This is a genomic window from Curtobacterium sp. 9128, assembly GCF_007673775.1.
In the GTDB taxonomy this organism is placed as follows: Bacteria; Actinomycetota; Actinomycetes; order Actinomycetales; family Microbacteriaceae; genus Curtobacterium.
Genome location: NZ_VEAF01000001.1, coordinates 115,344 through 172,690 on the forward strand (window position 1 = coordinate 115,344; position 57,347 = coordinate 172,690).

Here is a 57,347-nt window from a genome sequence, read left to right on the forward strand (position 1 = left end):
TGTCAGACGTGTCCGTGGTCCGGAACGGGGCCACCATCCTCGACGGTGTCTCGTGGGAGGTGCAGGACGACGAACGCTGGGTCGTCCTCGGTGCGAACGGCGCCGGGAAGACGACGCTGCTCCAGGTCGCCGGTGCCCAGGCCTTCCCGACCTCCGGCGAGGTCGAGGTCCTCGGCACCGAGCTCGGCGGCGCGGACCTGTTCGACCTCCGGCCCCGCATCGGCTTCGCGTCGACCGCCCTCGCCCGTCGGATCCCGGTGACGGAGAAGGTCATCGACGTCGTGCTCACCGCCGCGTACTCGGTGACCGGCCGCTGGAACGAGGAGTACGAGGAGCTCGACGTCCGCCGTGCGCAGCGTGTGCTCGAGGAGTGGGGCCTCGGGGCCTTCACCGACCGCACCTTCGGCGAGCTGAGCGACGGCGAGCAGAAGCGCGTCCAGATCGCCCGCGCGGTGATGACCGACCCGGAGATCCTGTTCCTCGACGAGCCGGCCGCATCGCTCGACCTCGGCGCGCGCGAGAGCCTCGTGCGGACGCTCGGCGGGTACGCCACGAGTGCGGACTCGCCCGCGATCGTGATCGTGACGCACCACGTCGAGGAGATCCCCGAGGGCTTCACACACGCGCTGATCCTGTCCGACGGGCATGTGCAGGCCGCCGGACCCATCGACGAGGTGCTCACCGACGCCACCCTCACCGAGGCGTTCGGCATCGGGCTGACGGTGACCAAGGACGCCGGCCGGTTCACGGCACGCGCTGCCTGAGCCTGCTCCCGATCCGGGCCACGGTCTGGTAACGTAGACGGCTGGCGTAGGCCACTGACTTCCCGCGCGTCTGCGCACTCTCAACACACTGCTATCCGAGGAATCTCCATGAAGACCGACACCCACCCCGAGTACCGCGCCATCGTCTTCCGCGACCTGGCGTCCGGTGAGACCTTCCTGACGCGTTCCACCGCGAACAGCGACAAGACGATCGAGCTCGACGGTGCCACCTACCCGGTGATCGACGTCGAGATCTCCTCCGCGTCGCACCCGTTCTACACGGGCAAGCAGCGCATCCTCGACTCGGCCGGTCGCGTCGAGAAGTTCAACCAGCGCTTCAAGGGCTTCGGCAAGTAAGTCCGACCCCTGCACGTCCGGACGGGCGGTCCTCCTGCGGGGGGCCGCCCGTTCCGCGTTGCCGGTGCGCCCCGCGCGGGACGGTGTCGGGCCGGCCGGCGCGTGCTCGGCGCGCGGGTCAGCCGGCTCGCTCGACCGCCGCGGTGATCCGAGTCAGCCGGCTCGCTCGACCGCTGCGGTGATCGTGCGGAGGAGCTCCTCGCCCGCCAGGACGCCGCGACGCTCGGTGACGACGGTGTTCGGCGCCGTCCACCCGATCGCGTCCAGCTCCCCGTGTGCCGGCCGCACGCCGAGGTCCGCCCACCGGAGCATGTCGCGGTCGAGCAGGGAGTCACCGGCAGCGATGGTCGTCGTGGCACCGATCCGCTCGGCGACGGCCGCCAGGGCACGCTCCTTGCGGATCGGGACCGGCACCGCGTACAGCTTCCGGCCCTGCAGGGACACCGTCCACCCGAGCGGAGCGAGGGCGGCGGCGAACGCCGCGACGTGGCCGTCGGTGAGGACGGCACGGTCGACGATGGCGTAGACGAACAGGGACTCGGCGTCGCGCACCCGCAGCACGGCCGCGGGTGGCAGGGAGACCCCGAGCAGCTCGACGACGTCCGCCATCGGCGCGCAGGACGCCGAGATCTCGGCTCTGAGGGCTCCGGCCCACTGCTCGTCGGGTTCGCCGTCATGCAGGATCACGGCCCCGTTCGAGGTGACCGCCCACTCCGGGGAGAAGGGCAGTCGGACGCGGCGGTACTGCGCGACGGTCCGCGTGGTCACCGGGACCACGCACGCACGCGCGGCGAGGGCGACGAGGAGGTCCTCGGCAGCACGGGTCAGGTAGCTCAGCGGAGCGCCCTCGTAGACCTCGGCGACGACCAGCGACGGGGCCGCCTCGTCCGGGCCGTCGAGCATGAGGGCGGCGGCCGAGTAGACGAGCGTCCGGTCGAGGTCGCAGCCGACCAGCGCGGTCACGCCGTGGCCTCGACGACGCGGCTGCCGAGCGGGTGGATCAGACCGACGCAGCGGTAGGCGAGGTCCGGTTCGTGCACGACCGGCACCCCGCGCTCGGTCGCGAGCGCGACGACGTGCGCGACGTCGGGGTCGTCCGGGTCGCGGACGAGCACCTGCCAGGGCACCCGGCGGAGCAGGACCCGGGTCGTCTCGCCGATGCCCGGCTTCACCAGGTGCAGGTCGTCGATCCCGTACGTCGCGCCGACCTCCTGCACGGTGCGCATCCCGCGCCAGTCGGGAGCTCTGGTGGACGCGGAGTCGGCGGCGACGGCGGCCTCCACACGGTCGGCGACCTCGGCGAACCGGGCGGCGACGGCATCGACGTACGGGCGCGACCGGTCCCTCGCACCGAGCTCGCGGTACTGCTTCGCGCCGTGGAAGGTCCCCTCCGGCGTCCACCGGCGGTTGTACACCGTCCGCGACACCAGTCCGGAGACGGTCGAGTTGAGGCAGGCCGACGGGACGAGGAAGTCCTCGCGGGTGCCGTGCAGCGGCGTGCAGCCGGCCGGGTCCGCGAGCACCGCCAGGTCGTCGCGGAAGCGGATGCCGTCGGACTCCGCGAACCGGTCCAGCGCGGCCGTGAGCTCCCGCGTGATGGCGCCCTTGCCGGTCCAGCCGTCGACGAACACGACGTCCTCGGGGTCGTGGTGCGCGGCGAGCCAGCGGAGGGCGGTCTCGTCGATCCCGACACCACGGACGATGCTGGCGGTCAGGTGCGGCAGCACGGTGCCGTGCCGTTCCCGGGCCCAGCGGCGCATGAGCACGCCGACCGGGGTCCCGGCGCGGGCGAGGGAGACCAGCACCGGGCGGCGCCGACCACGCAGGACGAGCTCGGTGACGATGCCCACGGCCTCGGCGATGCGGGCCGCCGAGCGGTCGAGGGCGCTCCGGTACAGCGCCTCGTACTCCTCGGACGGCGTGTACTCGACGGGCAGGGACTCGGCGTAGTTCGCGCCCTCGAGCTGGACCGCGCGCTCCCGTGACGCGGTGTCGGCCTCGAGGGGTGCGCCGGCGAGGTCCTGCAGCAGCCAGGTGACCTCGTCCGGCTCGTAGGACCCGAACGACGGCCCCGTCAGCGGCGTCGGGACGGGCTCGTCGGACACCGCACGGAGCGGGCTCTCCACCACGACGACCCGCGGCGCGACCCGGCCGAGCGCCGGGAGCAGACCGTCGGGTCCGGCGAGGGCGCTCCGCTCGGTCCCGGGCTCCGGCACCAGGACGACCGCGTCGAAGCCGTGCACGTTGTAGGCGTACCGGGGCCCGGGACCGTCCACGGTGCGGTCGTGGGAACGGTGCGCGACGCCCGAGCGGATCGGCCACGCGGGGTCGGCGAACACGGCGACGGGGGAGCGGGTGGTGGTCGACGACCGCACGTCGGCACCGCTCGCCGCTCGGAGTGCCGCGGCGATCACGAGCGGGGTGTGCATGTGCTCCTCGGTCCCGAGGACGAGGACCCGGTCGGTCGGGTCGAGCGGACCGAGCACGCGCGCGAGGTCGGCAGCGATCCCCTCGACGTCGGTCCGCGGTCGCCGCACGGCCGCTGCCGGGACGCCGAAGCGGTCGACGGCGGTCGGCGGTGCGGGGAGGAACTCGGCGGCGACGGGCGGGACGTCCGCGTGGACGGGCCCGAGTGCCGCGTGGGCGTCGACGAGTGCCGCGGCGGTCGTCACGAGGTCGTCGGGCAGGTGGACGCCGCCGCGCGCGAGCGCCAGGACGGTCACGGTCGCACCGAGCTCGGCGGCGAGGGCATCGGTCGCCGCGACGTCCGCTGCGGAGCGGAGGTCGACCAGGCTCGCGACGACCCAGCGACGCTGCGGGGCCAGGGCGTGCAGCGCGCGGATGGTCGCCCGGGCCGTCGCGCCGGTGCTGAGTTCGTCGTCGACGAGGACGACCGTGCCGTCGGTCGGCAGCCAGGCGGGGTCGGCGGGCAGCAGGCGGTGCGTCGTGGCGTGCGAGTGTGCCTCGTCGAACCCGGTGGCGGCGACGGCGCCCGGTGGGTCCAGCCGGGTCGAGTGCAGGTGGTCGGCACCGAGCGCCTCGGCGACGGCCGCACCGAGCGCGGTGGCGGTCTCGGCGAACCCGAGCACGAGGGTGTCCGGGTGGTCCGTCCGGCGGGCGGCGAGGTCGGTGCGCAGGGCGTCGGCGGCGCGGGAGAGGGCGGTGGCGCGGTCCAGACCGTCGTGGTCCTGCGCGTCTCGGGCGTCCTCGGCGCGCCGCATGCTGGTCTGCGCGCCGAGGACGTCGCGGAGGCGGGCCGCGGTCGGGGCGTCGAACCGGTGGCCGTCGTCGAGCGCGTCCGCGACGCGGGCGCCGAGTGCCTCGCCGGCGAGGAGCGCCACCGCGGGCACGGTCGGCACGTGCTTGGCGAGGACCGTCGAGACGAGCAGGTGCGCCCGCTTCGGGTTGCGTCGGAGCGCGAGCCGCACGAGGTCGGCCAGCGGCACGGCGAGCGGGTCCTGCGTGCGCCCGGCGTGCCGCTCGCCGTCTTCGAGCTCGATGCCGAGGTCGGTGGGCGTGGGCAGTCGGCTCATCCGAGGCTCCGTTCGAGCAGGTCGACGTAGGTGATGTCGGGGGCGGAGACACCGAACGCCCTGGCGCGCAGCATCGTCTTCTCCGCCCACGCGTGGTGCGGCTTCGTCTCGTTCATCTTGTTGCCGTACCGCGAGGCCGCGACGCCGCCGGACGACGGGCCGAGCAGGTCGGAGGCGTCGGAGTACTCCTCGTGCGTGACGACGGACAGGGCGTGCACGAGCGGGACGTGCCGCGGGTGGATCACCGTCTTGCCGTTGAGGCCGTTCGCGAGGTCGAGGGTGACCTCGCGGAGGAGCGCGTCGTACCCCTCGACCAGCAGTCGACGGCGGAGCGCCGGGTCACCAGCGTCCTGGAACGGCGTGGTGCGGAGCTGGGTCCGGAACACCCGGTCCGCGGCGGGGTAGTGCTCCCACACCGGCCCGGCGACGACGAAGCCGTCCTCGGCGCGGCCGAACACGTTGACGATGTCACCGATGACCGAGGCGAGGACGTGCACGTCGTACACGGTGAGCTCGCTGGACCGACGCAGTCCGAACACGCTCGACAGGTCCGTCGCGCCGATGCGCACCGCGAGGACGTCGTCCCGGTGGTCGTCGAGGAGCGTGCGGATGCCGGACAGCGTCCGCCAACGGGTCTCACGGTGCATGATCGCCGCCGACTCGAGGATCGGCATCGCGAGGAGCCGACGGTCCGCTCGCCGACCGGCGTTGAGCGCGTCGAGCGCGGCGAAGTACCCCGGGCCGTCGGCGACCGTGAACTTCGGGAACACGACGCCGCTCAGTGCGTCGAGGGCGGTGTCGCCGATGCGGTCGGCGAACCGGACCAGGTGCTCGGGGTCGCGGACGCGCAGGAACAGCTGGGGGAGCTCGCGCGCATCGGCGGACTCCTCGGCGAGCGTGCGCAGGGCGTCCGCGACACGGTCCTCGGCGATCGGCAGGTCGTCGTCCGCGACCGAGTCCTCCAGGCACAGCACGAGCGAGCCGGCACCGAGGGCCGCCTGCCGGTGCACGTCCTGGACGAGGGTCGCCCGGGTCCCCGGCACGTACAGCGTCGCGCCGAGGGCAACCGCCCGGAGCGGCAGGGCACTCGCCCGGGTCACGTCCTCCGGCGTGTGCAGGAAGAGCGACTCCTGGTCGGTGAGGTGGGCGAAGTGCCGCATGGTCAGGGCCTGTTCGTCGGGGCGGAGAGCACGAAGCCGAACGCGGCGAACACGTCGCCGTCGTGCGATGCCCTGGGGAACGGTTCGGCGCGGAGTTCCAGCGCGCCGTCGATCACGGACAGCGCGAGGACCGGGATCACGTCGGCGCTGCCCGCCTCGATCGCGATGGTCGTGCCGTCCTGCAGCGTGACGACGGGACGGTCGTCCCCGCGCGCCATGACGAGCGCACGGCGGAGTTCGCGGACGTGCCGGAGGCTGACCAGGACGTCGCCGTCGTGGAACCCGACCAGGGGACGGTTGCCGCTCGTCGGCACGTCGCGGCCGGCGCGGGCGCCCTCGACGGTCTCGGCGCCGACGACGTGGTCCTCCGACTCCCACACGACACTCGTGGCACCGCTGACCCGGAGCACGCCGACGGCGGACTGGCGCCGGTCCAGGCGGACGACCGGGTCCTCCGTGCCGAGCACGCGGACGTCCTGCGGTCGCGGCGCGGGGAACGGCGTCGGTCGCGCCGCGCGGCGCCGCAACCGCTCGGCGACCCGCTCGGACGGGCCCGGGCCACCGGCGGTGTGCCCGGTCCGTGTCGCGTTCGACGCGCCACCGGCGACGGGCTGGGCGGTCGGGGTCGCTCCGGACGCGCGTCCAGCGGCCGCCGCCGGACGGGAGGCCGTGGGCGCCGACAGGGTCAGGGAACCCCCGGCGCGTGGTCGATCCGGCGCCGCGCTCGGCGCGATGACCGGTGCGGGCGGGGCGACGTCCTGCGCCGCCGCCGGGACGGCGGCCGGACGGCGACGACGGCGGAGGTAGGGGTGGGCGCTCGTCATCGGGTCCGGCCGATGCCGTGGTCCCGCCGCAGGCCGGTGAGACCAGTGGTGTAGCCCTGACCGACCGCGCGGAACTTCCACTCCGAGCGGTGCCGGTAGAGCTCACCCAGGATCATCGCGTCGATGGTGTGGTTGCGGTCGGACGGCACCGGGAACCGCACGAGTTCGCGGCCGTCGACGGTGCTCACCCGGATCGAGAGCGTCCGGATCGAGCCGAGGTCCTTCGGCGCGCGCGGATCCGGGTCGAGGTAGACGGCGAAGACGATCTTGTCGACCGCCTCGGGCACGGAGCCCAGGTCGACGTCCACCTCTTCGCAGTCGGCGTCGTCGAGGAACGCGAGCGACGCGTCCGTGCTCTCGAGCTGGTTGAAGAACACCAGGTCGTCGTCGTCGAGCACCTGGCCGTCGGGGCCGCAGGGGATGGCGACGGTGACCGGTTCGGCGGAGGGGCCGCGGCTCGCGATCTGTTCCCAGGCGATGCCGACGACCACCGCCGTCAGGTCCGGGTTCTCGGCGGTCAGTGCGGCGTTCGCACCGGCCACGAGCTCGCCGGTCACGCGCCGGTCCCCGGGAGTCGGAGCTGCGGGTCACCGGAGCCGAGCCGGTCGTGCAGGAACCGGCCGTGCGCGGAGAGCTCGGCGATCGCACCGCTCCGGATCTGCTCGTGCATGTCCTCCACCGTCTCCCGGACGACACCGAGCTGATCGACCAGGGACCGGGTCGCGGGACCGTCCGGCGTCCGGTCGGCCGCCGGCAGTGAGAGGTAGGTCCGGACCGGGGTCGGCAGGTAGTCGTTCACGATCGCCTGGAACAGGTAGCGCTGCTCGGTCGAGGCACCCCGCGCACTGACGGTCCCGGCGGCGAAACGGAGCTGGTCCTCGATCTGTCGGACCCGGGACGACACGACCGTCGGCAGGTCGTCGCCGGCCGCACGGACGAACGTCCGCAGGTCGTCGAGACCGTCACTGGCCGCGGCGTCGTCCGTCGCGCCGCCGGACCCTCGGACGTCGATCCGGGCAGCGGCGGCCGCGGCGACCGTGGACGCGGCGTCGGCGGGCTGGCGTCGTGCTTCGTCGAGCCCGAACAGGGCACGGAACCGATCACGCACCGCGTGTGGTCCCGCTGGTCATCGGCCGCTGTCCTCGGACTGGCGCGCCCGCTCCAGGTACGGCTTCGCGCGCGCGATGCCCGACTCGAGGGCGGTCACCGTGGACGCCATGTTCTGCGCCGCCTCGGACCGGAAGGAGTCGATGGCGTCCATCGTCTGGAAGACGTTGTCGAACGCGCGCTGCAGGGTCTCGACGCTCACGCCGGAGCTCGTCGCCTGCTGGTGGATGCGCGTCGTCTGGTCGCGGAGCATCTCGCTCGTCTGCAGGATCATCGCGTTCGTTGTCGAGTTCACCGCGTCGATCTGGTCGAGCACCATCCGCTGGTTGGCGAGGGCCTGCGCGACCACGACGGCCGTCCGCAGCGCCGCGACGGTGGTCGTCCTGGCACGCTCGACGCCCTTGATCAGCTCGGTGTTGTTCTTCCGGACGAGGTCCATCGCGAGGTACCCCTGCACGGAGACCGCGAGCTGCGTCAGGATGTCCTGGTGGCGCTGGCGCACCGGGAACAGCACGTCGGCCTCGAGCTTCTGGGCCTCGTCGGTGCGACCGGCGTTCCGGAGCGACTCGATCTTCTGCACGGCTGCCGCATCGAGCGCCTTCGCGAACACCGCGTACTCGCTCAGCTGCTGCATGGTCTCCCAGAGCTGGACCTTCTCGTCCGCGAGCGTCGCGTTGTCCTTCCGGAGCTCGTCCTGCCCGGCCATGAGCGACTTGATGATGCGGTCGAGCTGCGTCTGGGCCGACTCGTAGCGCTGGAAGTACTTGGCGAGCTTGTTGCCGCCGGGGATCATCCCGAGGATCTTGCGACCGGTGCTGAGGTCCGCCTGGTTCGGCGTGAGGTCCTCGACGGTCGATCGGAGGTCGCCGAGGGTCGTCGCCACGCGCACCTGCGCGCTGTCGCCGGACCGCTTCGCACCCGCGACCGACGACTGCGAGCGCTCGAGCATGCGCGACGAGAAGCCACCAGACCGGGAGATCTCGGAGCTCGCGATCGCCGTGATGCCGTCGACCTTCTCCCCGAACTCGGGGGAGCGGGGGTCGAGGCGGGCGACCTCGTCGACGAACTCGCGCGCCTGCGCGGCGATCTGCGTCTGCCGGTCGGGGTCGACCGGGACCATCCCGGGGGCGTCGTCCGGCTGCACCGTCTCGGCGGCTTCGGCTGGGCGCAGGACGAGGGCGTCCTGGTCGTCGGCGGGCTCCGGCGGGGCGAGGGGTCCGGGCATGGTCGGTCTGCTCTCGATCGTGTGGTGCGGTGTGTCGGGTGGTGGTGCGGTCGGGCTCAGCCGAGCTGGACGCCGAAGTCCGTGGCGATGCCGGCGAGGCCCGTGGTGTAGCCCTGGCCGACCGCGCGGAACTTCCACTCTGCGCCGTTGCGGTAGATCTCGGAGAAGATCATCGCGGTCTCGGGTGCGGCGTCCTCGGAGAGGTCGTACCGCACGATCTCGGTGCCGTCCTGGTCGAGCACGCGGGAGTACGCGCTGCGGACCTGGCCGAAGTTCTGCCGACGGGCCTCGCCCTGGTCGATGGAGACCACGATGACGACGCGGTCCACGTCGGCAGGCAGGGACTGCAGGTCGATCTGGATCTGCTCGTCGTCGCCGTCGCCCTGGCCGGTGCGGTTGTCGCCCATGTGCTCGACGGCGCCGTCGGTGCTCTTCGGCTGGTTGTAGAAGATGAAGTCCGCGTCGCTGCGGACCTTGCCGGAGGCGCCGAGGAGGAGCGCCGACGCGTCGAGGTCGAACTGCTCGCCCGACGTGGTGCGCGGGTCCCAGCCGAGACCGACGGTCGCGACCGTGAGGCCGGGGCTCGTCTTCGTGAGGGAGAGGTTGTTGCCCTTCGTGAGGGACAGTCCAGCCATGATGAGTCCTTTCGTTGCGGGTGCGTCGGCGTCAGTCGAGGACGACGCCGTAGTCGGTGGCCACGCCGCGCAGCCCGGTGGCGTACCCCTGGCCGACGGCGCGGAACTTCCACTCACCGTCGTACCGGTAGATCTCCGAGAAGATCATCCCGGTCTCCGAGGCGGCGTCCTCGGTGAGGTCGTAGCGGACGACCTCGTTGCCGGTCTCGTCGTTGACGACGCGGCAGAACGCGCCGCGGACCTGGCCGAAGTTCTGGCGGCGGGCATCGGCCTGGTCGATCGTCACGACGATGACGACACGCTCGACGTCCGCAGCGAGGGCGTCGAGGTCGATGAGGATCTGCTCGTCGTCGCCGTCACCGTCGCCGGTGCGGTTGTCGCCCTGGTGCACGACGGCGCCGTCCACCGACCGGAGCTGGTTGTAGAAGATGAAGTCGTCGTTCGAGCGGACCCGACCGTTCGCGGCGACCAGGAGGGCCGAGGCGTCGAGGTCGAACTGCTCGCCGGCGGTCGTGCGCGGGTCCCAGCCGAGGCCGATCATCGCGCGACGGAGCGCCGGGTCCGTCTTCGTGAGGGAGAGGTTCGTGCCCTTGGAGAGCGAGAGCGAGGCCATGTGCTGCCTTCCGGTCAGAGCGCGGCGGTGGCCGGTGCGACGAGGTCGGCGACGGTCCGTCCGTTGGCACGCTCGCCGATCGCGCTGAACGCCCAGCCGCTGCCGGCACGCGACACCTTCGCCATCACCATCGCGGTGTGGGTGCCGGACTCGGTGAGTTCGTACCGCACGACCTCCGGCGATCCGGGCGTCGAGTCGTCGATCACCCGGCAGAAGGCGTTCTGGACGCTGTCGAAGGTCTGCTGGCTGTAGCTGCTGATCACGAACACGATCTGCGTGACCGCGGCGTGCACGGCCCGCAGGTCGATCCGGATGGTCTCGTCGTCGCCCTCGCCGGCACCGGTGAGGTTGTCGCCGGTGTGCTGTGCGGAGCCGTCCTTGCTGCGCAGCTGGTTGAACCAGACGTAGTCGACCGCCCGGCCCTCGGCGTCGAAGAAGATCGCCGAGGCGTCGAGGTCGACGTCGGCCTGCTTCCGGCTGCCGAACAGGCCCCGCTTCGCCGCGACGGCGTCCCATCCGAGCCCGAGGCGGACCTGCGTCAGGTCGCTGCCGTCGTTCTTCTTCAGCGAGAGCGACTGACCCTTCTGGAGGCTGAGACCCATTGCGTGCCCTTTCGTCGTGTCCGGTGGTGTGCTGTGCGGGTCCGGTCAGTTCCGGACGAGCGCGGGTGCCTCGGCGGTGGTCCCCGAGGCCTTGCGGCGGTTGCGGACCACCGAGGAGATGAACGCGGCGAGGATGAAGACCACGCCGATGAGGCCGGTGACGACCTCGTCCACCTCGGTGGTGATGGTGACGAGCAGGATGACCGCGAGTGCACCGATCGCCCAGTGCGCCCCGTGGTCGAGGTACTCGAACTCGTCGAGTGTGCCCTGTCGAACCAGGAAGACGGTGAGTGACCGCACGAACATCGCCCCGATCAGGCCGAGGCCGAGCGCGATGAGGATGGGGTCGGCGGTGATCGCGAACGCACCGATGACGCCGTCGAACGAGAACGACGCGTCGATGACCTCGAGGTAGAGGAAGAGCAGGAAGGCCGCACGACCGGCGACGTGACCGACCCGGCGCTTCTTCGCGATGCGGTCCGCCTCGGCCACCATGCCGTCGGCGCTCGTCAGCGAGTCGCCCTCGTCCTCGGGGTCGTCGACGTCGAAGAGCCCGCCGAGGCCGGTGACCAGGAAGTAGGTCACGAGGCCGGCGATGCCGGAGATGAGCACGATCGCCTGGTGGTCGCCGGAGGTCACGCCGAACACCGCCAGCAGGGCGAGCGCCACGATGACGTTGACCATGGGGAGCTTCCCGACGAACTGCAGCGGGCGTTCGACCCAGCGCAGCCAGGTGATCTCGCGCTCCTCGAACATGAAGTCGAGGAAGATCATGAGCAGGAACATGCCGCCGAACGCCGCGATCTGCGGGTGCGCTTCGTGCAGGAGGTACGCGTAGGTCCCCGGGTCCTCGATGGAGCCCTTCTCGAGCGCCAGCTGGACCGCCTCGACCGGGTTGAGCTGCGCCGTCACCGACACGATCAGCAGCGGGAAGAGCACGCGCATGCCGAACACGGCGATGACGATGCCGACGGTCAGGAACATCTTCTGCCAGAACGGGTTCATCCGCTCGAGGATGCGGGCGTTCACCACGGCGTTGTCGAAGCTGAGGCTGATCTCGAGGATGCCGAGGATCAGCGTGAGCACCACGGCGCTCCAACCCCCGTAGACGAGTGCGACCGCGAGGGCGAGGACGGTGATCACGAGGGACCAGCCGAAGGTCTTCAGGAACAAGAGAGGTGGTCTCCAGGGTGTGGCGTTGCGGATGCTGTGGGTCGTCTCATCGAACGCCCCCGCTGCATGCTACATGCTCGAGGAAGCCATCCGGTGGGGCCAGCTGCCGTCCGCGGTGAAGGACGGGTCGCGCTTGGCACGCATGTACTGCTGGAACGACGTTGCCTGGTCGGCGCACCAGGTCACCTGCTTGCGGTGGAGCTCCTCGGCGGACACGGCGAGGTCCTCCGGGTACCGCGCGGCGATGGCCTGCGCCACCCGTCCTGCGGCGATCGCGTCGGCACCGGCGTCGTGCGCGTCGGAGAGCGTGACCCCGTACAACTCGGCGGCGGCCTCGAGCGTGCGCTTGCCCTTGCGGTAGGTGTCGAGCGCCTTGTCGATGACGAGGGGGTCGACGACGTTGCCGATGACGGGGGAGGCGATCCCGTGGCGCTTCGCTTCGCGGTCGAGCAGGGTGAGGTCGTACGGGGCGTTGTAGATCACGAGCGGGATGCCCCTGGCGAACACGGCCTCGATCGCGGCGACGATCTCGGCGACGACCTCACCGGCCGGGCGGCCCTCGGCCCGGGCACGTTCGGTGCTGATGCCGTGCACGGCCGATGCCTGCTCGGGGATCTCCACGCCGGGGTCGGCGAGCCAGGAGCCCTCGACGATGCTGCGCCCGGTCATGTCGATGAGGCCGACGTGCGCCGTGACGATCCGTGCCGTCTCGACGTCGATGCCGGTCGTCTCCAGGTCGAACACCCCGAGGGCGTGCCACCAGGGGCGCGTCGAGAGGTCCTGGGTGGGGGCGTCGACCTCGTCGACCTCGGCTGCGGAGTACGTCACGCGACGAGGCTAACCGGCGGGACCGACACGCCCCGTCACGCGCCCGGCGCGGCTCCGACGTGCAGCCAGGTGAACGACTGCCGAGCCGGCCGGGTCACGCGCCCGACGCGGCTCCGACGTGCAGCCAGGTGAACGACTGCCGACCCGGCTGGGTCACGCGCCCGGCGCGGCCCCGACGTGCAGCCAGGTGAACGACTGCCGAGCCGGCCGGGTCAGGCGCCCGGCGCGGCTCCGACGTGCAGCCAGTAGAACGACTGCGTCCCCAGCGTGAGCGTCACGTTCCCCTCGTCGTCGAACGACGGGAACGAGCTCCCACCGAACAGGTCGTACAGCGGTCGTCCCGCGTACTCCGGCGCCGACACCGTGACCGTCGTGGCGTTCACCGCGAACGAGAACACGCAGAGCACGTCCTCCGCCGACGCACCGAACTGCGTGCCGGTGCCCTCCCACGACCGGACGAAGGCCAGGACGCTGTCGTTGTCGGTCTGCTGGACCGCGAGGGACCCCATCCCGAACACGGGGTGCGCCTTCCGCACGTGGATGACGTTCCGCACCCAGTGCAGCAGTGAGCGGGACTGGGCGAGCTGTGCCTCGACGTTGACCTGCGCGTAGTTGTAGACGAGCGACTGGACCACGGGCAGGTAGAGCTTGCCCGGGTCGGCGGTCGAGAACCCGGCGTTCCGGTCCGGCGTCCACTGCATCGGCGTGCGCGAGGAGTCCCGGTCCGGCAGCCAGATGTTGTCGCCCATCCCGATCTCGTCGCCGTAGTAGAGGAACGGCGACCCGGGGAGCGAGAACAGCAGTGCGTGGATGAGCTCGAGCTCCGCGCGGGAGTTGTCGAGCAGGGGCGCGAGACGACGGCGGATGCCGATGTTCGACCGCATCCGCGGGTCGTAGCCGTACCAGCCGTACATGGCCTGCCGGTATTCCTCGCTCACCATCTCGAGCGTCAGCTCGTCGTGGTTCCGGAGGAAGACACCCCACGCGGCCGAGGCGGGCACGTCGAGCGTCTCGGACAGGATCGCCTTGAGCTCGGAGGCGTGCTGCGCGCGGAGCGAGTAGAAGATGCGCGGCATCACCGGGAAGTCGAACGCCATGTGGCACTCGGGCTCCTCGTCGGTGCCGAAGAAGGCCGCGGTCTCCCGGGGCCACTGGTTCGCCTCGGCGAGCAGGACACGGCCGGGGTACTCGTCGTCGACCATCGCGCGGAGCTTCTTGATGAACTCGTGGGTCTCCGGCTCGCCCTCGCCGTTGCCGTCCTCGGACTGGAACAGGTAGGGGATCGCGTCGAGCCGCAGCCCGTCGACGCCCATGTCGAGCCAGTGCCGGACGACGTCGTACACGGCCTCGACGACCGCGGGGTTCTCGTAGTTGAGGTCGGGCTGGTGCGAGAAGAACCGGTGGAAGAAGAACTGCCGACGGACCGGGTCGAACGTCCAGTTCGACTCCTCGGTGTCGACGAAGATGATCCGGATGTTCGAGTAGTGCTCGTCGGTGTCGCGCCAGACGTAGAAGTCCCCGTACGGGCCGTCCGGGTCCTCGCGGGACTGCTGGAACCACTCGTGCTGGTCCGAGGTGTGGTTCAGCACCATGTCGATGACGATGCGCATGTTCCGCTCGTGCGACTTCGTGACGAGCTCGCGGAAGTCGTCGAGGGTGCCGAACTCGGGCAGGATCGCCTTGTAGTCGGCGATGTCGTACCCGCCGTCGCGCATCGGCGACTTGAAGAACGGCGGCAGCCAGAGCGCGTCGACACCGAGCCACTGCAGGTAGTCGAGCTTGCCGATCACCCCCTGCAGGTCCCCGATGCCGTCGCCGTTCGAGTCCACGAACGAGCGGATCATGCACTCGTAGAAGACCGAGCGTTTGTGCCACTGCGGGTCGAGCGTGAGTCCTGGCAGCTGGATCGGGGCTGTGAAGGTCACCGTGCTCCTCGTCGTCGTCGACGGGCGTGACCGCCCGCCCCGGACACGATAGGCCGCCGTGCCCGAGCATGTTCCCCGGTGCGCCGGATCGCGTTCCCTAGACTGGCGCGGATGCGATCGCCCGTGCTCTCCCCGTACCAGTCACTGATGGCCTCCACGCCCGTCGTGCACCGCGCCGTCGAGGTCGACGGCCGCACGACCCACTACTGGGAGTACGGGCCAGCCGACGCCACCCAGACCGTCCTCGCGGTGCACGGCTTCCGCGGCGACCACCACGGCCTGGAGTCCATCGCGGCGCACCTGGTCGGCGTCCGGGTCGTCGTGCCGGACCTGCCCGGGTTCGGCATCTCCGACCCCCTCGCCGTCTCGGACGTCGACGGGTACGTCGCCTGGCTGCGCGGGTTCCACGCCGCGCTCGGCCTCGACCGCACGGCCGTGGTCCTCGGGCACTCCTTCGGCTCGATCGTGGTCGCCGCCGCCGTCGCCGCCGGTCTCGACACCCGGCTGCTCGTCCTGGTCAACCCGATCGCCGCGCCGGCCCTGCAGGGTCCGCGTGCCGTCGGGACCGGCATCGCGATCGCGTACTACCGCGCCGGCGCCGCCCTGCCGCGGCCGCTCGGCCTCGGCATCCTCCGCAACCGGGGGATCGTGCGCGCCATGAGCGTCGCGATGCTCAAGTCGAGGGACCCGGCGATGCGCCGCTGGGTGCACGACCAGCACGACCGGTACTTCTCGGCGTTCGCGAACCGCACGAGCGTGCTCGAGGCGTTCCGGACGTCCGTCACGCACGACGTGTCCGAGTACGCCGACGCGATCCGCGTTCCGGTGCTCATGATCGCGGCGGAGCGGGACGACATCACCGCCGTCCCGGAGCAGCGCGCGCTCGCGGCGCGGCTGGCGGACGCCGAGCTCGTCGTCGTCCCGGACGTCGGGCACCTGGTGCACTACGAGACGCCGGCCGCCGCGGCCAGCGCGACCCTGCGCCGGATGGCCGACCCCCTGCCCAAGCCGGCGCGCGCCGCCAAGCCGGGCCGGGCCTCCAGGCCGAGCCGAGGCGAGGAGCGCACGTCGTGAGCCGTCTGCGCATCGGGATCGACTGCCGCTACGTGCGGATCGGGCGGCACGACGGGATCAGCCGGTTCACCGCCGGTGTGGTCGCCCACCTGCCCGACCGGCACGACTACACGCTGCTCGTCTCCGACGAGCGGCAGCTCGCGTCGCTGCCCGAGGGCCTGCCGTGGGTGCGCATCCCGGCGCCCACGGACGCCGGCGAGCCGTTCGTCGCCCGACACGTGAACCGCCTCGGCCTCGACGCGGTCTTCTCGCCCATGCAGACGATGGGATCCCGGGGGCGGCGGTACGCCCTCGTGCTCACGCTGCACGACCTCATCTACTACCGGAACCGGACGCCCCCGCGGGAGTTCTCCTGGCCGATCCGGCTGGGCTGGCGGGCCTTCCACCTGTCCTGGGCGCCGCAGCGGCTGCTGCTGAACGGCGCGGACGGCGTGGTGACGGTCTCGGAGACGACGGCCGGCCTCATCGCCGCGCACCACCTGACGAAGCGTCCCGTCACGGTCGCCCACAACGCGGCCGACCCGGCGCCGCGGCGCGCGAGCGACGGCGAGCGGACGAAGACCCTGGTCTACATGGGCTCGTTCATGCCGTACAAGAACGTCGAGACGCTCGTCGCGGCACTGCCGCTGCTCGGTGCGGACTGGACGCTGCACTGCATGTCGTCGGTCTCGGCCGCGGACCGTGCGCGGCTGTCCGGACTCGCCGGCGAGGGCGCGGTGGTGTTCCACGACGGTGCCTCGGACGCGGAGTACCTGGACACCCTCCGGTCGGCCACCGCCCTCGTGACGGCGTCGTACGACGAGGGCTTCGGCATCCCGCTCGTCGAGGCGATGGGCGTCGGCACCCCGGTCGCGGTCAGCGACATCCCGATCTTCCGGGAGATCGGCGGGGACGCCGCGGAGTACTTCGACCCGGCGTCGCCGTCAGCGGTCGCGGCGGCCGTCCGCCGACTGGAGGCGCGGTGGGACGCCGCCTCGGAGGCGTCGGTCGTGCGCGCGGCCCGGTTCCGGTGGGTGGACTCGGCTGAGCAGGTCGTCCGCGCGGTCGAGCGGGCCGTGGAGGCGCGGCGCGGCTGAGCGGGGCGGTCACTGCCCGGCGGCGGTCACCTCGACACGGGCCTCGGGGAAGACCCGGTGCACGGCGTCCGTGACCTGCGCCTGCACGGCGGCGACGTCGACACCGGTCGGCGCGGTCTCGACGTGCACGGCCTGCCCGGCGGGGGAGTCGTCGCGGGCCTCGCCCGTGTCCGTCCAACCGCAGCGCACCGACTGCACGCCGGCGACCTGCCGGAGCGTCTGCGCGAGCTCGAGCCGCTGGTCGGTGCGCTCCCGCGAGGGTGAGACGCCGACCGCGACGTCGCCGAGGTCCGCCACCGCCCAGACGTGCACGCCGTTGCCGCTCGCGTGGGCGGCGCTGTCGCTCAGTCCGTCGACGAGTGTCCTCCGCTGGTCCGGCGGGAGGTCGGCGGCTGCCGTGACCGTCGCGGTGACGTCGTAGCTCGCGAACGACGTCTTCGTCGGCTCCCCGGCGACGGCCCTGGTGACACCCGGGAGCGCCGACGCCGCCGACGTGAACTGCTCGGCACTCGCGTCGGGACGGGGGAACACGCCCCCGAGACCGGTCTGCACGCTGCCGACGATCATCGACAACACGAAGACGATGACCGCCGCGACCACCACGACGCCAGCGAGGAGCAGCGTCCACGAACGGACGCGTTGCGGGGTGGTGCGGACCGGGACGCTCGACGTGTCCGGCCCGAACGCTCGGTCGATGTCGTCGTCGCTGTCGTCGTCGGACCAGTCGCGGTGCCGGCCCGTCGGTGTCGGTCCGTCGGTCGTCATGTCGTCCCCTCACCCGCGGGCTCGCGCCGACGGGTGCTCCGGATGCTAGTCCGAGGCCCGGGGCCGAGGAGGCACCGGGAGACAACGATCCGACAACGTCCTGCCCGGGCTCGCACGGTGCTCGTCTAGCCTGGCGGCGTGTTCGTCACCCTGCTCGTCGTGTTCCTGGCCATCGTCGCGCTCGGTCTCGTGGTCGGGGTCCGCGCCGCTCGCCGCACGCGGGCGCTCCGCGGCCTCGAGGACCCCCTCGCGCCGCGCGCCGGCGTCGATGCCGACCAGGAGATCCGCACCGCGAACGCGAAGGCAGCACGTCCGGACGGCGCGACCGGGTTCACCGGCGGTCCCGGCGCCTGAGCCGCTCGCACGGTGCCGCTCGGGTGATGGGCGCGTTCCGTCGCGTTGCGGGGCGGGCGGCGTCGTGAGGCTGCGGGCGCTGTCGCTGCGGGGCGGGCGAGTCGCTGCGGAACGACATGATTGTCGTCGTACGACGTCGACCGTGTCGCATCGAGTCGAGACTCCGCGCGCGGGACGGCCGGCGTCGCTGCGGAACGACATGGCCGTCGTCGTACGACGTCGACCGTGTCGCATCGGGTCGAGACTCCGCGCGGGGAGGGCGGCGTCGCGCGGTGCAGGCCGCGCTGCGGGGCGCGCGGCGTCGCTGCGGAACAACATGGTGGTCGTCGTACGACGTCGACCGTGTCGCATCGGGTCGAGTCCGACCCGTCAGGACACCTCAGCCGCGCCGCTCGAGCGGGTTCTGGTACTCGAACGCGTACTTGCCCGGCGCGTCGGACACGTCCTCGATGGGGTCGTCGAAGCGCACGAGCTCGGCGTGGAAGCGCTCCGGGTCCCACCGGAACGAGTGGATCGACCCGTTCCGGATCGCGGTGCGCTCCCGGTCGGCCGTCGACGGCACGGCTGCCTCGACGACGCTCCGGATCACCGCGCCGTGCGTGGCGACGACGATCACCCCGCCGTCGTAGCGCACCGCGACCTCGCCGAGGGTCTCCGTCACCCGGGCGAGCAGCGCGGCGCGGGACTCGCGGCCGGGGATGTCGTCGTGCGGGTAGCGCTCGAGGACCTCGTCGTCGGTCAGCCCCTCCGCCTCGCCGTAGGAGCGCTCCGCGAGCCCCGCGTACGTCGACGGCTCCGGCAGGCCGAGCCGTGCGGCGATGATCGCCCCGGTCTCGGCGGCGCGGGACAGCGGCGACGCGACGACGGCGTCGAACGACCGCCGAGCGAGGAGCTCCGCGGACGCCGCGGCCTGGGCGCGCCCGGTGTCGTTCAGCGGGATGTCCGTCGAGCCCTGGATGCGGCGCTGCTTGTTCCAGTCGGTCTCGCCGTGGCGGACGAGGTACAGGGTGGTCGTCACGTCTCGATCATGACAGACGCCCGCGCACACCTCGGACCGGCCACCACCGCGTGACGTCGGCGCGGGCAGGAGCGGGTCAGACCGTGCCCAGCCGTGCCGCGAGTGCGACGAGGGTCTCCGTGGTGCCGCCGTCGAGCTTGACCGCGGCCCGTCGGTCGCTCCGCGTCGCCCCGCGGTTGACGATCACGACCGGGTGCTTCCGCCGGGCCGCGTGGTCGACGAGCCGGACGCCGGAGTTCACCGTGAGCGAGGACCCGACGACGAGCAGCGCGTCGGCATCGGCGACGATCGAGACCGACTCGGAGAACTTCTCGGTGGGGACGAACTCGCCGAAGAACACCACGTCGGGCTTCAGCACGCCGCCGCACACCGTGCAGTCCGGCACGACGAAGCGTTCGACGTCCGTGATCTCGACGTCCCCGTCGGGTTGGAGTCGCACGGTGCCGGGCTCGTCGATCCAGGGGTTCAGGTCGTCGAGGACGGCGGCGAGGTCGGCACGGGCGAACACCTGGCCACACGTGAGGCACACCGCGCGGTCCATCGAGCCGTGGATCTCGACCACGCGGCGCGAGCCGGCGCGGAGGTGCAGGCCGTCCACGTTCTGGGTGATCACGCCGGACACGACGCCGGCGCGTTCGAGGGCGGCGAGCGCCTGGTGTCCGGCGTTCGGCCGGGCGGCGGCGAAGGTCCGCCAGCCGAGGTGCGACCCCGCCCAGTAGCGCTGCCGCTTGGCCGGGTCGGCGCGGAACTCCTGGAAGGTCATCGGCTTCCGGATGACACGGCCGCCGCCGCGGTAGTCCGGGATGCCGGAGTCGGTGCTCAGCCCAGCGCCGGACAGCACGGCCACGCGCTTGCCGGCGAGCAGTTCCACGACCCGGTCGACGTCCGTCGTTGCACCGCCGTCGGCGGCCGCGACCCCGCCGTCGGCCGCGCCTGGTGTCCCGGTCGGTTCGCTCGTCGCCATCACGTTCACGGTACCCTCAACAGCCGACCGTCCCCGCTCCTTCCCCGGTGCCGCGAGCCCCACTCCGCCGCGTCCCGGTCGGAAGCCGCCCCACCCGGAACGAGAACCGTTGCTCCCCGTCCACATCGACTCCATCGACGACCCCCGCCTCGACGACTTCGCGCGCCTCACCGACGTCGCCCTCCGCCGGGTGTCCGAGCCGGAGGGCGGGCTGTACATCGCGGAGTCGAACACCGTGATCGAGCGGGCCGTCCGCGCCGGGCACGTCCCGCGGAGCATCCTCGTGCAGGAGAAGTGGCTCGACAGCGTCCTGCCGCTCGTGGCCGACCACGACGGCCCCGTGTTCGTCGGCCCGGACGACCTGCTCGAGGACCTCACCGGCTTCCGGATGCACCGCGGCGCCATCGCGGCCATGCAGCGCCCGGAGCTGCCGCGCGTCGAGGACGTCGTGCGCGATGCGAAGCTCGTCGTCGTGCTCGAGGACGTCGTCGACCACACGAACGTCGGTGCGGTCTTCCGGAGCGTCGCCGGCCTCGGTGCCGATGCCGTCCTGGTCAGTCCGCGCTGCGCCGACCCGCTGTACCGACGCAGCGTCCGCGTCAGCATGGGCACGGTCCTGCAGGTCCCGTGGACCCGGATCGGCGAGTGGCCGGCGGCCGGTGAGGAGCTGCGGGCGCAGGGCTTCCACCTCGCCGCGATGGCGCTCACCGACCGCTCGGTCGACCTGGACGCCTTCGCCGCGGACGTGCCCGACCGGGTCGCGCTCGTGATGGGCACCGAGGGGCAGGGCCTCACCCCGGCCGCGATCGCCGCCGCCGACACGACGGTCCGGATCCCGATGCACCACGGCGTCGACTCGCTGAACGTCGCGGCGGCGAGCGCCGTCGGTCTGTGGGCCGTCGCCGCTGCGCAGCGCGCGCGGTCGTAGCCGGTCGGTCTCGAGTCCTCCACAGCCTGGAGGCTCGACCCGGTTCGTCCACACCCCGGCGGTTCCGCAGATGGCCGGTACCCGGCCCCGGTACCCTCGGTGCTCGTGTCACGTGTCGTCCGTCGCCCCCGCTCCGCCATCAGGAGGCCGGTGACGATCTCCGTCGTCGCGGTGCTCGTCCTCGCGGTGGGCTACCTCGTCGCCGCCGCCGTCGTGCCGTTCTCCCCGGCGAGCGCCACGACCACCTCGTACGCCGCACCCACGGCGACGCTCCCGGACCTGAGCTTCCCGACGTACGGTGCCACCGCGGTGGAGGCGCCGGGCTTCCCGGAGAGCCTCCGCACGAGCGGTGACACGAAGCCGCGGTCGATCGCGAGCATCTCGAAGGTCGTCACGGCGCTCGTGGTGCTCGACGCGAAGCCCCTGTCGCAGGGACAGGCAGGCCCGCAGATCACGTTCACGCCGGAGATGCAGGGGCTGTACGCCAAGTACCTCGCGGTGAACGGTGAGGTCGCGCCGATGCCGCCGGGGCTGCAGCTCTCCGAGTACCAGACCCTGCAGGTCATGCTCATGAAGTCCGCGAACAACTACGCGGGGTCGCTGGCGATCTGGGCGTTCGGATCGCTGGACGCCTACCAGAAGGCTGCGTCGGCGTGGCTGAAGGCGCACGGACTCGACGAGACGTCCATCCACGAGCCGACGGGCCTCGACCCGGCGAACACCTCGACGGCGACGGACCTGGTCGACCTCGGACAGCTCGCGCTCGCGAACCCGGTGGTGAAGGAGGTCGTCGGCACGAAGACGACGACCGTGCCGAACGTCGGCGACATCGTCAACTCGAACAAGCTGCTCGGCATCGACGGCGTCGAGGGGATCAAGACCGGCACCCTCGACGAGGCCGGCGCGTGCCTGCTCTTCGCCGCGACCTACCAGCGCGGTGGGGAGCCGGTCACGGTGATCGGCGCGATGCTCGGTGGGACGGACCACACGGCGCTCGACGCCGACGTCCAGCGGCTGCTGCACTCCGTCGCGGACAACTTCCACGTCGTGACCCTGGCGCACGCCGGGCAGACCTTCGGCACGTACTCGACGCCGTGGAAGGACGAGACCGACGCGGTGACGAGGTCCGCGTCCGAGGTCCTGGTGTGGGGGAAGACGACGGTGCGGGCGACGACGAAGCTCGACCCGGTCACGCTCGGGACGAAGGGTGAGCGGGTCGGCCGGGTCCGCTTCACGATCACGGACCACGACCCGGTGACGATGCCGCTCGTCCTCGAGCAGGCCATCCCGGACCCGGGGATCTGGTGGCGCTGGACGAACCCGTTCGAGGGCTCCTAGGCGTTCTCGCTTCCGGAGACCGGCCCCAGCTCCGGGCGCTTCGGGGTGATGCCGTCCCCGGACGAGGTGTGCCGGATCCGGCGGACCACCCACGGCACGAGGTACTCCCTGGCCCAGCCGAGGTCCTCGGCACGGGCCTCACGCCAGGGGCGGGCGACGAGGGGCTCCGGCGTGAACGCCTCGAGCTCGTGCGGCACCCCGAGGGTGTCGAGCACGGCGGCGGCGATGGTGGCGTGCCCGGTCGGGGAGTGGTGCAGCCGGTCGGGTGCCCACATCCGCGGGTCCCGGAGCACGCGGAGGGCCCACATGTCGGCCACCAGCGCACCGTGCTTCAGCGCGATCGCATGTACGTGCTCGTTGTAGATGGCCGCCTTGCCGCGCACGAGGCCGAGGACCGGGGTCATCCCGACGTCCGGGCCGGTGAACACGACGACCGTCGCGCCGTCGCGGGTGAGGTCGGCGACCGCGCGGTCGAAGCGGGATGCGAGCTCGTCCGGGTCGGAGCCCGGTCGGATGATGTCGTTGCCGCCGGCGGAGACCGTGATCAGGTCGGGGCCGAGTGCGAGCGCTGGCTCGACCTGCTCGTCGACGATGCCCTGGAGCAGCCGACCGCGGATCGCGAGGTTCGCGTAGGCGAAGTCGTCGGTCCGGGTGGCCAGGACCTCCGCGACACGGTCCGCCCAGCCACGGTGGCCGCCGGGCGCGGTGGGGTCGGGGTCGCCCAGTCCCTCGGTGAACGAGTCACCGATCGCGACGTACCTGGACCACGCCGGACGCGTCGGCGTCCCCTCGAACTCTGTCACCCCTGAACCGTAGTCTCGTCCCATGAGCACGGCACAGGCCACGACCGAGCACCTCTGGTCGGTCCCGGAAGACCTCCTGGACGCGATGGCGGAGCGGGCGCCCGGGTACGACGCCGAGAACCGCTTCTGCACCGAGGACCTCGACGAGCTGCGTGCGGCCGGATACCTGCGCATCGGTGTCCCGGTCGCCGACGGGGGATCCGGACTCGGGCTGCGCGCGACCGCTGCCGTGCAGCGGACGATCGCCCGGGTGGCGCCGGCGACGGCGCTCGGGCTCGGCATGCACCAGGTCTGGGTGCAGGCGGCCCGCAGCGTGTCCGCGCGGGGCGGGTCGTTCCTCCAGTCCGTCACCCACCACGCGGCCGCGGACCACCTGCTGGCCTTCGGGGTCAGCGAACCGGGCAACGACCGGGTGCTGTTCGACTCGCTGACCGACGCGGTGCCGGACGGGGCGGGCGGCTACCGGTTCACCGGGACGAAGGTGTCGACGTCGCTGGCGCCGGCGTGGGACGTGCTGAGCGTCTTCGGCAAGGACACGACGGGGGCCGAGCCGCGGTTGGTCCACGGGTTCGCCCTGCGCTCGGACGGCGGCGTGCGGCACCTCGACGACTGGGACACGCTCGGCATGCGCGCGACGCAGAGCCGGACGACCGTGCTCGAGGGACTGCACGTGCCGGCGGACCGCATCGTGCGGACGCTGCCCGTCGGTCCGACCGCGGACCCGCTCGTGTTCGGGGTGTTCGCGGCGTTCGAGCTCCTCGTCGCCGCGGTGTACGTCGGGATCGCGGAGCGGGCGCTCGCCCTCGCGGTCGAGCACGTCCGCGCGCGCCGCGGCATGGACGCGTCCGCACGTGCCGAGGACCCCGACGTCCGTCGGGCGGTCGCCGACATGCGCGGCGCCGTCGACGCGGTGGCGCTGCAGGTGGACGCCCTCGCCCGCGACGTGGACGAGCTCGTGGACCACGGGTCCAGGTGGTTCCCGCTGCTCGTCGGGACGAAGGCGCGCACGGTCGACGCCGCGCAGCACGTGGTGGACGAGGCCACCCGCATCGTCGGCGGGAGCGCCTTCCGGGCGTCGAGCGAGCTCGCACGCTTGACCAGGGACGTCCGGGCCGGCCAGTACCACCCCTCGTCGCGGGACTCGGCAGCGCGGACGATCGCGGCGGACGTGCTCGGCCCGGTCCCAGCCGGCAACTAGTTCCACTGCGGTACTGTTGGCGTCCGACCAACAGGAGGCGATGCGTCAGGTGACGAGCACGACGGACGCGACGACCGAACGGCCGACACCGCACCACCGTCCGGCACCGCGCCGCCGGTCACGACGGCAGCGCCTCTGGGACCGACTGCTCGTCCTCGACCCGGGGCTCGTCAAGAGCGACGGGGCCCTCCGCACGCTGCTCTGCGTCCTCGCCGGGATGGCGGTCGGGTACGCCGTGGCGGTGTCCTTCGGGCTGCCGGCGGTCCTCGGGCTGATGATCGGTGCCATGCCGGCGTTCATCACCTGCCTGGTGATCGTCGACCCCGGCCCCGGACGCGTCGCCGGACGGACCGCGGCCGTCATCGTGCCGTTCGTCGCCGCCCTCGCCGGCAGCATCGCGCTGCACCCGTTCCGCGTCCTCGAGCTCGCGCTCATCGTCGTGCTGCTCTTCGTCCAGTTCCTCGCGTCCCAGTGGGGGACGTGGGCGTCGGACGCCGCCGTGGTCGCCTTCGCCGGCTACCTCTGCGGTCTGCTCCTCCCGCTGCCGGAGACGGCGGCGGTGCCGCTGTCGCTCGTGGTCGGCGCCTCCCTCGCGGCGACGATCGCGATCAGGACCGCGTTGCTCCGGCCGGACCCGTACCGGTCGCTGATGCGGACCCGACGCGGGTTCCTCGCCAGGGGGTCCGACGTGCTCGAGGCCGCGACGGCGCTCCTCGCCACCGCCGACGACCGCGGATCTCGCGACCGTGCCCTCCGACGGCTCCGGCGTCGACGTGCGCAGTACCACGAGATCGCCCTGACGGTGGACGGCATGCTGGCGGCGAGCGGCGCCGACGACACCGCCGACGAGCTGCACCGTCTGGTCTTCGACACGCACTTCGCCGTCGACGAGCTCGGCCGTGCCGCCGCGGACCTCGTCGGACAGGGAGCCCCCGAGGACGTCCGTCACGCCGCCCTCCGCGCCTTCACCATCGTGCTGCGGCACGGCGGCAGCGCCGGCGACGAGGCCGGCCGCACCCTCGCAGCGCGGTTCGCGATCACCGCCAGCGCGGACGACACCGGAGCCAGGACGGCCGCACTCGTGCGCCGCATGCAGGCGGAGTTCGCGGACCTGCGCACGGCCGGTGTCCGCTGGCGCGGGCTCCGCGACGCACTCCCGCGGTCTGGCGACGCCGTACCGTTCGCCTCACCCGTGGTCCTCGCCGGCGGCCGACCGGTGGGTGCGGTGCCGGTGCTGGCCGACGAACTCGCCGAGGGGCCGTGGCGCCGCTTCCACCTGACCGCCTCGCTCCGCACCGCCGTGCAGGCCGCCGTCGCCGTCGCGGTCACCGAACCCCTGGCGCTGCTCCTCGACGGCAGTCGCTTCTACTGGGGCGTCATCGGCGTGATGATCGTGTTCGCGGGCACCAACACCACGCACGAACGCGTCCGCAAGGGGATCCACCGGGGCGTCGGCACGGTCGCCGGCGGGCTGGTCGGGATCGTGCTGGTCCACGTCCTCGGCACGGACCACCCCTGGGCGACGATGGTGCTCGTCTGTGTCCTCCTCGCGGTGGGGACGTACGGCTTCGGCGGTGTGTACGCGGTGTGGGCGGCGTGCCTGGTGGTCGTGCTGTGCCAGGTGTACGCCTGGTCCGGCACGTTCACGGACCTGCTCATCCCGATGCGACTCGCCGAGAACCTCCTCGGCGCGTCCGTCGCGGTGCTCGTCAGCCTCGTCGTGCTGCCGGTCGCGACCCGGCGCGTGGTGCGCCGCGCCGTCCGGCGGCAGCTGGTCGCGATGCGCGCGTTCGTGCTGGCCACGGTCGGGGTGGACGCCGACGCGCCGGAGGCGACCACGGCCTCCCGGCCGGATCCGCTCGACCTGCGGAACCGGTCGCGCGCCGTCGACACGGCCACCTACCAACTCGAGGCGGTGCTGCGACCGATGGTCGGCTTCCCGACCGGCGGACCGGCGCGCGCCGACGCGCGGGTGCGCGCCTCCCTGCAGGCGGCTGCGGCGTTCGCGCGGGAGCTGGCCGGGAGGCCCGGTGTGGCCCCGGCGGACCTCCCCGCCACCCTGCGTGGTGCGGCGGAGACGCTCGCGGCGTCCGTCGACGCGTTGGCGGACCGCGTCGTGGCCGGCCCCGTCAGGGCATCCGGCGGTGAGGGCCGCGTCGACGGAGACGGCGGCGGTACGTGGACCCGGATCACCGAGCGGCTCGACGAGGTGCTGCGGTCGTTGCCGTCGACGGCGGGTGCCGATCCGGACGCCGACGCGGTGCGGGCCCGCGTGCACGCGCTCGGACGTATCGACGAGTCGCTCGCGCTCTTCGCGGAGCGCGTCGACATGCCGGTCGCGGGCGGCGCGTCCCGTCCGATGTCGGCGGGTGGTGGCACGATCGTCGCGTGAGCAAGCAGGACGGAAGCAACCGGCTCGTCTCCGACCACCCGGTCGCCGACGTGACGGCCACCGTGCTGCACGTCGACATGGACGCGTTCTTCGCCTCCGTCGAGCTGCTCGACCGGCCCGACCTCCGCGGGCTCCCGGTGATCGTCGGGCACGACTCCGACCGATCGGTGGTGACCGCGGCGACCTACGAGGCCCGGAAGTACGGCGTCAACTCCGCGATGCCGATGGCCGTCGCGAGACGCCGGTGCCCGAACGCGGTCATCGTCGAGCCGCACTTCGAGAAGTACCAGGCGAAGTCCGCCGCCGTGATGGCCGTGTTCGACCGCTTCACGCCGCGGGTCGAGCGCCTCGGCATCGACGAGGCCTTCCTCGACGTCGCCGGTGCCGTCCGCCTGTACGGCACGCCGTGGGAGATCGGGACCGCGATCCGTCGTGCCGTGTTCGACGAGACGGGCCTGCACTGCTCGGTGGGCGCCGCCTCGACGAAGTTCGTGGCGAAGCTCGCCTCGAGTCGCGCCAAGCCGGACGGCCTGCTGGTCGTCCCCGCCGCCGACACCGTGGCGTTCCTGCATCCGCAGCCGGTCTCCGCGCTGTGGGGCGTCGGCGGGAAGACGCAGGAGGTCCTCGAGCGGCGGGGGATCCGCACCGTGGGTGACCTCGCGACGACTCCGCTCGGCTCGCTCGTGTCGGCGATCGGTCCCGCCGGCGGGCAGCGCCTGCACGACCTGTCGTGGGGGCGTGACCCGCGCGTCGTCGACACCGCGGTCGGCGAGAAGTCGATCGGGCACGAGGTCACGTTCGGCACCGACCTCACCGAGCGCGACGCCGTGGCGCGGGAGCTCCTCCGCCTGGCCGAGAAGGTCGCCGTACGGATGCGCCGCGCGGACGTGCAGGCGCGCACGGTCGCCCTCAAGGTCCGGTACACCGACTTCACGACCCTGACGCGGTCGCGCACGCTGGTGGAGCCGACCGACGTCGCCCGTCGCATCCACCGCGAAGCCGTCGAGCTCTACGACGCCCTGCACACCCCGGGGAACCGGATCCGGCTGATCGGCGTCCGCGGGGAGAACCTCGTGCCGACGGCCGCGAGCAACGCGCTGTGGGACGACGACGCGCCGTGGCGCGACACGGAGACCACCGTCGACGCCGTCACCGCTCGCTTCGGCGCCGGCGTGCTCCGGCCCGCGTCGCTCGTCCGCGGGGCGCCCGAGCAGCGTCCGCCGCACGCCCGACAGGACATCGGGTGACGGTAGAATCGGGGACAGTGAGCGCAGCGGAGTACGAAGACCAGCAGCCCGCGGCCGTCGGTCCCCAGACCGACCAGGCCCCGGCGTCGTCCACCGAACTCGCACCGGCGGAACTCGCCGAGATCGCCGGCAACGCGGCAGCCGAGCACCTGTCGCCCGCCTTCCCGGACCGCGCCGCCTGGGGCACCGCCTCGAAGCTCCGTGCGTGGCAGGTCGAGGCGCTGACGAAGTACTTCGAGACCGAACCACGGGACTTCCTCGCCGCCGCCACCCCCGGTGCCGGCAAGACGACGTTCGCGCTCCGGCTCGCGACCGAACTGCTCGCCAGGGGCACGGTCGACCGTCTCGTGGTCGTCGCGCCCACCGAGCACCTCAAGCGGCAGTGGGCCGACTCCGCCGACCGTGTCGGGATCCGGATCGACCCGATGTTCAAGAACGGCGACGGCATGTTCGGCCGGCACTACCAGGGCGTTGCGATCACCTACGCGCAGGTCGGCATGAACCCCGAGGTGCACAAGACGATCACCGAGGGCGGCCGCACGCTGGTCGTCCTCGACGAGGTGCACCACGGCGGCGACGCGCTCACGTGGGGCGACGGCATCAGGGAGGCGTTCAGTGGTGCGACCCGACGGCTCTCGCTGTCGGGGACCCCGTTCCGGTCGGACACGGCACCGATCCCGTTCGTGCAGTACGCCCCCGACGAGCAGGGCATCCGCACCTCGATCTCCGACTACAACTACGGCTACGGGCGGGCGCTGCAGGACGGCGTCGTCCGCCCGGTGCTGTTCATGGCCTACGCCGGTCAGATGCGCTGGAAGACCCGGATGGGCGACGAGATGTCGGCGTCCCTCGGCGAGCAGGTCACGAAGGACATCACCGCGCAGGCCTGGCGGACCGCGCTGTCGCCCGACGGCGAGTGGATGCCGGCGGTGCTCTCAGCCGCCGACAAGCGGCTGACGGAGGTCCGTCGTGGCGTCCCGGACGCGGGTGGCCTGGTGATCGCCACCGACACGACGACCGCGCGCGCCTACGCCAGGATCCTGCAGCAGATCACCGGGGAGCGCCCGACCGTGGTGCTCTCCGACGAGGCCGCGGCGTCGAGCCGCATCGGCGCCTTCGCCGCGGACACGTCCCGGTGGATGGTCGCGGTGCGGATGGTCTCCGAAGGCGTCGACGTCCCGCGGCTCTGCGTCGGCGTCTACGCCACCAGCGCCAGCACCCCGCTCTTCTTCGCGCAGGTCATCGGCCGCTTCGTGCGGGCCCGACGCCGGGGGGAGACCGCGTCCGTGTTCCTGCCGAGCGTGCCCGGGCTGATGGCCCTCGCGGCGACCCTCGAGCTGGAGCGGGACCACGCGCTCGACCGGCCGAAGGACGCCGACGACGGGATGTACAACCCCGAGGACGCGATGGTCGCCGAGGCCAACAAGGAGGACCGCGCGTCCGAGAGCCTGCTCGACGTGCAGCCGTTCGAGGCGCTCGACTCGCAAGCCTCCTTCGACCGCGTGCTCTACGACGGTGGTGAGTTCGGCACCGGCGGGGAGATCGGCTCGCTCGAGGAACTCGACTTCATCGGCATCCCCGGGCTCCTCGAACCCGACCAGGTGCGCGACCTGCTCCGCGCCCGCCAGGCCACGCAGGCGAAGCGTTCCAAGGGCCGAGCGGTGAAGGACGGCCAGCCGAAGGTCGCCGAACCCGAGAACCGCCCGATGTACATGACGATCAAGGAGCAGCGGTCGGAGCTGCACCGGCTCGTGTCCATCTGGTCGCGGCACGCGAACGAGCCGCACGGCGCCATCCACGCGGAGCTCCGTCGGATGAGCGGTGGGCCGGCCGTCGCGCAGGCGAGCATCGAGCAGATCCAGAAGCGCATCGACATCCTCCGGTCCCGCATCGGCGGTCGTCGGTGATCGTCGCCGTCGACGACCGCACGTGGCTCGTCAAGCGCGACGAGTCGTCGTCGCCCGAGGCGATCATCGACCGGTTCGGCGGCGGGTACCGGCTCCGGCGCTTCAGCCTCACCGAGTCGCGGCGGACCGCGCACGGCGTGTACCTCGGGGTCGACCTCGCCGAGACGGCCTGGTGGCGGCTCCGCGACCGGCGGCGTTGACCGGGCGCAACACACATCGGTGGCGTGGCGCTGGCGCGGCGCGGCGCGGCGGTGGCGCTGGCGCGGCGCGGCGCAGCGGTGGCGTGGCGTCGGCGCAGGTCGGCGCCGGTCGGTGGCGCGGCGCCGGCGCACGGCGGTGACCGTCGCCGATCCCCGTCGGCCCAACTCGTCGCTGGCCGATTCGCCGCTTCCGCGCGGCGGACATGACGAGACGGTCGTTCTTCGAGTAGACCGGAGGAATGGCAGACTCCATCCCTCACGTCCTCGTCCTCGGCGGCGGTTCAGCCGGCTACACGACCGTCAAGCAGCTGCAGAAGCACGCGGCGACGGTGCCGATGCGCATCACCCTCGTCGACCAGAACACGTACTACACGTACCTGCCGTTCCTGCCCGAGGTCGCCGGGGGCCACATCGCCCCGAAGGACGTCACCTTCGAGCTGCGTCGTGCGCTGCGCAAGACCCGGGTCATCCAGGGCAAGGTCACCGGGATCTCGTCGAAGGACAAGACCGTCTCGATCGCGACCGCCGGTGGCGACGACCGCACGCTCGGCTACGACCAGCTCGTCGTCGCGCTCGGCTCGGTCACCCGGACATTCCCGACCCCGGGGCTCGAGGAGGTCGGCGTCGGCTTCAAGAGCGTCGAGGAGGCCGCCTACGTCCGCGCGAAGCTGCTCGACAACATCGCGAAGGCCGCTGCCACCCGTGACGAGGACGAGCGTCGCCGACTCCTGACCAGCATCTTCATCGGCGGCGGCTACACCGGCGTCGAGGCGATCGGTGAACTGTTCGACGTCTCGCAGGCCGCCATCAAGACCTACCCGTCGCTCGCGGGGGAGCAGCCCCGCTGGGTGCTCATCGACGCGCTCGACCGTGTCGCGCCCGAGGTCGGTCCGGAGCTGTCGAAGTGGACCCTCGAGTCCCTCCGCGCCCGTGGCATCGACGTCCGCCTGAAGACCACGATGCCGAGCTGTGAGGGCGGCGTCGTCAAGCTCTCAGACGGCGACGAGTTCGCCACCGGGCTGCTCGTCTGGACCGCCGGCGTCAAGCCGAACCCGCTCCTCGACGCCACCGACCTGCCCCGCGGACCGAAGGGGCACCTCGCCGCGAACGCGAAGCTCCAGGTCGAGGCCGAGGACACCCACGAGGTCGTCCCCGGCGTCTGGGGCCTCGGCGACGTCGCACAGGTCCCCGACCTGACCGCGGAGAAGCAGCCGGCGTACTACCCGCCGAACGCGCAGAACGCCGTCCGTCAGGCTGTCGTGGCCGCGGACAACGTCGTCGCGACGATCACCGGCAAGCCGCTCGAGGAGTACCGCCACCCATCGATCGGCACCGTCGCGTCGTACGGTGTCGCCAAGGGCGCCGCGAACATCAAGGGCATCAAGATGACGAACCTGCTCGCGTGGCTGGCGCACCGGTCGTACCACGTGTACGCGATGCCGACGCTGAACCGCAAGGTCCGGATCGTCATCGGCTGGGTCACCGGTGCGGTGTCCGGCCGTGACGCCACGTCCCTCATCAAGGAGACCGACCCGCGTCAGAACTTCGTCGAGGTGACCAAGGGCTGAGCGGGCGACCGCCTGCAGGACGGGAGGCGCGGTGCCGGCTGGCACCGCGCCTCCCGTCCGTCGTGGGGCCGGGTGCGTCGGGTCCGGCGCTACCGACTGCCCGCTCGCGGCGCCGGTCGACTCGGTGCGACGGTGCGGATGTCGTACGACAGCGACCCTGTCGCTCCCCGCGCGCGCGACGGTTGCGTGCGCGGGGCAGCGACATCGTCGACGTCGTACGACAGCGCCCCTGTCGCTCGTTGCGGGAGCAACGACCTCGGGAGTCGTCGTGCTGCTGTGCCCCGGGCTCCGACTCGATGCGACGGTGCGGACGTCGTACGACAGCGACCCTGTCGCTCCTTGCACGCGCAACGGATGCGGACGCGGGGCAGCGACATCGTCGACGTCGTACGACAGCGACCCTGTCGCTCCTTGCGCGCGCAACCATGCGCGCACAACCGAGCCACGACTCCCCACGAGCGAGCGGGCACACAAAAACGAACGGCCCACCCGAAGGTGAGCCGTTCGCCGCGTGTCTCAACACTGCGTGTCCGAAGGGGGACTTGAACCCCCACGCCCTAATACGGGCACTAGCACCTCAAGCTAGCGCGTCTACCAATTCCGCCATCCGGACAGATGATCTTCAGTTGTCTGGCGGCCCCAGCGGGTTTCCCCGGCGTTGCTGCCGGAGAAGACATTAGCACGGCCGTGAACGCACGCTGAACACGGCCGCGCATCCCGGGCGCGTCCGAGGGCCTCCCCGTGCCGCTGCGTCGGTGCTCCCCGGTAGCGTGGAGTCATGACGACCGACGCCGCCGGCCCCACGACCGAGCTCGAGGCCACGGCCGCGATCGCCCGTGACCTCATCCGGATCGACACCACCAACTGGGGCGGCGGGCGCTCGGCCGGCGAGACCGAGGCGGCCCACTACGTCGAGGCGAAGCTCCAGGAGCTCGGCGCGGAGCCGCAGCTCTTCGAGTCCGAGCCCGACCGGGTCAGCGTCGTCGCACGGATCCCGGGCCGCGACCGGTCCAAGCCGGCGCTCGTCGTGCACGGGCACCTGGACGTCGTCCCCGCGGACCCGGCCAACTGGAGCGTCGACCCCTTCGGTGGTGAGGTCCGGGACGGCATGCTCTGGGGTCGCGGTGCCGTGGACATGAAGAACATGGACGCGATGATGCTCACCGCGCTCGGCGACGTCATCGCGTCGAACGGCGCCCCGGAGCGCGACCTCGTCATCGCGTACTTCGCGGACGAGGAAGCCGGGGGAGTGCTCGGGTCACACCACGTCGTGACGAACCACCCCGAGGTGTTCGCCGGCGCGACCGCGGCGATCAGCGAGGTCGGCGGCTACTCGATCACGCTCGGGGACCGCCGGGCGTACCTGCTGCAGACCGGCGAGAAGGCGCTGATGTGGATCACCCTGGTCGCGACCGGCACCGCGGCGCACGGGTCGCACGTCATCCGCGACAACGCGGTCACCAAGCTCGCCGCTGCCGTCGCCCGCATCGGCAGCGAGGAGTGGCCGGTGCGGCTCTCCGCCACGACCGAGGCGATGGTGGCCGAGGTCGCCCGGTTCCTCGGGGTCGACCCCACGGTCACCGGTCCGGACGAGGTCGCGCTCGCGACCGGGTCGGCGTCGCGGTTCATCCACGCCGCGCTGCACACGACGTCGAACCCGACCGTGCTCCAGGCCGGCTACAAGCACAACGTCATCCCCGACTCGGCCGAGGCGTTGATCGACGTGCGCTGCCTCCCGGGCGACGAGGAGACGGTGCTCGAGCGGGTGCGGGAGCTCGCCGGCGACGACGTCGAGGTCCGGATGACGTTCCGCGACATCGGCCTCGAGCAGGACTTCGGCGGCCCGCTGGTCGATACTGTGCGCGAGGTCCTCGACCGCCACGACCCCGGGGCGCCGGTGCTGCCCTACCTGCTCTCCGGCGGCACCGACAACAAGGCCCTCTCCACCCTCGGCATCGCCGGGTACGGGTTCGTCCCGCTCCGGCTGCCGGCCGGCGTCGACTTCCCGGCGATGTTCCACGGCGTCGACGAGCGGGTGCCCCTCGACTCGCTGGCGTTCGGTCGGCGTGTGCTCGGCGACCTGTTCGCCTCGTACTGACACACTGGGTGGTCGCCCGGCGCTGCCGGGCACGACCGCCCCTGACGACCGGAAGGCCGCGCCAGTGCACATCCTCGAGGCGATCCTCCTCGGCTTCGTCCAGGGGCTGACCGAGTTCCTCCCGGTCTCCTCCAGCGCCCATCTCCGCATCGTCGGGCTGTTCCTGCCCGACGCCGAGGACCCGGGCGCCGCCTTCACGGCGGTGACCCAGCTCGGCACCGAGACGGCCGTGCTCATCTACTTCTGGCGGGACATCACGCGCATCGTGCGTCGGTGGTTCGGGTCGTTCCGCGGCACGGTGCCGCGCGGCGACCCCGACGTGCGACTCGGGTGGCTGGTCATCATCGGGACGATCCCGATCGGCGTCGTCGGGCTCCTCCTGCAACACACCATCGAGACCACGTTCCGGTCGCTCTGGATCGTCGCGGTCGTGCTCATCGTCTTCGGCATCGTGCTCGGCGTGCTCGACCGGGTCGGTCGCAAGGAGCGGCGCATCGAGCACATGACGTTCGGCGGCGGCATCGCGATCGGGATCGCGCAGGTGCTCGCCCTGGTGCCCGGTGTCTCGCGGTCGGGGGCGACCGTCTCGATGGGCCTGGCGCTCGGGTACACCCGCGAGGCGGCAGCCCGGTTCGCGTTCCTGCTGGCGGTCCCCGCGGTGTTCCTCTCCGGGCTCTACGAGGCCGCGACCAGCCTCGGCGACACCGGGGCACCCTTCGGGGTGGTCGACACGGTCATCGCCACCGTCGTCGCGTTCGTCGTCGGCTTCGTCGTGATCGCCGGGTTCATGAACTACATCAGCAAGCGGAGCTTCATGCCCTTCGTGTACTACCGGGTGGCACTCGGTATCGTGCTCATCGTGGTGTTGTCGCTCGGAGTGGTCCAGCCGTGAGGGCCTGGGAGGCCCCGTCCGTCCCCGAGGTCGCGGGGAGTGGTCCGCGACCGGTCGTGCACGACACGTCGGCCGGCAAGCCCGTCGACCCGACGCACGGCGACGACCGCGCGGCGCTGTACGTCTGCGGGATCACCCCGTACGACGCCACGCACCTCGGCCACGCCGCGACGTACCTGGCGTTCGACACCCTCGGGCGCGTGTGGCGCGATGCCGGCCTCGACGTGGAGTACGCGCAGAACACGACGGACGTCGACGATCCGCTGCTCGAACGTGCGACCAGGGACGGCGTCGACTGGCGGGAACTCGCCGCCTCGCAGATCGACCTCTTCCGCCGTGACATGGAAGCGCTCCGCATCCTGCCTCCGGACGACTACGTCGCCGTCACCGACGAGGTCGAGCGCATCGCCGAGGCCGTCGCCTTCCTCCAGGAGACCGGCTACGCGTACACGGTGCCGACCACCGACGCGGCCGGTGACGACCTCTACTTCGACGTGAACCGGCCGACCGAGTCGTGGGCGCTCGGCGACGAGAGCCGACTCGACCGCGACACGATGCTCCGACTCTCCGCCGAGCGCGGCGGCGATCCCGACCGGGCGGGCAAGCGTGACCCGCTCGACCCGCTCCTGTGGCGTGCCGCGCGGGCCGGGGAACCGAGCTGGGAGACCGTCGTGGGAGCGGGCCGCCCGGGTTGGCACATCGAGTGCAGCGTCATCGCCGGCGACCGCCTCGGACTGCCGATCACCGTGCAGGGCGGCGGTAGCGACCTGGTGTTCCCACACCACGAGATGAGCGCCGGTCACGCCGCGGCGCTGGCGCACCAGCCGCTCGCGAACGCTTACGTGCACACGGGGATGATCGCCTACCAGGGCGAGAAGATCTCGAAGTCGCTCGGCAACCTCGTCACGGTCCGCGGGCTGCTCGACGACGGAGCCGACCCCCGGGCGATCCGGCTCGCGCTCCTGTCGCACCGGTACTCCGACGACTGGGAGTGGTTCGACACCGAGCTGTCGAGCGCGACCCGCCGCCTCGGTACCTGGGACGCGTGGGCCGCAGGCGGTGTCGGGCACGCCGACGATGCGGACGCGGTCGTCGCACGCATCCGGGCTCGGGTCGCGGACGACCTCGACACGCCCGGCGCGGTCGCGGCGGTCGACACCGCGGTCGCCGGTGGGACGCGGTGCACGCCGGAGCTCGTCGACCTGGTGGACGCGCTGCTCGGCATCCGCATCGGCTGACGTCCCGGGTTCGGGCCGCGGTCCGGCGGTGGTTCGTCGGCGGTTCGTCGCCCGTCGACCCTCGTCGAGGTTCCACGATTCGCCCGTCGACCCTCGCCGAGGTTCCACGATTCGCCCGTCGACCCTCGCCGAGGTTCCACGACTCGCCGCTCACGTCCGCCGAGGTTCCACGAATCGCTCGCGACGGCACCCGAGGTTCCAGAATTCTGGAACCTCGCCCTCGACCTGGCGCGGCCCGTCCGCACCACGCACGGACGGGAGGCGCGGTGCCAGCTGGCACCGCGCCTCCCGTCCGTCGGTCCTCGCCGCTACTGCGGCGGCTGCGGAGGCCGCCACGGCCCCTCGCCGGCCTGTCCCGGCCCGTCCTTGCCGTCCTTGCGCTCCCGGCGCCGCAGGTACTGCTCGAACTCCTGCGCGATGGCGTCGCCCGACGCCTCGGGGGAGTCGACCGTGTCACGCGCCTGCTCGAGCTGCTCGATGTACGACGCCATGTCCTCGTCGTCGGAGGCGAGCGCGTCGATGCCCTCCTCCCACTGCGTCGCGTCGTCGAGGAGCGTGCCGCGCGGGACGGTGACGTCCGTGAGCTCCTCCATCTTGTCGAGCAGCGACAGCGTCGCCTTCGGGGACGGCGCGTTGTGCACGTAGTGCGGGACGGACGCCCAGAGCGAGAGCGTGGTCAAGCCGGCCTTGTCCATCGTGTCGGACAGCACGCCGAGGATGCCGGTCGGCCCCTCGTACGAGGACCGGTCCACGTCGAACGCGGCGCGGACGCCGGCGTCCTCGCTCGAGACGAACACCGAGATCGGCCGGGTGTGCGGGACGTCGGCGAGCATCGCCCCGACGAACACGACCGCGTCGATCGCGTACACGTCGGCGAGGTCGATGACCTCGGCGCAGAACGCCCGCCACGTGCGGGACGGCTCCGGTCCGACGAGGACGAACACCTCGCGCTCCGACGGCTCCCCGGCAGCGCTCATCGCGGTCTGACCGCCTTCGCCGGGACCGTACAGCACGATGCGCGGCCACTGGATGCCGCGCACGCCGTTCTCGTCGCTGCCCACGGTCGGCCGGTTGAACTGGTAGTCGACGTACTGCTCCCCGTCGATCTCCCGCAGCTCGTCGAGTCCGAGCGCGTCGACGATGCGGCGTGCGAGACCGCTGGCGGCCTCACCGGCGTCGTTCCAGCCTTCGAACGCGACGACCAGCAGTCGGCCGTCGTTGAAGGGGGAGTGCTGTGGCACGGAGCGGACCTCCTCGAGGTGGCGTGGGGCGCAGGCGGCGCGGGTGACTTCCCGTCCACGGCCGCCCGGAGCCGATCAGGCATCCACAATAGGCCCCGCGAGCGACCCGGACCGAGCACGCCGGTAGACTCGTCGCCCGTGACCGCGCATCCTCCCGCCCTCGTCCAGCCCGCAGCCGTGCTGTGGGACATGGACGGCACGATCATCGACACCGAACCGATCTGGCAGCAGTCCCAGGTCGAACTCACCGCGGAACACGGCGCGGAGTGGACCCACGAGGACGGGCTGTCCCTCGTCGGCAGCGGCCTCGAGCGTTCCGGCGAGATCCTCCGCGACAAGGGCGTCGACATGGAGGTCGAGGAGATCGTCCAGTGGATGACGTCCTACGTGATGGAGCGTCTCGAGCACGGCGACCTGCCGTGGCGCCCGGGTGCGCGCGAACTCGTCGAGGAGCTGCACGACCGCGGCATCCCGACCGCCCTCGTCACCATGTCGCGGCGCCGGATGGCCCTCGTCGCCGCGGACGCGTTCGGTGCGCGCGGGTTCCGGGTGGTCGTCGCCGGCGACGACGTCGAGCACCCGAAGCCCCACCCCGAGGCGTACCTGACCGCTGCTGCGCAGCTCGGCGTCGACCCCACCACCTGCATCGCGATCGAGGACTCGGCGACCGGCGTGGCCGCCGCGGCCGCCTCCGGTGCCGTGACGATCGGCGTCGAGCACATCGTGCCGCTCGCCGGCACCGCCGGGGACGTCCACCTCACCTCCCTCGCCGGCGTCGACGTCGACCGTCTGCTGGCGCTCGCCTCGCCGGCGCTGGCGGCACGCGCAGCCGGTCCTGGAGGCCCTGCTGCGGTCGACACGTCGGCCGTCGGCACCGAGGGGGTCACCCGATGAGCGCCGACACCGCCGACACCGCCGGCCTGCCACGGACGCCCGGCCTGCCGCACACCACGGGCGGCACCCCGCACACGCCACCCCGCGGCCCGTTCCGCGCCGGCGACCGCGTGCAGCTCACCGGCCCGAAGGGCAAGCTCACGACGCTGTCGCTCGAACCCGGCGTGATCTACCACACGCACCGCGGCATGCTCGCGCACGACGACGTCATCGGCCGACCGGACGGGTCCGTCATCACGGCGAGCTCCGGCGACGAGTACCTCGCGCTCCGGCCGCTCCTGAACGACTACGTGATGTCGATGCCCCGCGGTGCCGCGATCGTCTACCCGAAGGACGCGGCCCAGATCGTCGCCTTCGCGGACGTCTTCCCCGGGGCCCGCGTCGTCGAGGCCGGTGTCGGGTCGGGAGCGCTGTCGCTGTGGCTGCTCCGCGCGATCGGGCCGACCGGCCGCCTGCAGTCCTTCGAGCGCCGTGACGAGTTCGCCGAGATCGCCCGCGGGAACGTCGGCACGTTCCTCGGTGCGGTGCCGGACAACTGGACCGTCACCGTCGGCGACCTCGTCGAGGAACTGCCCGGAGCGACCGAGCCGCAGAGCGTCGACCGCGTCGTGCTCGACATGCTCGCCCCGTGGGAATGCGTCGACGCCGCGGCCGACGCCCTCGTCCCCGGTGGGCTGATCGTCTGCTACGTCGCGACCGTCACCCAGCTCAGCCGCACCGCCGAGGCGCTCCGGGACACCGGCCGCTTCACCGACCCGCAGTCGAGCGAGACCCTCGTCCGGACCTGGCACGTCGAGGGGCTCGCCGTCCGGCCGGACCACCGCATGGTCGGGCACACCGGGTTCCTCGTGACCGCTCGCCGCCTGGCGGACGGTGTCGTGCTCCCGAACCTGAAGCGCCGTGCGGGCAAGGCGGAGTTCTCGGACGAGGACGTCGAGGCGTGGACGCCCGGCGCCGTCGGCGAGCGGTCCGCGAGCGACAAGAAGCTCCGCAAGGTCGCCCGGCAGGCCGCGGCACAGGCGCGGAAGGTCGCGGCTGCCGAGGCGGCGGACGCCTCCGGCTCGGCGGACGGCTCGGACGCCGGCACCGACCCCGAGACGTCCGACACCCCCGGGGCCGACCGGTAGGCTACGGACCGTTGCCCGCCCCGCATCGAACGGAAAGAGGGTCCGTGCGCACCATCCCCGCACTCCTGGTCACCATCGGACTGGCCGCGTCGCTGACCGCGTGCGCGTCGAACGGCGCCGGCACCACACCGTCGAGCTGCGACGCTCCGGGCGCCGCGTCCCAGGCGGTCACCGCCACGGGTGCGTTCGGCAAGGAACCGAAGGTGTCGATCCCGGAGGGGCTCACCACCAAGGGCACCCAGGTGTCGGTCCTGAAGCACGGGAACGGACGCACCATCGGGGACGGCACGCCCGTCCTGATCGACTTCACACTCGTGGACGGCGCCACCGGCAAGGTGGCCCAGACCAGCGGGTACTCCGGCACGCCGCTGCCGATCACCGCCGGCTCGACGAACGCGGGAGACCTGGGCAAGGCACTCGAGTGTGCACAGGTCGGCGACCGCCTCGCCGTGGCGCTCCCGAGGACCGCGCTGCAGGGTGGCACCACCTCGACGAAGCGGACCGAGGACGCCGCGGTAGCGGTCATCGACGTCAAGCGGGCGTTCGACGCGCGGGCCACGGGCACACCGCAGCTCGCCGGCGACGGCATGCCCGCCGTGGTCCTCGCACCGGACGGTGCCCCCGGGATCACGGTGCCGTCCTCCGCCGCCCCGTCCTCGGACGAGACGCACCTGCTCCGCAAGGGCCACGGCTCGGTGCTGACCGCGGATGACTCCGCGGTCTTCAAGTACACCGCGGTGACGTGGCAGAGCGACTCCACCGTCGCGGGGTCGAACTGGACCGACGGCAGCGGTGCCAAGGTCGCCTCGCTCGCCAAGGGCCAGCTCCCGGAGGAGATCCGCAACGCCCTGATCGGCCGCAAGGTCGGCGACCAGGTGCTCGCGATCGTGCACCAGCAGGGCGTCGCCTACGCGTACGTCATCGACGTGCTCGGCTCGATGAAGTCCTGATCGCTCCCCGCCACGGCGGCGTCGTCCGCTCTCCACGAACCCGCGGGCTGGTGCACTCCGGCACCCCCGCGCTGCCGTAGGATCGGCTCCGTGCCAGCCACCCGTGTGCCCCGCGTACCGGCGGAAGAACGCCTGTTCAGCCTCGTGCTCGCGCTGCTGTCGACCGAGTCCGGCCTGACCAAGTCCGAGATCCTGGCGAACGTGCAGGGCTACCGGCAGCGCTTCGCACCCGGTGGGGACAACGCCTCGCTCGAGCGGCAGTTCGAGCGCGACAAGGACGACGTCCGCGAGCTCGGCATCCCGCTCGAGACGATCGAGACGCCCGGGTCCTCCGGCAACAACCAGACGCTCCGCTACCGGATCCCGAAGGGCGAGTACGACCTGCCCCTCGACGTCCGGTTCACGCCCGACGAATCGGCGCTGCTGTCGCTCGCGGCGATGGCGTGGCGGGAAGGCGCGCTGTCGTCCGACTCGCGCCGTGCCCTGCTCAAGGTGCGCTCGGCCGGCGACGACGACACCAGTGCCGGGTCGCTCGGCATGGACACGTACGCGCCGCGGCTCCGAGCCCGTGACGCCGCGTTCGAGCCGCTCCGCGCCGCCCTCGACCGCGCTGCCGCCGTCCGCTTCGACTACATCACGCCCGGCGAGCACGAGCCCCGTCGCCGGGAACTCGAACCGCTCGCGCTCGTGCAGCACGGCGGTCGGTGGATGCTCGCGGCGCACGAACCGGCGACGGACTCGGACAAGAACTACCTGCTGTCCCGCATCGTCGGTCCGGTGACGCAGTTCGGTGCCGGACAGCACCCGGCACCGGCCGGCGCGGCGGAGCGCACCCTCGCCGAACTCGACCGACTGTGGGCAGAGCGCACGGCCACGATCGCCGTGGTGCGTGGGTCCGACGCCGAACGCCGACTCGGACGTCGCCGCGACACCGCCACGCAGGACGACGGCGTGCTCGTGCTGCACTACGTCGACCCGCAGATCCTCGCGGAGGAACTCGCGGCCTTCGGTCCGGAGGTGACCGTGCTCGAACCGGCGGACCTCCGCGACCGCGTGCGGGACCGACTCCGCGGCCTCGTGGCCGACCACAGCGAAGGGGTGCTCCGTGGCTGACGCACAGCCGCTCCAGGCGCAGGACAAGCTGGCGTTCCTGCTGGCCCTGGTGCCGTACCTGATCGACCGCGAGCGTGTCTCGGTCGCCGAGGCCGCCCGGCACTTCGGCGTGCCGGAGACCCGCATCCGTCGGGCGGTCGAGCTCATCGCGGTGTCGGGCATCCCCGGCGAGACGATGCAGTACCAGCACGGTGACCTGTTCGACATCGCCTGGGACGACTTCGAGCAGAACGACATGATCGTGCTCACGAACCTCGTGGCGATCGACGACTCCCCGCGCCTGTCCGCCCGTGAGGCCTCCGCCCTCATCGCCGGACTCCAGTACCTCTCCGCGCTGCCGGAGGCCGCCGACCGCGACGCCATCCGCGCGCTCATGGCGAAGCTGTCCCGCGGTGCCGGTGGGGCAGCCGCCAACGTCGCGGTCGGGCAGGACGGGCACGACGCCACGCTCGCGACGATCCGCCAGGCGATGGCCGACTGCCACGGCCTCGTGTTCGACTACGCGGGCCCGCGCACCCAGGGCGGCACACGGCGGGTGGACGCACTGCGGGTGGAGTCCGTCGACACCGACTGGTACCTGCGCGCCTGGGACCTCGACCGGCAGGCGCTCCGGACGTTCCGCCTCGACCGGATGTCCGCCGTGCGGGTCGACGAGCGCGTCGCCGAGCGCCACGACGACGTCACGATCCCCGACACGCTGTTCCAGCAGAGCGCCGACGACGTCATCGTCACGGTCGAGCTCGACGCGTCGTCGCTCCCGCTCGTCGCGGACTTCCTCGCGGACACCGCCGATGCGCCGGACGCCGACCGCCGGGTGCGCATCCGACTCGGCGCATCGGCCGGGTTCGACGGTGTCGTGCGGCTCGTCGCCGGACTCCCGGGTCGTGCCGTCGTGCTCGACCCTCCCGCGGCGCGGGACGCCGTCCGGGCGTTCGCCGAGTCGGCACTCTCCGCCTCCTGACGCGCGCCGGCAGGCCGATGCTGCCCGCCGGACGGTCCTAGGACTCGGTTCGCGTCCACCGTCGAGTGGTCACAACACCCCGCTCGCGTCCGCCGGGTGGTCATGTGACTCGGTTCGCGTCCACCGTCGAGTGGTCACGACACCCCGCTCGCGTCCGCCGGGTGGTCATGCCTCGTCGCTCGGCGGTCGCAGGACCGACGGGACGTGACCGCCCGGCAGACATGAGCGGGGTGTCTCGACCGGTCGCGCGCCGCCGCGCCGCCCGGGCCGCCGCGCCCGAGCCCCCGGGCCGCCGCGCCCCGAGCCGCCGAGCCCCGCCCCGCGCCCCCGCGCCGCCGCGCCCGCGCGCTCGCTGTGCGTTCGCACGCCGCGCCGCGGGGTGTCGGTCCCGCTGCCGTAAGATCGTCGGCATGGCTTCGACGACCGCGAGCGGGCGAGAGAAGCGGCAGGGGCGCCGTCCGAAGGAACCCGAAGGCCGCATGTCCCTCGGGCAGCACCTCATCGAGCTGCGGAACCGGCTCTTCAAGGCCGTCCTCGCGGTCCTGCTCGGTGCCGTCGCCGGCTGGTTCCTGACGCCGTACGTGCTCGACTCGCTCCGTGCACCGGTGTCCCGCCTTGCCGAGGTCGGCGGCCACACGGCGGAGCTCAACTTCCCGATGATCACGGGCGCGTTCGACCTGAAGCTGCAGATCGCGATCACCATCGGTGTCGTCATCGCGAGCCCGGTCTGGCTGTACCAGATCTGGGCGTTCATCGTGCCGGCCCTGGTTCGGCGCGAGAAGCAGTACGTGTGGGGCTTCCTCGGCACGGCGATCCCGCTGTTCCTGGTCGGCTGCTGGTTCGGCTGGTACGTCCTGCCGCACATCGTGGGCATCCTCGGCAGCTTCGTGTCGAGCCAGGACACCTCGATCGTCGACGCCAAGGCCTACTACGACTTCGTGATCAAGCTCATCGTGGCCGTCGGCATCGCGTTCGTCCTGCCGGTGTTCCTGGTGCTGCTCAACTTCGCCGGGGTGCTCGAGGCGAAGTCGATCATCAAGTCCTGGCGCGTGGCGGTGCTGTGCATCCTGGTCTTCTGCGCGATCGTGACACCGAGTGCCGACGTCATCTCGATGTTCCTGCTCGCCGTGCCGATGATGGTGCTCTACGCCGCAGCCTGCGTCGTGACGTGGCTGCACGACCGTCGCCTGGCGAAGCGCCAGGCCAAGCTCGACGCCGAGTACGGCCTGTGACCGACACCGGGCTGAGCGCTGCCGAGCGGTTCCAGGCCGCCCGCATCCGCAGCCGATCCCGCAACCTGGAGCTCTTCCGCGCCGATCTCCGGTTCGACCTCGACCGTTTCCAGTTCGCCGCGTGCGACGCCCTCGACCAGGGGCGGAGCGTCCTCGTCGCTGCGCCGACGGGTGCCGGCAAGACGATCGTCGCCGAGTTCGCGATCTGGCTCGCGATGCGGCAGCCGACGGCGAAGGTGTTCTACACGACGCCGATGAAGGCGCTGAGCAACCAGAAGTACGCCGAGCTGGTCGAGGCGTACGGCGAGTCCGAGGTGGGGCTCCTCACCGGCGACACCAACGTGAACCCCCGTGCCCGTGTCGTCGTGATGACGACCGAGGTGCTCCGCAACATGATCTACGCGGATTCCGACCTGCTCGACGACCTGGCGTGGGTGGTGCTCGACGAGGTCCACTACCTCGCCGACCGCTTCCGCGGTGCCGTCTGGGAAGAGGTGATCCTGCACCTGCCGACCGAGGTCCGGCTGGTGTCCCTGTCCGCGACGGTGTCGAACGCCGAGGAGTTCGGCGACTGGCTGCAGACCGTGCGCGGCGACACCGACGTCATCGTCTCGGAGGACCGCCCGGTCCCGCTCGAGCAGCACGTGCTCGTCGGCAACAAGCTCGTCGACCTCTTCGACTCCTCGGGTGCCGCGGCGACGAACCGGGTGAACCCGGAGCTGCTGCGTCTGGTGGGTGGTGGCTCGCGCAACGACAGCCGCGGCGGTCATCGCGGACGGCGTGGTCGCGGCGGCTACGTCGACCGTCGGGGCCCGCGCACCGAGAAGCTGCACCGCGAGCACATCGCGCACATGCTCGACGAGCGCATGCTCCTGCCCGCGATCTTCTTCGTGTTCAGCCGCAACGGCTGCGACCAGGGGGTCCGGAACGTGCTGCGCTCCGGCCTGTCGCTCACCACCCGGGACGAGCGCAACGAGATCCGCGAGACGGCCGAGTACCACTGCCGGACGCTCCTCGACGAGGACCTCGCGGTGCTCGGCTACTGGGAGTGGCTCGAAGGCCTGGAGCGCGGGGTCGCCGCCCACCACGCCGGCATGCTCCCGGCGTTCAAGGAGGTCGTGGAGGACCTCTTCCAGCGCAAGCTCCTCAAGGTCGTCTTCGCGACGGAGACCCTGGCGCTCGGCGTGAACATGCCGGCACGCACGGTCGTGCTCGAGAAGCTCGAGAAGTTCAACGGCGAGGCCCGGGTGCCGATCACGCCGGGGGAGTACACGCAGCTGACCGGTCGTGCCGGTCGCCGCGGGATCGACGTCGAGGGCCACTCGGTCATCCAGTGGACCGACGGCCTCGAACCGCAGGCCGTCGCGTCCCTGGCGAGCCGCCGCACCTACCCGCTCAACTCGTCGTTCAAGCCGACGTACAACATGGCCGTGAACCTCATCGAGCAGTTCGGCCGGCAGCGAACCCGCGAGGTCCTCGAGACGTCGTTCGCGCAGTTCCAGGCGGACCGCTCGGTCGTCGACCTGGCCCGCAAGGTGCGCTCCCAGCAGGAGTCACTCGACGGCTACCAGCAGGCGATGGAGTGCCACCTCGGCGACTTCACCGAGTACGCGGCACTCCGCCGGCAGCTGTCCGACCTCGAGCGGACGAACGTCCCCGGTGGCCGTGAAGCCTCGCACGGTGCGCGGCAGGAGCGGCAGTCCCAGATCACCGAGGTCCGTCGTGCCCTGCAGCGGCACCCCTGTCACGCCTGCCCCGACCGCGAGGCGCACGCCCGCTGGGCCGAGCGCTGGTACAAGCTCAAGCGAGCCAACGACAAGCTCGTGCAGCAGATCCGCTCCCGCACCGGCGCCGTCGCGACGACGTTCGACCGGGTGACGGACGTGCTGCTCGAGCTCGGGTACCTGGTGCCGACCGGTCGCGACGACGGCGAGGTCGCGGTGGCCGCCGGCGGTCGACGCCTCCAGCGGATCTACGGGGAGCGGGACCTGCTCGTCGCGGAGTGCCTGGAAGCCGGGGTCTGGAAGGACCTCACCCCGGCGCAGCTCGCCGCGATGGCCGCGACCATCGTGTACCAGCCCCGGCGCGAGGACGCCCCTGGCACCGAGCACGCGCTGCCGCGCGGAGCGTTCCGACCGGCACTCGACGAGACCCTGACGATCTGGTCGCGCCTCGACGACGTCGAACGCGACGCGCGGCTCGCCGGCTCGCAGCCGCCGACCCCGGCGATCGCGGTCGGCATGTTCCGCTGGGCGTCGGGATCGGCGCTCGACGACGTCCTGCGCTCGCTCGACCTGGCCGCTGGTGACTTCGTGCGCTGGTGCAAGCAGGTCATCGACCTGCTCGACCAGATGAAGAACGCGGGCGACGCCGAACTCGCCGAGACCGCCCGACGCGCGACGGATGCGGTCCGCCGCGGCATCGTCGCCTACGCGACGGTCTGACGGGAGGCTCGGTGCAGGTCCCCGACACCGGCGCGCGTCCGCGCGCGCCCTTCGCCGCCCTGCCGGTGCGGTCCGCCCTGCCGTTGGCCGTGATCGGCGGGGTGCTGTTCGCCCTCGCCTTCCCGACGCCCGGCTGGTGGTTCCTGGCGTACCCCGCGGTCGCCTGCCTCCTGGTGTCAGTGATGGGCCAGGGCTGGCGGCGTGCCGCGTGGCTCGGGTACGTCGGCGGCGTCGCGTTCTGGGTACCGGCCATCTCCTGGGCCGGGCGCTACCTCGGGCCGGTCCCGTGGCTCGCGCTCGCGCTGTTCGAAGCGGCGATGTTCGCCCTCGGCAGCGTCGCCATCGCCCTCGCGTACCGATGGGTGGGCAGCGTCGTGACCTCCCGCGCCGGACGCGTGTGGGGCCTCCCGGCCGTGGTGGCCGCCCTCTGGACCGGACGGGAGTGGTTCTCCGGCAGCTGGCCCTACGGCGGATTCGCCTGGGGGCGTGTCGGCCTCAGCCAGTCGGAGACGCCGTTCGCACACCTCGTCGCCTACGTCGGGGTGCTCGGCGTGTCCTTCGTGGTGGTCTACTGCGTCGCCGTCGTGGTGTCGCTCGGACTGGTGCACGGCCTGCAGCTCCGGATGCGCGTCGCGACGGCCGGGCTCCTCGTCGCCGCCGTGCTGGCCGTGCCGGCGTGGCCGACGGCCGTCGAGGGCACCATCCGCGTCGAGGCCGTGCAGGGCAACGGGCCGGCCGGGTACTTCGACCGCGCCGAACCCGGACAGGTCCTCGAGTCGCAGGTCGCCGCGACCGACACCGACGCGAAGGGCGTGGACGTGGTGGTTTGGCCGGAGGCGTCGGCGGAGTTCGACCCGCGGCAACAGCCCGTCATCGCCAGCGCCCTCGACTCCGTCGTCCGCTCCGTCGGGGCGCCGATCGTGGCCGGCGCCATCACACAGACGCCGTCCGGAGTGCTCCACAACACCTCGTTCGTGTGGACCGCGGACGGCTGGCAGTCGTCGTACGACAAGAAGCGGCCGGTGCCCTTCGGCGAGTACGTGCCCGACCGCTGGTTCTTCTCCCGGCTCGCGCCCTCGCTCATCGGGCTGCTGCAGCGCGACTACACGCCGGGGACGAAGCCGAACGTCCTCGACGTCGCCGGGATCCGGGCCGGCATCGCGATCTGCTTCGACATCGTCGACGACGGGCTCGCCACCGACATGGCACGTGGGGGAGCGCAGGTGATCTTCGCGCAGACGAACAACGCGGACTTCTCCGGGACCGACGAGAACCTGCAGCAGCTGGAGATCGCCCGGCTGCGCGCCGTCGAGACCGGCCGGTCCCTCGTCAACGTGTCCACGGTCGGCGCGTCCCAGGTGATCGACCCCTCCGGTCGCACGATCGACAGCGTGCCGGAGTACACCGCGGCGTCCATGGTGACGGACGTGCCGCTCGGGACCTCCACCACCCCGGCCACCGTCGCGTCGGGACTCGTGACGCTCGCGCTGTCCCTCGGCGGCCTGCTCGTGCTGCTCGCCTGCGCGCCCTGGAGCCGTCGGCGCCACTGAGACCGCACAGCGGCGCCGGACCCGCACTGGGAACCCACTGTGAATGCGACCACGCAGGAACGAACCCGCGTGGGACAGTGTTGACCAGGGGGAACGAGCGAGAGGAGTCCACCATGGCTGATCGGAGTCTCCGCGGCATGCGGCTCGGGAGCCAGAGCCTCCAGAGCGAAGAGGGCGTCGAGCTCTCGGACCGCAAGCGTGCGGTCTACCAGACCGACTCGGGCGAGACGTTCGACGTCGTGTTCTCCGCCGAGGCAGAGGTCCCGCAGGTCTGGGCCGACCCCAGGAGCCGGCGCGAAGGGCGTCTGCTCGGCGACGACGGTGTGCCCGTCGAGGTCGCCGCTGAGGACGTCAAGGCACCCAGGACCCACTGGGACATGCTGCTCGAGCGGCGCTCACGCGAGGAGCTCGAGGAACTGCTCCAGGAACGACTGCAGTTCCTGCGCGCCCGACGCGGCGCCTGACCGACTGCGCGAACGACGAAGGCCCGCTCCCCGAACAGGGAGCGGGCCTTCGCCGCGTCGGCGCTGCGTGTCGCAGTGCCTGGGCGGTTCAGTGCGTGCCGGGTCCGTGCTCGGCGTCGCCCTCGCGGAGCTGTTGGCGCGTCGCCTCAGCCGCAGCGGCGAGCTTCTCCTCGACGCTGCGGTTCGACTCGGCGAGGCGCTCGTCGAGCACCGAGTCGGGGACGATGTCCGCGGCGGTGGCGTTCGGGTCGACCGTGGCACTGCCGGCGGCGTCGGTCGCCGCGGTGTTCGCCAGGCTCTCGTTGGCGAGCTTGGAGATCTTCGCGAGGAAGTCGGTCCCGCCTGCGCCACCGGCGGCCGGGGCGGTGCCGGACCGCGTGGCGGTGAAGCCCTTCGCGATCCCGGAGAGTGCCTCGGTGAACTCGCTCGGGATCATCCAGAGCTTGTTCGACGTGCCCTCGGCGATCTTCGGCAGGGTCTGCAGGTACTGGTACGACAGGAGCTTCTCGTCCGGGTCACCCGTGTGGATGGCGTCGAAGACGGTCGCGATGGCCTGCGCCTCACCCTCGGCGCGGAGGACCTGGGCCTTCGCGTCACCCTCGGCCGCGAGGATCGCCGCCTGGCGCTGCCCCTCGGCCTCGAGGATCTGCGACTGCTTGGTGCCCTCGGCCTGCAGGATGGCCGCTCGACGGCTGCGCTCGGCACGGAGCTGCTGCTCCATGGCGTCCTGGATCGACACGGGCGGCTCAATCGCCTTGAGCTCGACGCGGCCGACGCGGATGCCCCACTTGCCGGTCGCCTCGTCGAGGACGACGCGGAGCTGCCCGTTGATGTTGTCGCGGCTGGTCAGGGCCTCTTCGAGGTTCAGGCCACCGACGACGTTGCGGAGCGTGGTGGTGGTGAGCTGCTCGACCGCGCCGAGGTAGTTGGCGATCTCGTACGTCGCGGCACGGGCGTCGGTGACCTGGAAGTAGACGACGGTGTCGATGGAGACGACGAGGTTGTCCTCGGTGATCACCGGCTGCGGCGGGAACGACACGACCTGCTCACGCATGTCGAGCAGCGGCCGGAGCCGGTCGATGAACGGCACCAGGATGTTCAACCCCGGGTCGAGGGTCTTGTGGTACTTGCCGAGGCGCTCGACGATGCCCGCCGTCGCCTGCGGGACGATCCGGATCGCCTTCGACAGGACGACGATCACGAAGATCACGATGACGGCGATCAGGACGAGGAGCACGATCGTGCCGGTGGACAGGGTCATGATGCAGCCTTCTCTTGGATGCGGACGACGGCCGTGGAGCCCTCGATGGACTCGACCACGACGTGCGTGCCGAGCGGTGGTGTGCGGTCGGGCGTCGCGAGGTCGATGCGCGCGCTCCAGGTCTCGCCGTTCGCCAGCCGGACCTGCCCGGGGGCGGTCGACGTGAAGGCGACGGCGACGGTGCCGGGCATCCCGACGAGGCCGCGCACGCCGGTCTGATGCGGGTCGGCACCGCGGCCGAGGGCGGTGAGGAGTCGGGGTCGGACGACGGCGAGCAGCAGCAGGGCGACCGCCGCGGCGATGATCGCCGAGAGCCACCACGGAGCGCCGACCAGCGCGGCGATGAGTCCGCCGGCCGCACCCGCCGCGAGCATGAGGAAGATGAAGTCGAGGGTGAAGATCTCGACCACCCCCAGGACGAGCACGAGCGCGATCCAGACGATGGTCTGGATCCAGTCCGAGATGTTCACGCGATCTCCCTCCCGTGGTCGCGCGCGGCAGCGCTGCGTCGCGACGGCCGGTCCAAGTCCGTTCAACATATCAAACGCGTCTGACACCCCGGGTGGCGCGGTAGGCTCGTCCGGTCCCGACGCACGGTCACGAACTGGAGAACACCACTGTGAGCAGCCCCCTCGCCCCCGGATCCCTCGCCGGCAAGCGCGCCCTCGTCACCGGGTCGTCGCGCGGCATCGGCGCCGACACCGTCGGGTACCTGGCCGAGGCCGGGGCGAAGGTCGTCGTGAACTACCGGAACAAGGCGCGCCGCGCCGAGCAGATCGCCGAGGGCGTCGTCGCCGCCGGGGGAGAGGCCCTGGCGGTCGGTGCGGACCTGACCGACCACGACTCCGTGCAGGCCATGGTCGACACCGTCGTCGAGGCCTGGGGCGGCATCGACCTCCTCGTGCTCAACGCCTCCGGTGGCATGGAGTCGGGCATGGGCGAGGACTACGCCCTCCGCCTCAACCGCGATGCCCAGGTCGACATGCTCCAGACCGCCGTGCCGCACATGCCGGCCGGCTCCCGCGTCGTCTTCGTGACGAGCCACCAGGCTCACTTCGTCGAGACCGCCGAGACCCTGCCCGAGTACCTCCCCGTGGCGAAGAGCAAGCACGTCGGTGAGACCGCGCTCCGCGAGCTCGTCCCGCAGCTGCAGGCGGCCGGCATCGAGTTCGTGGTCGTCTCCGGCGACATGATCGAGGGCACGATCACCGCGACCCTGCTGAACCGCATCAACCCCGGCGCCATCGAGGAGCGCCGCGGTGCCGTCGGCAAGCTCTACAGCGTGTCCGAGTTCGCGGCCGAGATCGCCCTCGCGGCCGTCGAGCCGATCCCCGCCGACAACACGCGGCTCGTCGGCGACGTCAGCGGCTTCGCCCGGGCCTGAGCGACGCGGAGGTCTGCCGGGCGGTACCGTCGGGCGGGTGACTGCCGCACCTGGTCTCCGACGGACCTCCCGCATCCTCCTGCTCGACCCGGACGGGCGGGTGTTCCTCATGGACACGAACGCCCCGTCGTCGGACGGGTTCCACCGGTGGATCACGCCGGGCGGGGGAGTGGACCCGGGGGAGTCCCACCGCGACGCCGCGATCCGCGAGCTCCGTGAGGAGACGGGCATCGTCATCGACGATCCCGGCGACCCGGTGTTCGCGTGGGACTTCGACGTGGTCTGGGACCAGGCCGACCACGACCGTGGGCACTCCGAGTTCTACGTCGTCCGGACGACCGGGTTCACGCTGTCGAGCGACGAGTGGACCGAGGACGAGCGCGTCGACATCCTCGACGCGCGGTGGTGGACGGCGGACGAACTCGACGCCACGGACGAGCCGTTCGAGCCCGCCGAGCTGCCGGAGCTGGTGCGCCGCTTCACTCCCGCGGAGTGAGGACGCAGAACTCGTTGCCCTCCGGGTCCGCGAGCACGACCCACGGCGCGTCCGCCTGACCGACGTCGGCCAGGGTCGCGCCGCGGGCCACGAGTGCGTCGACCGCTTCCTGGTGCGCGTCGTCGGGCGCCGGGGCGAGGTCGACGTGCAGGCGGTTCTTCACCGTCTTGCCCTCGGGGACCGGCACGAAGACCCAGCCCTGCGGCTGTCGGTCCCGCGGGACGGATCGGGCGACCTCCTCCGCGAACGGCGGAGCGATGACCACCTCGTCGTCGGCCTCGAAGACGACCGGCCACGCGAGGGTCTCACCCCACCACCGTGCCAGCGCGTGCGGGTCGTGACTGTCGATGACGATCGAGTACCAGCGGAGTGCCATGGGCCTCAGTATGGCCGGAACGACGGACAGGAGGCTCGGCTGGTCTCCGGCGCGACGGGTCCGGCCCGGCACGCGCGGACGGGAGGCATGGCTGCGGTCCGGCACCGAGCCTCCAGTCCGGAACCGGTCCCAGGTCGGCACGCGTAGCGTGCTGGCATGAGCTACAGCCAGCCTGACCCCGCCGAAGAGACCACCCAGAGCGAAGCGCCCGAGCAGCCCGACACCGACACGGACGTCGTGGAGGAGTCCGGTCGCGAGCACCCGTCGCTCGAGATCGACGCCGACGACGTCCCCACCGCACCGGCCGAGTGACCGACCGGCAGTCGACCGCTGCCGCAGCTGAGCGGCCACTGCTCTCGCTCGTCTACACGAGCAGAGCGGTGGTCGGCTTCGGCATGGACGACCTCGACACGCTGCTGGACCACGCCCGAACGGCGAACGCCCGGTCCGACGTGACCGGACTCCTGCTGTTCAAGGACCACCGGTTCCTGCAGCTGCTCGAGGGCCCCGAAGCGGCGGTGCGCGAGAAGATGCTCCTGATCGAGGACGACCCTCGGCACGAGCAGGTGACGGTGCTCCTCGAGGAAGAGGTGCCGGATCGGCAGTTCCCGGACTGGACGATGGGGTACGCGGCCGACGACCAGCTCCGGCACGCGGACGTCCCCGGGTACCGGACGACGTTCGACGACATCGACTTCATCCCGGACGACCACGTCGAGGGTGCGACGATGCCGGCGCTCCGCGAGCTCATCCGGTGGTTCCGGGCGAACTCGGCGTCGGACGCCGGATGGCGGACGGGGCGCGTGTCTCGCTGACCCGTCCGGGTCCCGCACACTGCGGCGCCACCGGGGTCACCGTCGTCCCACTCCGCTGGTTCCCCACCCTCGTCCTCGTCGCCCTCGCCCTCGCCCTCGCCCTCGCCCTCGCCGGTGCATCGTCGCTCCGGCCAGCACGAGCAGGACCGCCGCGATGCCACCTGCCCGCAGGCCGTCGGCTCCGGTGCAGGCGAGGTCGTCGCCGTCCCGGACACCCCGGTGGACCCGGTCAGCCGGCGCGGCCACGGCGCCGAGCCGTCGACGTCGGCTCGGACCACGGATGCCAGCCACGGTTCTGTCCTCCCCGGAAGGGGATCGCGAGCGTCAGCCCGACGGCCACGAGCCGACCAGCCGCACGTACTCCGGGTTCTCTGGATCTGCTTCGCCGCGCACGAACCCGGCGGCCGCGTACGCCCGTAATGCGGGGGTGTTGCCCGGCACGACGAACAGAGCAAGCTCCGTGAGTCCGAGCATCTGAGCCTCGCCCACGGCGAGCGCCAGGAGTTCGCCGGAGAGCCCCCGCCCACGGAGCCGTGGGGCGAGGACGATCCGAGCCAGCCGCCCGGTCGTCGCGGTGACGCGGACGACCGCCACGTGCCCGACGACGTCGTCGGGGTCGTCGACGGACGTCACCGTCAGCGGATGTCGGTCGTTCCCGGCCGACGCGGCGACCAGGTCAGCCGCCCGGTAGGGCCACGGCGCACCGGTACCGGCGACCGCGAGGGCGTCCTCGGGCGTGCGGAACCAGGCGACGACGGTCCCGGCGTCACTGACACGGAACGGTCGGAGGGCGATCCGCGGGGCGCCTTGTTCCATCGTCTTCCAAACGTAACAAATGCGAAAAGAACTTGTTGTACTGTAATCATCACTACAGCACCAATCGCTCCACCTCCCGACATGGACTCCGCACCAGCACCGGTGCACAGAAGCGAAGAGGCAACGATGAGACAACGGAATCGGGCGGCCGTGGCCGCGGTGACGGCGGCAGCAGCGCTGGTCCTCGCGGGCTGCAGCGCCGGTGGCTCGGCAGACACCGCCGGCACCGCCGCCGGGGGACACCCGAAGGGCGGTGTCCTGACGATGGCGCGCTCCGCCGACATCATCTCGATGGACAACACCACGACCTTCGACAACAACTCCATCCACGTGATGCAGCAGATCATGGAGCCGCTGTTCAACGTGAGCGCAGACGGCAAGAAGCTCGAACCGTGGCTGGCGACCGGGTACGACGCGTCGGACGACGGCATGAAGTACACGATCCACCTCCGCAAGGGCGTCGAGTTCTCCAACGGTGACCCGATGACCGCCAAGGACGTCGTCTTCTCCATCAACGCCGACACGGCCACCGGCGCCTCGGGCTGGGGCTACATCAACGCGGCGATCGACAAGGTCAGCGCCGTCGACGACGAGACGGTCGAGATCGACCTCAAGTACGCGTGGGCGCCACTCATCGCCGACCTGTCGCTCTTCAGCAACGCGATCGTGCCCGACAACTACGGGGGCGAGTCGAAGGAGGAGTTCTACACGCACCCGGTCGGCACCGGCCCGTTCGTGTGGGCGTCCTGGAAGAAGGGACAGTCGCTCAGCCTGACGGCCAACGACGACTACTGGCAGAAGGGCAAGCCCTACCTCGACGGCGTCAAGTGGACCGTCGTGCCGGATGCCAACACCCGCAAGCTCCAGGTGCAGGGCGGTCAGGTCGACATCGACGACACCCCGGACTGGTCGAGCCTGTCGTCGCTGAAGTCGGCGGCCGGGGTGAAGGCCGACACCTTCAAGTCGACGCAGATCGACTACGTGGCCTTCAACCAGCAGCGCAAGCCCTTCGACGACGTCCACGTGCGCCGCGCGGTCTCCTTCGCCCTCGACCGCAAGGCGATGGTCAAGGCGGTGCTGTTCGGCAACGGCACGACTGCGAACTCGCTCCTCTCGCCCGGTACCCCGTACTACGACGCCGAGGTCGAGGGGCCGACCTACGACGTCAAGCAGGCGAAGGCCGAGCTGGCGAAGTCGTCCAAGCCCGACGGCTTCACGACGACGCTGCTCATCCGCTCGGGTGACCCGAACCAGACCTCCATCGCGCAGATCATGCAGTCCGAGCTCAAGGAGATCGGGATCACGATGAACATCAAGCAGCTCGACCCGACGGCGAACAAGCAAGCCCGGTTGGCCGGCGACTTCGACATGGCGTGGTCCGCCTGGACGATGGACATCCCGGACCCCGATGAGTGGACCTCCTTCGCGGTCGACCCCGAGGGCGGCTCGAACTCGGCCTTCACGCACTACGACAACCCGGACGTCATCGCGGTCAACAAGCAGGCGCAGAAGGAGACGGACCCGGCCAAGCGCCAGGAGCTGTACTCCGAGCTCCAGCAGAAGACCGGTGACGACGCCTTCCTGGCGTACCTGTACTACTCGCCCTACGTGTTCGCGACGACCGACAAGGTGAACGACTTCCACGTGACGCCGCTCGGCAACTACCAGCTCGAGGACGTCTCCAAGGCGAAGTGACGCAGTCGGGGTCCGGCTGCGCGCCGGACCCCGACACCGGTCGGGTCCGGCGCCGGTCGGACCCCCACCGCCCCTCTCGGAAAGGCAGTCATGCTCCACCGGCTCCGGTTCATCCCCGGACGGCTCCTGCAGGCCGTCCCGGTCGCGTTCGGCGTGACCATCATCGTGTTCTTCCTCTCCCACCTGCTGCCGGGCAACGCGGCGCTCGCGCTCCTCGGTGAACGCGCGACGAAGGCCAGCGTCGCGGCGCTGACCGAACAGCTCGGCCTCGACCGGCCGCTCTGGGAGCAGTACTTCCGGTTCCTCGGCCAGATCGTGCACGGCAACCTCGGCACGAGCCTCACCTACCAGCTCCCCGTCGGGCAGCTCGTGCTGCAGGCGGTGCCGGTCACCCTGTCGCTCCTCGGCCTCGCGCTGGTGATGTCCCTGGTGATCAGCATCCCGCTCGCCGCACTGGCCGCGAGCCGACCCAACCGCACCGGTGATCTGTTCGCCCGCGGCTTCACCCTGCTCGGCCAGGGCATGCCGCAGTTCTGGGTCGGCATCATGCTGATCCTGCTGCTCGCCGTCAACGTGCGGGCCTTCCCCGTCGGTGGGTACGGCGACGGTGCCGGCGCGCACCTGTACTTCCTGTTCCTGCCGGCGCTGACGCTGGCGATCGCGATGTCCCCGACGATCATCAGGAGCCTCCGGGCCTCGATGATCGGGGTGCTCGAGTCCGAGTACGTGGGCACCGCGAAGTCGAAGGGCTCCGCCGGCATGCCGCTCTTCCGCGACCACGTGCTCCGCAACGCAGCGATCCCGACGGTGTCGATCATCGGCGTGAACCTCGGGTACCTGGTCGGTGGATCGCTCGTCATCGAGAAGGTCTTCGCGCTGCCGGGCCTCGGCTCGCTCATGGTGAACGCGATCTTCTCCCGCGACTTCCCGACGATCCAGGGCGTGACCCTGTTCGTCGCGATCTTCGTCGTCGTGGTCGGGATCCTGACCGACGTCGTCTACACGATGCTCGACCCCCGGGTCGACCTGGCCGGAGGCACCACCCCATGACCACCCCCACCGCCGCGCTCGTGGGCTTCAAGCAGCGCCGTCGGGCGTCGCGCTCCCGGTCGCTCCGCGCCTGGTACCGCAACGGCTCTCTGATGGCGGGCATCGTCATCGTCGGCCTGCTGGTGCTCGTCGCCGTACTGGCCCCGGTGATCGCGCCCTACGACCCGATCGCCCAGCACCTCGAGCAGGCGCTCGAGTCCCCGAGTGCCGCGCACTGGCTCGGCACCGACAAGTACGGTCGCGACGTGCTGTCCCGCCTGATCTGGGGCGCCCGCGTCGACCTGCGCGTCGGCTTCCTCGCCGTGCTCATCCCGTTCGTCGTCGGCAGCGTCGTCGGGGCGGTCGCCGGGTACGTCGGCGGCATCGTCGACACGGTCCTGATGCGCATCGTCGACGTGTTCTTCGCGTTCCCCTTCTACGTCATGGTCATCGTGCTGGTCTTCGTCCTCGGCGCAGGGGAGACGAGCATCTACCTCGCGATCGCCGCGGTCTCGTGGGTGTCCTACGCCAAGATCGTCCGCGGCGAGGTCATCGTCGCCCGACAGCAGGACTACGTCGTCGCCGCCCGGCTCGGCGGCATGTCCCACGCCCGGCTGCTCGTCCGCCACATCGCCCCGAACGTGATGAGCCAGGCGGTGATCTACGCGATGAGCGACATCGTGATGGACATCATGGCGATCGTCACCCTCGGCTACCTCGGTCTGGGCATCGAGCCGCCGACGGCCGAGTGGGGCTCGATGATCGTCGACGGCCAGGAGTTCATCACCACCCAGTGGCGGCAGACCACGATCCCCGGGCTGGTCGTCGTCGTCGCGAGCCTCGGCCTGTCCTGGCTCGGCGACGGCATCAGCGACCTGCTGAGCCCCGATCGGAGGCGCTGACATGCTGAGCACGAGCACCGACACCGGCGTCCACTCGGAAGGACCGCGCATGACCGCCCCACTGCTCGAGGTCGAGGCTTTGACGATCGGCATCCGCCGTCGTGGCCGTGACGACGTGCGCATCGTCGACGACCTCTCCTTCGCGATCCAGCCCGGCGAGCGCTTCGGGATCGTCGGGGAGTCCGGCTCGGGGAAGTCACTGACGCTCCGCGCGATCGCCGGGCTCCTGCCGAAGGGCGTGGAAGTGCTCTCCGGCACGATCAGGTACCGCGGTGAGGACCTCGGCGGGATGTCCGCCGCCGCCCGTCGGAAGCTCATGGGTCCGCAGATCGCGATGGTGTTCCAGGAGCCGATGACGGCGTTGAACCCGGTCGTCCGGGTCGGCGAGCAGATCGCCGAGGGGCCGCGCCGCCACCTCGGGCTCTCCCGCGCGGCCGCAGCGGAGCTCGCCGTCGAGATGATGCGCCGCACGGGCATCCCCGACCCCGCTCGGCGTGCGCGGGCCTACCCGCACGAGCTCTCCGGCGGGCTCCGACAGCGCATCATGATCGCGATGGCGCTCTCGTGCTCCCCGCGACTGCTGCTCTGCGACGAGCCGACGACCGCGCTCGACGTCACGGTGCAGCACCAGGTGCTCCAGCTCGTCGAGGAACTCTGCGTCGAGACCGGCACCGCACTGGCGTTCGTCACCCACGACCTCGCCGTCGTGAACCAGACGTGCACCGAGCTCGCCGTCATGTACGCCGGGCACCGCGTGGAGGCCGGCCCGGTGAAGGATGTCTTCGGCGACC

55 protein-coding genes and 1 tRNA gene (2 of these 56 cut by a window edge) are annotated in these 57,347 nt (G+C 71.7%); 33 read left to right on the plus strand and 23 right to left on the minus strand.

All coding sequences use genetic code 11. From position 1 onward, the window contains the following. Positions 1–764, plus strand: partial view of an ABC transporter ATP-binding protein gene (locus tag FS641_RS00495; RefSeq protein WP_144758354.1) — the 3' portion only. It extends 19 nt beyond the left edge of the window; only the last 764 of its 783 coding nucleotides appear in the window; its start codon lies off the left edge, out of view; its stop codon occupies positions 762–764. 108 nt (positions 765–872) lie between these two features. Then, positions 873–1,121 (plus strand): type B 50S ribosomal protein L31, encoded by a 249-nt coding sequence (locus tag FS641_RS00500; protein ID WP_071293968.1) that lies wholly within the window; start codon positions 873–875, stop codon positions 1,119–1,121. A gap of 153 nt (positions 1,122–1,274) precedes the next feature. Here the strand turns inward: FS641_RS00500 and FS641_RS00505 are convergent, their stop codons facing one another. The 13 genes from FS641_RS00505 to treS form a co-directional block, all read right to left on the minus strand. After that, positions 1,275–2,084: an HAD family hydrolase gene (locus tag FS641_RS00505; RefSeq protein WP_144758356.1), complete on the minus strand. Its 810-nt coding sequence runs from the start codon at positions 2,082–2,084 to the stop codon at positions 1,275–1,277. Further along, a complete protein-coding gene (locus FS641_RS00510) occupies positions 2,081–4,654 on the minus strand; it encodes a phosphoribosyltransferase domain-containing protein (RefSeq protein ID WP_144758358.1) in 2,574 nt (857 codons plus the stop codon). The genes FS641_RS00505 and FS641_RS00510 overlap by 4 nt, the downstream gene beginning before the upstream one ends. Then, the gene (locus FS641_RS00515) at positions 4,651–5,814 is read right to left on the minus strand and encodes an HpcH/HpaI aldolase/citrate lyase family protein (RefSeq protein ID WP_144758360.1); all 1,164 of its coding nucleotides are present in this window, start codon (positions 5,812–5,814) and stop codon (positions 4,651–4,653) included. Before FS641_RS00515 ends, FS641_RS00510 begins: the two co-directional genes overlap by 4 nt. A 2-nt stretch (positions 5,815–5,816) precedes the next feature. Next, positions 5,817–6,638: a hypothetical protein gene (locus FS641_RS00520; RefSeq protein ID WP_144758362.1), complete on the minus strand. Its 822-nt coding sequence runs from the start codon at positions 6,636–6,638 to the stop codon at positions 5,817–5,819. After that, the gene (locus FS641_RS00525) at positions 6,635–7,195 is read right to left on the minus strand and encodes a TerD family protein (RefSeq protein WP_144758364.1); all 561 of its coding nucleotides are present in this window, start codon (positions 7,193–7,195) and stop codon (positions 6,635–6,637) included. The genes FS641_RS00520 and FS641_RS00525 overlap by 4 nt, the downstream gene beginning before the upstream one ends. After that, on the minus strand, positions 7,192–7,746 hold the full coding sequence (locus FS641_RS00530; RefSeq protein WP_144758366.1) for a hypothetical protein: 555 nt from the start codon (positions 7,744–7,746) through the stop codon (positions 7,192–7,194). The genes FS641_RS00525 and FS641_RS00530 overlap by 4 nt, the downstream gene beginning before the upstream one ends. A gap of 18 nt (positions 7,747–7,764) precedes the next feature. Next, on the minus strand, positions 7,765–8,970 hold the full coding sequence (locus FS641_RS00535; protein WP_144758373.1) for a toxic anion resistance protein: 1,206 nt from the start codon (positions 8,968–8,970) through the stop codon (positions 7,765–7,767). Positions 8,971–9,026: 56 nt separating this feature from the next. After that, positions 9,027–9,605 (minus strand): TerD family protein, encoded by a 579-nt coding sequence (locus FS641_RS00540; protein WP_144758375.1) that lies wholly within the window; start codon positions 9,603–9,605, stop codon positions 9,027–9,029. Between the two features lie 31 nt (positions 9,606–9,636). Further along, positions 9,637–10,218: a TerD family protein gene (locus FS641_RS00545; protein ID WP_144758377.1), complete on the minus strand. Its 582-nt coding sequence runs from the start codon at positions 10,216–10,218 to the stop codon at positions 9,637–9,639. A gap of 14 nt (positions 10,219–10,232) precedes the next feature. Then, on the minus strand, positions 10,233–10,820 hold the full coding sequence (locus FS641_RS00550) for a TerD family protein (protein WP_144758379.1): 588 nt from the start codon (positions 10,818–10,820) through the stop codon (positions 10,233–10,235). 45 nt (positions 10,821–10,865) lie between these two features. After that, positions 10,866–11,993, minus strand: coding sequence for a DUF475 domain-containing protein (locus tag FS641_RS00555; protein ID WP_144758381.1), 1,128 nt, complete (start codon positions 11,991–11,993; stop codon positions 10,866–10,868). Positions 11,994–12,062: 69 nt separating this feature from the next. Then, the gene (locus FS641_RS00560; protein WP_144758383.1) at positions 12,063–12,821 is read right to left on the minus strand and encodes a 3'-5' exonuclease; all 759 of its coding nucleotides are present in this window, start codon (positions 12,819–12,821) and stop codon (positions 12,063–12,065) included. 212 nt (positions 12,822–13,033) lie between these two features. Continuing rightward, positions 13,034–14,746 (minus strand): maltose alpha-D-glucosyltransferase, encoded by a 1,713-nt coding sequence (gene treS, locus FS641_RS00565; RefSeq protein WP_144758385.1) that lies wholly within the window; start codon positions 14,744–14,746, stop codon positions 13,034–13,036. 111 nt (positions 14,747–14,857) lie between these two features. Between treS and FS641_RS00570 the strand changes: the two genes are divergently transcribed. Both FS641_RS00570 and FS641_RS00575 read left to right on the plus strand, forming a co-directional pair. Further along, a complete protein-coding gene (locus FS641_RS00570) occupies positions 14,858–15,820 on the plus strand; it encodes an alpha/beta fold hydrolase (RefSeq protein ID WP_144758387.1) in 963 nt (320 codons plus the stop codon). Positions 15,821–15,825: 5 nt separating this feature from the next. Beyond that, complete coding sequence (locus tag FS641_RS00575; RefSeq protein WP_144759770.1) at positions 15,826–16,896, plus strand: glycosyltransferase family 1 protein; 1,071 nt, start codon at positions 15,826–15,828, stop codon at positions 16,894–16,896. A 9-nt stretch (positions 16,897–16,905) separates the two neighbouring features. On the opposite strand, the gene FS641_RS00580 is transcribed toward FS641_RS00575, so the two are convergent. Further along, positions 16,906–17,661 carry a hypothetical protein gene (locus FS641_RS00580; protein WP_144758389.1) on the minus strand — a complete coding sequence of 252 codons (756 nt, stop codon included), beginning with the start codon at positions 17,659–17,661 and terminating at the stop codon, positions 16,906–16,908. A gap of 138 nt (positions 17,662–17,799) precedes the next feature. Here FS641_RS00580 and FS641_RS00585 point away from each other — a divergent pair, with 138 nt between their 5' ends. Next, positions 17,800–18,015, plus strand: a complete 216-nt coding sequence (locus FS641_RS00585; RefSeq protein WP_144758392.1) for a hypothetical protein — start codon at positions 17,800–17,802, stop codon at positions 18,013–18,015. 379 nt (positions 18,016–18,394) lie between these two features. On the opposite strand, the gene FS641_RS00590 is transcribed toward FS641_RS00585, so the two are convergent. Further along, positions 18,395–19,033 carry a histidine phosphatase family protein gene (locus tag FS641_RS00590; protein WP_144758394.1) on the minus strand — a complete coding sequence of 213 codons (639 nt, stop codon included), beginning with the start codon at positions 19,031–19,033 and terminating at the stop codon, positions 18,395–18,397. A 76-nt stretch (positions 19,034–19,109) separates the two neighbouring features. Then, complete coding sequence (locus FS641_RS00595; RefSeq protein ID WP_144758397.1) at positions 19,110–19,997, minus strand: Sir2 family NAD-dependent protein deacetylase; 888 nt, start codon at positions 19,995–19,997, stop codon at positions 19,110–19,112. Between the two features lie 109 nt (positions 19,998–20,106). Between FS641_RS00595 and FS641_RS00600 the strand changes: the two genes are divergently transcribed. Together FS641_RS00600 and FS641_RS00605 are read left to right on the plus strand one after the other, a co-directional pair. After that, complete coding sequence (locus tag FS641_RS00600; protein ID WP_144758400.1) at positions 20,107–20,925, plus strand: RNA methyltransferase; 819 nt, start codon at positions 20,107–20,109, stop codon at positions 20,923–20,925. Positions 20,926–21,075: 150 nt separating this feature from the next. Further along, entirely contained in the window at positions 21,076–22,263 is a 1,188-nt protein-coding gene (locus FS641_RS00605; protein ID WP_186317510.1) for a D-alanyl-D-alanine carboxypeptidase family protein, read from the plus strand. On the opposite strand, the gene FS641_RS00610 is transcribed toward FS641_RS00605, so the two are convergent. Beyond that, positions 22,260–23,090, minus strand: coding sequence for an SGNH/GDSL hydrolase family protein (locus FS641_RS00610; RefSeq protein WP_144759773.1), 831 nt, complete (start codon positions 23,088–23,090; stop codon positions 22,260–22,262). The genes FS641_RS00605 and FS641_RS00610 overlap by 4 nt on opposite strands. Here FS641_RS00610 and FS641_RS00615 point away from each other — a divergent pair. From FS641_RS00615 to FS641_RS00640, 6 genes are all read left to right on the plus strand, one after another. Continuing rightward, positions 23,089–24,264, plus strand: a complete 1,176-nt coding sequence (locus tag FS641_RS00615) for an acyl-CoA dehydrogenase family protein (protein ID WP_144758407.1) — start codon at positions 23,089–23,091, stop codon at positions 24,262–24,264. The two genes, FS641_RS00610 and FS641_RS00615, sit on opposite strands and share 2 nt — an antisense overlap. A 49-nt stretch (positions 24,265–24,313) precedes the next feature. After that, positions 24,314–26,656 (plus strand): FUSC family protein, encoded by a 2,343-nt coding sequence (locus tag FS641_RS00620; RefSeq protein WP_144758410.1) that lies wholly within the window; start codon positions 24,314–24,316, stop codon positions 26,654–26,656. Continuing rightward, a complete protein-coding gene (gene dinB, locus FS641_RS00625) occupies positions 26,653–27,903 on the plus strand; it encodes a DNA polymerase IV (protein ID WP_144758413.1) in 1,251 nt (416 codons plus the stop codon). The genes FS641_RS00620 and dinB overlap by 4 nt, the downstream gene beginning before the upstream one ends. 122 nt (positions 27,904–28,025) lie before the next feature. Next, on the plus strand, positions 28,026–29,810 hold the full coding sequence (locus tag FS641_RS00630) for a DEAD/DEAH box helicase (RefSeq protein ID WP_144759776.1): 1,785 nt from the start codon (positions 28,026–28,028) through the stop codon (positions 29,808–29,810). Beyond that, on the plus strand, positions 29,807–30,010 hold the full coding sequence (locus FS641_RS00635) for a hypothetical protein (RefSeq protein WP_144758416.1): 204 nt from the start codon (positions 29,807–29,809) through the stop codon (positions 30,008–30,010). The genes FS641_RS00630 and FS641_RS00635 overlap by 4 nt, the downstream gene beginning before the upstream one ends. Before the next feature lie 239 nt (positions 30,011–30,249). Beyond that, positions 30,250–31,578: an NAD(P)/FAD-dependent oxidoreductase gene (locus tag FS641_RS00640; RefSeq protein WP_144758419.1), complete on the plus strand. Its 1,329-nt coding sequence runs from the start codon at positions 30,250–30,252 to the stop codon at positions 31,576–31,578. A 527-nt stretch (positions 31,579–32,105) separates the two neighbouring features. Here FS641_RS00640 and FS641_RS00645 read toward each other — a convergent pair. Continuing rightward, positions 32,106–32,191: transfer RNA gene (locus tag FS641_RS00645), tRNA-Leu, on the minus strand. 165 nt (positions 32,192–32,356) lie between these two features. On the opposite strand from FS641_RS00645, the gene FS641_RS00650 reads away from it, so the two are divergent. The 3 genes from FS641_RS00650 (at position 32,357) to mshC (ending at position 35,806) form a co-directional block, all read left to right on the plus strand. Then, entirely contained in the window at positions 32,357–33,676 is a 1,320-nt protein-coding gene (locus FS641_RS00650; RefSeq protein ID WP_144758422.1) for a M20/M25/M40 family metallo-hydrolase, read from the plus strand. A gap of 64 nt (positions 33,677–33,740) precedes the next feature. Then, the gene (locus tag FS641_RS00655) at positions 33,741–34,568 is read left to right on the plus strand and encodes an undecaprenyl-diphosphate phosphatase (RefSeq protein WP_144758426.1); all 828 of its coding nucleotides are present in this window, start codon (positions 33,741–33,743) and stop codon (positions 34,566–34,568) included. Continuing rightward, entirely contained in the window at positions 34,565–35,806 is a 1,242-nt protein-coding gene (mshC, locus tag FS641_RS00660) for a cysteine--1-D-myo-inosityl 2-amino-2-deoxy-alpha-D-glucopyranoside ligase (protein WP_144758429.1), read from the plus strand. Before FS641_RS00655 ends, mshC begins: the two co-directional genes overlap by 4 nt. A 308-nt stretch (positions 35,807–36,114) precedes the next feature. On the opposite strand, the gene FS641_RS00665 is transcribed toward mshC, so the two are convergent. Then, positions 36,115–37,047, minus strand: a complete 933-nt coding sequence (locus FS641_RS00665; protein ID WP_144758431.1) for a PAC2 family protein — start codon at positions 37,045–37,047, stop codon at positions 36,115–36,117. A 138-nt stretch (positions 37,048–37,185) separates the two neighbouring features. Between FS641_RS00665 and FS641_RS00670 the strand changes: the two genes are divergently transcribed. The 9 genes from FS641_RS00670 (at position 37,186) to FS641_RS00710 (ending at position 47,782) form a co-directional block, all read left to right on the plus strand. After that, positions 37,186–37,941: an HAD family phosphatase gene (locus FS641_RS00670; RefSeq protein ID WP_260855557.1), complete on the plus strand. Its 756-nt coding sequence runs from the start codon at positions 37,186–37,188 to the stop codon at positions 37,939–37,941. Further along, a complete protein-coding gene (locus FS641_RS00675) occupies positions 37,938–39,068 on the plus strand; it encodes a tRNA (adenine-N1)-methyltransferase (protein ID WP_260855558.1) in 1,131 nt (376 codons plus the stop codon). Before FS641_RS00670 ends, FS641_RS00675 begins: the two co-directional genes overlap by 4 nt. 44 nt (positions 39,069–39,112) lie before the next feature. Beyond that, on the plus strand, positions 39,113–40,018 hold the full coding sequence (locus FS641_RS00680) for a hypothetical protein (RefSeq protein ID WP_144758434.1): 906 nt from the start codon (positions 39,113–39,115) through the stop codon (positions 40,016–40,018). Between the two features lie 90 nt (positions 40,019–40,108). Beyond that, a complete protein-coding gene (locus FS641_RS00685; protein ID WP_144758436.1) occupies positions 40,109–41,131 on the plus strand; it encodes a YafY family protein in 1,023 nt (340 codons plus the stop codon). After that, complete coding sequence (locus FS641_RS00690; RefSeq protein ID WP_144758439.1) at positions 41,124–42,092, plus strand: YafY family protein; 969 nt, start codon at positions 41,124–41,126, stop codon at positions 42,090–42,092. Before FS641_RS00685 ends, FS641_RS00690 begins: the two co-directional genes overlap by 8 nt. Before the next feature lie 479 nt (positions 42,093–42,571). Further along, positions 42,572–43,324 carry a twin-arginine translocase subunit TatC gene (gene tatC / locus FS641_RS00695; RefSeq protein ID WP_144759783.1) on the plus strand — a complete coding sequence of 251 codons (753 nt, stop codon included), beginning with the start codon at positions 42,572–42,574 and terminating at the stop codon, positions 43,322–43,324. Further along, positions 43,321–45,768, plus strand: a complete 2,448-nt coding sequence (locus FS641_RS00700) for an RNA helicase (RefSeq protein ID WP_144758442.1) — start codon at positions 43,321–43,323, stop codon at positions 45,766–45,768. Before tatC ends, FS641_RS00700 begins: the two co-directional genes overlap by 4 nt. Positions 45,769–45,779: 11 nt before the next feature. Continuing rightward, positions 45,780–47,318 (plus strand): apolipoprotein N-acyltransferase, encoded by a 1,539-nt coding sequence (gene lnt, locus FS641_RS00705; protein ID WP_144758445.1) that lies wholly within the window; start codon positions 45,780–45,782, stop codon positions 47,316–47,318. 113 nt (positions 47,319–47,431) lie between these two features. Continuing rightward, a complete protein-coding gene (locus FS641_RS00710) occupies positions 47,432–47,782 on the plus strand; it encodes an RNA polymerase-binding protein RbpA (protein ID WP_144758448.1) in 351 nt (116 codons plus the stop codon). 88 nt (positions 47,783–47,870) lie between these two features. On the opposite strand, the gene FS641_RS00715 is transcribed toward FS641_RS00710, so the two are convergent. Further along, a complete protein-coding gene (locus FS641_RS00715) occupies positions 47,871–49,043 on the minus strand; it encodes an SPFH domain-containing protein (protein ID WP_186317511.1) in 1,173 nt (390 codons plus the stop codon). Then, complete coding sequence (locus tag FS641_RS00720; protein WP_260855559.1) at positions 49,040–49,513, minus strand: NfeD family protein; 474 nt, start codon at positions 49,511–49,513, stop codon at positions 49,040–49,042. Before FS641_RS00720 ends, FS641_RS00715 begins: the two co-directional genes overlap by 4 nt. Before the next feature lie 149 nt (positions 49,514–49,662). Between FS641_RS00720 and FS641_RS00725 the strand changes: the two genes are divergently transcribed. Together FS641_RS00725 and FS641_RS00730 are read left to right on the plus strand one after the other, a co-directional pair. Then, on the plus strand, positions 49,663–50,427 hold the full coding sequence (locus tag FS641_RS00725) for an SDR family oxidoreductase (RefSeq protein ID WP_144758453.1): 765 nt from the start codon (positions 49,663–49,665) through the stop codon (positions 50,425–50,427). Between the two features lie 37 nt (positions 50,428–50,464). Beyond that, positions 50,465–50,923 (plus strand): NUDIX hydrolase, encoded by a 459-nt coding sequence (locus FS641_RS00730; RefSeq protein ID WP_144758456.1) that lies wholly within the window; start codon positions 50,465–50,467, stop codon positions 50,921–50,923. On the opposite strand, the gene FS641_RS00735 is transcribed toward FS641_RS00730, so the two are convergent. Next, entirely contained in the window at positions 50,907–51,299 is a 393-nt protein-coding gene (locus FS641_RS00735) for a VOC family protein (RefSeq protein WP_144758459.1), read from the minus strand. The genes FS641_RS00730 and FS641_RS00735 overlap by 17 nt on opposite strands. Positions 51,300–51,455: 156 nt before the next feature. Here FS641_RS00735 and FS641_RS17885 point away from each other — a divergent pair, with 156 nt between their 5' ends. Together FS641_RS17885 and FS641_RS00740 are read left to right on the plus strand one after the other, a co-directional pair. Further along, positions 51,456–51,611 (plus strand): hypothetical protein, encoded by a 156-nt coding sequence (locus tag FS641_RS17885; protein ID WP_186317512.1) that lies wholly within the window; start codon positions 51,456–51,458, stop codon positions 51,609–51,611. Then, a complete protein-coding gene (locus tag FS641_RS00740; protein WP_260855562.1) occupies positions 51,608–52,114 on the plus strand; it encodes a BLUF domain-containing protein in 507 nt (168 codons plus the stop codon). The genes FS641_RS17885 and FS641_RS00740 overlap by 4 nt, the downstream gene beginning before the upstream one ends. A 324-nt stretch (positions 52,115–52,438) precedes the next feature. Here the strand turns inward: FS641_RS00740 and FS641_RS00745 are convergent, their stop codons facing one another. After that, on the minus strand, positions 52,439–52,930 hold the full coding sequence (locus tag FS641_RS00745) for a GNAT family N-acetyltransferase (protein ID WP_144758462.1): 492 nt from the start codon (positions 52,928–52,930) through the stop codon (positions 52,439–52,441). Positions 52,931–53,056: 126 nt separating this feature from the next. Here FS641_RS00745 and FS641_RS00750 point away from each other — a divergent pair, with 126 nt between their 5' ends. From FS641_RS00750 to FS641_RS00765, 4 genes are all read left to right on the plus strand, one after another. After that, positions 53,057–54,625: an ABC transporter substrate-binding protein gene (locus tag FS641_RS00750; protein ID WP_186317513.1), complete on the plus strand. Its 1,569-nt coding sequence runs from the start codon at positions 53,057–53,059 to the stop codon at positions 54,623–54,625. Between the two features lie 90 nt (positions 54,626–54,715). Further along, a complete protein-coding gene (locus FS641_RS00755) occupies positions 54,716–55,675 on the plus strand; it encodes an ABC transporter permease (RefSeq protein ID WP_144758468.1) in 960 nt (319 codons plus the stop codon). Next, positions 55,672–56,556 (plus strand): ABC transporter permease, encoded by an 885-nt coding sequence (locus FS641_RS00760; RefSeq protein ID WP_144758471.1) that lies wholly within the window; start codon positions 55,672–55,674, stop codon positions 56,554–56,556. The genes FS641_RS00755 and FS641_RS00760 overlap by 4 nt, the downstream gene beginning before the upstream one ends. 49 nt (positions 56,557–56,605) lie before the next feature. Further along, a protein-coding gene (locus FS641_RS00765) for an ABC transporter ATP-binding protein (RefSeq protein WP_222122025.1) crosses the window boundary here: on the plus strand, positions 56,606–57,347 show its 5' portion. It continues 272 nt past the right edge of the window; the window shows 742 of its 1,014 coding nt (coding positions 1–742); the start codon lies at positions 56,606–56,608; the stop codon falls past the right edge of the window.

Coding starts and splice junctions, on each gene's coding strand:
- FS641_RS00500 (WP_071293968.1), top strand. CDS start 873: ATGAAGACCGACACCCACCCCGAGTACCGCGCCATCGTCTTCCGCGAC.
- FS641_RS00510 (WP_144758358.1), bottom strand. CDS start 4,654: ATGAGCCGACTGCCCACGCCCACCGACCTCGGCATCGAGCTCGAAGAC.
- FS641_RS00515 (WP_144758360.1), bottom strand. CDS start 5,814: ATGCGGCACTTCGCCCACCTCACCGACCAGGAGTCGCTCTTCCTGCAC.
- FS641_RS00520 (WP_144758362.1), bottom strand. CDS start 6,638: ATGACGAGCGCCCACCCCTACCTCCGCCGTCGTCGCCGTCCGGCCGCC.
- FS641_RS00535 (WP_144758373.1), bottom strand. CDS start 8,970: ATGCCCGGACCCCTCGCCCCGCCGGAGCCCGCCGACGACCAGGACGCC.
- FS641_RS00540 (WP_144758375.1), bottom strand. CDS start 9,605: ATGGCTGGACTGTCCCTCACGAAGGGCAACAACCTCTCCCTCACGAAG.
- FS641_RS00545 (WP_144758377.1), bottom strand. CDS start 10,218: ATGGCCTCGCTCTCGCTCTCCAAGGGCACGAACCTCTCCCTCACGAAG.
- FS641_RS00550 (WP_144758379.1), bottom strand. CDS start 10,820: ATGGGTCTCAGCCTCCAGAAGGGTCAGTCGCTCTCGCTGAAGAAGAAC.
- FS641_RS00570 (WP_144758387.1), top strand. CDS start 14,858: ATGCGATCGCCCGTGCTCTCCCCGTACCAGTCACTGATGGCCTCCACG.
- FS641_RS00580 (WP_144758389.1), bottom strand. CDS start 17,661: ATGACGACCGACGGACCGACACCGACGGGCCGGCACCGCGACTGGTCC.
- FS641_RS00595 (WP_144758397.1), bottom strand. CDS start 19,997: ATGGCGACGAGCGAACCGACCGGGACACCAGGCGCGGCCGACGGCGGG.
- FS641_RS00615 (WP_144758407.1), top strand. CDS start 23,089: ATGAGCACGGCACAGGCCACGACCGAGCACCTCTGGTCGGTCCCGGAA.
- FS641_RS00610 (WP_144759773.1), bottom strand. CDS start 23,090: ATGGGACGAGACTACGGTTCAGGGGTGACAGAGTTCGAGGGGACGCCG.
- FS641_RS00640 (WP_144758419.1), top strand. CDS start 30,250: ATGGCAGACTCCATCCCTCACGTCCTCGTCCTCGGCGGCGGTTCAGCC.
- FS641_RS00650 (WP_144758422.1), top strand. CDS start 32,357: ATGACGACCGACGCCGCCGGCCCCACGACCGAGCTCGAGGCCACGGCC.
- FS641_RS00675 (WP_260855558.1), top strand. CDS start 37,938: ATGAGCGCCGACACCGCCGACACCGCCGGCCTGCCACGGACGCCCGGC.
- tatC (WP_144759783.1), top strand. CDS start 42,572: ATGTCCCTCGGGCAGCACCTCATCGAGCTGCGGAACCGGCTCTTCAAG.
- FS641_RS00710 (WP_144758448.1), top strand. CDS start 47,432: ATGGCTGATCGGAGTCTCCGCGGCATGCGGCTCGGGAGCCAGAGCCTC.
- FS641_RS00715 (WP_186317511.1), bottom strand. CDS start 49,043: ATGACCCTGTCCACCGGCACGATCGTGCTCCTCGTCCTGATCGCCGTC.
- FS641_RS00735 (WP_144758459.1), bottom strand. CDS start 51,299: ATGGCACTCCGCTGGTACTCGATCGTCATCGACAGTCACGACCCGCAC.
- FS641_RS17885 (WP_186317512.1), top strand. CDS start 51,456: ATGAGCTACAGCCAGCCTGACCCCGCCGAAGAGACCACCCAGAGCGAA.
- FS641_RS00745 (WP_144758462.1), bottom strand. CDS start 52,930: ATGGAACAAGGCGCCCCGCGGATCGCCCTCCGACCGTTCCGTGTCAGT.
- FS641_RS00750 (WP_186317513.1), top strand. CDS start 53,057: ATGAGACAACGGAATCGGGCGGCCGTGGCCGCGGTGACGGCGGCAGCA.
- FS641_RS00755 (WP_144758468.1), top strand. CDS start 54,716: ATGCTCCACCGGCTCCGGTTCATCCCCGGACGGCTCCTGCAGGCCGTC.
- FS641_RS00760 (WP_144758471.1), top strand. CDS start 55,672: ATGACCACCCCCACCGCCGCGCTCGTGGGCTTCAAGCAGCGCCGTCGG.